This is a genomic window from Nocardia kruczakiae NBRC 101016 (assembly GCF_001612965.1).
In the GTDB taxonomy this organism is placed as follows: domain Bacteria; phylum Actinomycetota; class Actinomycetes; order Mycobacteriales; family Mycobacteriaceae; genus Nocardia; species Nocardia kruczakiae.
The window spans coordinates 1-57,671 of sequence record NZ_BDBL01000016.1 but is presented as its reverse complement, the minus strand read 5'-3'; the positions used below and the strand labels follow the sequence as shown (position 1 = coordinate 57,671).

Below are 57,671 nucleotides of genomic sequence, written 5' to 3'. Positions count from 1 at the left end.
CCCGAGCGAAGCCGGCCGAGTCGAAGCCGCGTTGTTCGCGGAGTTCGCGCAGGCGACGGACCAATTCCCACCGGGCGACCACTGGCGAGGTAGGGGCCATGCGGGCAGATAGTACGCCGGCCACCGCGACACGCTTCTGACTATTGTCATTTCAACTGTACGGCGATACGGTCTGCGTATCGGTGGCACTGCACTCGACGACGAGACGAGGTTCGCCATGAGCACGCGCGACCCGATGGCCGGCGCGATCGAACCGAATATCACCACCATCACCACCGCGCCGCGCGCAGTCACCCAAGAAGCGCTGGTCCGCTGTCGTCGCTATCGGAAAGAGAACGGGCTCTACGGCATCGTCGAACCGGTCCGAGGTCGCATCCTGTTGGAAATAGGCCCGGTCGGCGCGATCACCGTGCCGGCCGCCCTCGGAGCTCCGATTCGCGAATACCTCACCGTGCGCGGACATCGCGGGCCGATCATCGGACATCCGCGGTCGGCACGCTGGACCTTCTTGACCGGACATGTCGACGAATCGGCCACCGACGCCGCGATCGCGTCCGATATGTTCCATCGCTGCGCCGCACTGGTCGCCCCGGGCACCACCATCGTGCTGCCCTCACCGGCCGACGAACGCACCGGATACCGGGTGTGGATCGATTCGCCGCACAGCGACTACCGGCCGGAACTGGCCGAGGTGCTCACCGCAACCCGCCAGTGCCGGCCGGACCCGTACTGACCCGGCCGATCAGGAGGTCGGCCGCGGACTCAGGGTCACGCTGTACTTGTTCTCCAGCGTCTGATTCCAATCACGTTGGCACTGGTCGATCTTCGACTGATCGCCGTTGGCCTTGTTCACGCAGTCGAGGAAGTCCTTACCGCCGTTGTTGACGAAGAAGTTGACCCCGATCGCGGCGATCACGATTCCGGCGATGAGCCCGAGCAGGCCCAGCACCAGGCCGGCCATCGCCATACCGCCGCCAGCCGCGGTGCCACGCCGAGCCTTGACCGTCGCGATGATGCCGAAGATCAGGGCGACCAGGCCGAACAGGATTCCGCCCACCACTGTCCAGCAGGTCAGCAGGGCGATGATGCCGAGGACCAGCGCCGTGATGGCCAGCCCCTTGCCCTTGGGCTGCTCCCACGTGCCCTGTCCCGGCGGGCCGGGGTAGCCGCCGGCGGGCGGCGGGGGATATCCGCCCGGATACTGCCCCGGCTGCTGGCCGTACTGGCCGGGTTGTTGTGGATACTGACCCGGCTGCTGGGGATATTCGCCCGAGTGGCCGGGATACTCGCCCGAACGGCCGGGGTACTCGCCCGAGCGTCCGGGTTCGCCGCCCGACTGTGGATACGGTTCCGGCGGGGGGTAGTTCCCGGGCGGTGGATTCTCGGTCATCGCTGTCCTCTCCTCTGACGCACGGGCCCTCGACGGCCGCGTCTGCCGACTCTATTGACCGCCGAGACGTGCGTGCATTTCCCACACCAGGACCTCCGCCGGAACCTCGGCGACGATGCGCTGCCCGCCACTGCGGGTCATCCGCACCGCGTCGCCCTCGTAGAGGGTTCCGACCCCCTCCATCTCGACCTCGCCGCGAGCGACGAAGACATGCAGGTATGGCGCCTCGGGCAGGGTGATCGCCTGCCCCGCACCGGCTCCCGCCGCACCGGGCATACGCCCGACGTGCAGGGCGGAATGGCTGCTGCTGATCGCGATCGCGGTGCGATCGCGATAGCGCGGCATACCCGTGGCGACCGTGATCAGGCCGCCGCGGTCCAGTTCGTCGTCGATTTCCAGTTGCTGATATCCGGGAGTAATTCCCGGCTCGTCCGGTACTACCCACATCTGCACGAAATGAACCGCTTCGGAATGCGGCGACGTGCCGCCCTGTTCGGGCGGAAGCCGCCACGAATCATTCTTTTCCGAATGCAGAATTCCGGTTCCCGCGCTCATTCGCTGCGCCAATCCGGGATAGATGACACCGGCATGTCCGAGCGAATCCTGATGCACCAGAGAACCGTTCAGAACCCAGGTGACAATTTCCATATCGCGATGCGGATGAGTGTCGAATCCCTCGCCCGGCAACACGATGTCCTCGTTGTTCACCAGCAGCAGCCCGTGATGGGTGTTCTCCGGATCGTAATGCTCACCGAACGAGAAAGAATGCTTCGAATCCAGCCATGCCACACGGGTTTTCATGCGATCGCCGGCGCGATGAACATCGATGTGTGGTGTCGTGAGTGTGGACAACGGGGGTCCTCCTCTCGAGCTGCTGTCGAGGCCGCCGGGTAGATTCTACCGTGGCTGTGCACCGGCCCCGCACATTGATCCGGAGGTGAACCGAAATGCGACCCGACGCTGCGCGGCGGGCCGCGGTGGCCGCCGCCGTCCGCCGGCCCGGAATGCCGCGGCTGGCGCTGATCCGGTTCTCCGGACAGTTCGGCGACGGAATGTTTCAAGCAGCGTTGTCGGGTGCGATTCTGTTCAATCCCGAACGTGCCACCGATCCGCTGGCCATCGCGGGCGGGTTCGCGGTACTGCTGCTGCCGTATTCGGTGATCGGACCGTATGCCGGAGCGATGCTGGACCGCTGGGACCGCCGGATGGTGCTGCTGATCGCCAACCTGCTGCGGGCGGTATTGATCGTGGTGACCGCGGTCGGGCTGTGGGCCGGAATCCGCGATACGCCGCTGTTGCTGCTGGCGCTCGCGGTGGTCGGGATCAGCCGATTCGTCCTGGCCGGGATCTCGGCGTCGCTGCCGCGGGTGCTGGAACAGCGCTGGCTGGTGCCGATGAATTCGGTCCTGGCCACGGTGGCATCGGGATGCGCCGGGGCGGGAGCCGCGGTCGCGGTGGCGATCATCGGCGCGGTGGGCGCGGGGGATGTCGCGGGTGCGGTGGCGGTGGCGGCCGGCGCCTGCGGATCGGTGATCTCGGCGGTGGCCGCGATCGGCTTCGCGCGCCATCAGCTCGGACCCGAACATCGAATCGGCGCGCCCGGGCGCGGTGCGACCGCCGAGTCCGTGCGCGCCGTGCTGACCGGTCTGCGCACCGGCGCCCGTGCCGTCGCCGAATCGCGGGATTGCACCACCGCGATGATCGGCGTCGGCACCCACCGCGTCGTTTTCGGCGCCAACACTCTGCTCATGGTGCTGGTCCTGCGCCGCCCCGACGAATCCGGTATGTCGGTGAGTTCGGGACTGGTCGGCTTCGGCGTGGCGATCACCGCGGTCGCCGCGGGCATGCTCGCCGCCGCGGTACTGACGCCGCTGCTGATTCCGCGGCTCGGGCGCCCGCGCACGGTGCTCGCCGGACTGTCGGCGGCGCTGCTGGTGCAGGCGACACTGGTCCCGCCGATCACCGTCGCGACCGGCGCGGCCGAACATCGGGCCCATCAACTGCTGCTGGTCGGCGCGTTCCTGCTCGGCATGGCCGGGCAGATGGTGAAACTGACCGGGGACGCGACCCTGCAGATCGATGTCGACGACGCTCGGCGCGGGCAGGTATTCGCCCTGCAGGACACGATTTTCAACATCACGTTCGTCGGCGCCGTCGCCGTGACCGCCCTGGTCATTCCGGCCGACGGCCGTTCCCTCGGCGTGGTGGCGGCCGGCGCCGGACTGTACGCGCTGGGGATCGCGGCGATCGCGGTCAACAGCCGCCGGCGCACGCCACGCGATTCCTCCGGACGTTCGCAGACGCATCCCGGCTGATCGGTTAGATTGTTAGCCGCTGTGCTCGGTCCCAGCTGATGCGGTGACTGACAGTGCATGTCACCAGCGGTGCGAGTGGTAGTCGAGGAGTGCGGTGTTCGGGAACAACGCGACGGGGAGCGCTGCTGCCGGCGGAGCGGCGGCGGCGCGTGGCTCCACCCGCATCGGAAAGCGCTGCGCCTCGGCGATTTTCACGCCCGCGGTCACCGGCTTGCTGGTGTTCGGCACGCTGGCACCCGTCCCCGCGGCCGCCGAACTCGCCCCGTGGGCGCCACCACCGAAGAATGCCTGCGGCGAAACGGGATTCGACCCGCTCGCGCGCCAGCCCGATCCGAATGCGCCTGCGCCGCCTAATCTTCCGCCGAGAATCGACATCCCGGTGCCGGTACCGGAGATCGTGCCTGTACCCGTGCCCGGCCCGCGTCCGGACAACACCCGGATCGTCCCGCAACCCCTGCCCGCGGACCCGTGCCACAACCCGTGCCCGGACATTCGCGATACGCCGAAACCCCCGCCGGCCGAAGATCCTTCCGAGCCGGGCGAATCCGGCCCCGCCCCCGGCTCCGGTTCGGCATCCGGCTCCGGTTCGGCACCCGGCTCGAACAGCGGCTCGGGCACAGGGTCCGGGTCCGGCACCGGCTCGGGATCGAATTCCGGCCCGTTCAATCTGCCGAACATCAATATCAATCCCGAACCCGAACCGATTCCGATCCCCATCCCCGGGGGCGAACAGCCGGCGCCGGAGACCCCGCCGACGCCGGTGCGGCCGCCGACCGACCCGGGCGCGGTCGCGGCGGCACCCGCGCCGCGCACGGTCGAGAACGTGAAGTTGGTCAATCAGGTGACCGGCCACGGCTCGGTCAACCGCACCGATATGCGCTGGCAGGTCGACGGGACCGATCTCGGCATCATGTGGGAGACCGAACCGGGCAAGGTCGCGGTGGTATTCGGCGACACGTTCGGCAAGGGCTGGGAGTACGGCCAGGCCGGCGGACCGGACTGGCGGTCGAATGTGCTCGGCTACAGCTCCGAACGGGACCTGTCCAAGGGCCTGATCATCGACGACATGGTGCAGGACAGCCGCTGCCACGCCGCCGAACTGCTGAGCAGCCGCAAGATCAAGAATTTCGAGACCACGGTGATCCCCACCTCCGGATTCGCCCTCGGCGACCGGCAGTACATGAGCTACATGTCGGTCAATCACTGGAGCAGGGTGCCGGGGATGTGGTGGACCAACAACGGTGGTCTGGCCTACTCCGACGACGGCGGCAGTACCTGGGTCAAGGATCAGTACGCCAAGTGGGACAACATGTTCGGCATCGATCGGTTCCAGGTCGCGACGATGGTGCCGCACGGCGACTACGTCTACATGTTCGGCACGCCCAACGGCCGCATCGGCATGATCGGCCTGGCGCGGGTACCGAAGAAGGACGTGCTGAACAAGTCCGCGTATCAGTACTGGGTCGACGGCACCTGGGCCCCCGCGCAGGAGAATCGCGCCACGCCGCTGCTTCCCGGCATCGCGGGCGAGCTGTCGGTGCGCTACGACGAGTCGAGCAAGCAGTGGCAGATGGTGTACCTGGACCCCGCTCGGCACGCGATCGTGTTGCGCACCGCGACCGAACCGCAGGGAGCCTGGACCGACGGCACCGTGCTGGCCGATACGAACGACTACCCGAAGGCCTACGGCGGTTTCATCCATCCCTGGTCGACGGGTAAGGACCTCTACTTCACGATGTCGGCCTGGGACAGTTACAACGTCTACCTGATGCACGCGACGCTGAACGACCCGACCGCACCGGAACCCGCCGATCCCTAGGCCCGCGCGGGAAATGTCATCGACACCACCTCGCGTATTCACCGGCGGCCAGTACTCTCGAAGCAATCATGGCCACCTATTTCGATCCCAAATCCTGGTCGCCGTTGCGGGCAGTGGACCTGGGCCGTCGGCTGTTCGACCCGGAGTTGCTGGATCAGTGGACGGCATTCACCACCGCATGGCTCGACCCGGTGGCGGATCTCGGGGCGGGTACGGTCACCGCGCTCATGCCGGATGTGCTGATGACGCTGCTCAGCGAGGGAATCCTGAGCCGCTTCGGCGGTCGGGAGATCACCGCCACCCTGCTCGGCCACGATCTGACCGCGATTCTGCAGACCCTCAAGGTGCGCCGCCGCGGCGCGCACTTCCAGACCAAGACGGTGCTGACCGAGCTGCGCTGGAACGGGCATCCGATCGAGGAGATGACGGTGATCGCGCACGGGGTGCGGATGATTCCCGGCGTTCCGACGAAGGTGCGCACCGCCGGACTCGACGTCACCGGCACCGTGACCACCGCGGCGCTGGTCGAATGGCTCAACGAGAAGCGGCTGGACTGGCGGTTCGAGGTGCATCCGAGCGGATTGATCAGCGCGCGCCATCGCACCCGTAAATTCCAGGCGCTGGTCGACGCCGCCATCAGCGACAACCTCGTCACGATCGCGATCCACCAGGCTGCCTGGTCGGGCGTCCGGGTACCGCGGCGCTGGGTGTCGGTGGCGCCGGTCACGCTGGCGGACCTGCCCAACGACGTGCGCATCGTGCGTGCCGACCGGCAGGGCGACCGGGTGCATTTCCGGCTCGAACTCCCGCAGATCACCGGCTCGTTCGACCTCGGGCAGATGCGTGCGGCGATCGTCGCCGGAACCACGCTGATCGTGTTCTGAGACCGATTCCGGACCGCCGAATCCGGTTCCGCGACGCTACTGTCCGCCCGCGTTCCACCATTCCAGCAGCGCGGCCTCGGCCTCGTCGCGAGTCAGCGGACCGCGGTCCAGCCGCAATTCCTTCAGATAACGCCAGGCGCGGCCGACCTGCGGTCCCGGCTCCAGGCCGAGCAGTTCCATGATCGCGTTGCCGTCCAGGTCCGGACGTACCCGCTGCAGATCCTCCTCCTGCTGCAGGCGTTCGATCCGGGCTTCCAGATCGTCGTAGGTCGAGCGCAGCAGTGCGGCGCGGCGCTTGTTGCGGGTGGTGCAGTCCGCACGCACCAGTTTGTGCAGCCGCGGCAGCAGGTCGTCGGCATCGGTGACGTAGCGGCGCACGGCCGAATCGGTCCACTGGCCTTTACCGTAGCCGTGGAAACGCAGGTGCAGATACACCAGCCGCGCCACGTCCTCGGTGAACTGCTTCGGATATTTCAAGGCGCGCATGCGCTTTCGCACCATTTTCGCGCCGACGACCTCGTGGTGGTGGAAGCTGACACCGCCGCCGGGCTCGTTGCGCTTGGTCGGCGGTTTGCCGATGTCGTGCAGCAGCGCGGCCCAGCGCAGCACCAGGTCCGGATCGCCCTGCTCCTGATCGATGGCCTGGCGCAACACCGTCAGCGAATGCTGATAGACGTCCTTGTGCTGATGGTGTTCGTCGATCTCCAGCTTCATCGCCGGAACCTCGGGCAGCACCCGTTCGGCCAGCCCGGTCTCGCACATGATGTCGATACCTTCGGTGGGATGTTCACCGCCGATCAGTTTGTCCAGTTCGGTGCGCACCCGTTCGGCGGTGATGCGGCGGATCTCGTCGGCCATCAGCGCGATCGCTACCCGTACCCGCGGCGCCACCTCGAAGCCGAGCTGGGAGACGAAGCGGGCCGCGCGCAGCATGCGCAGCGGGTCGTCGTTGAACGAATCCTCCGGCGCCGCAGGAGTATCCAGCACGCCGGCGAGCAGGGCCTGCATGCCGTCGAGCGGATCGACGAATTCCAGATCACCGGCCGGGCCGATACGTACGGCCATCGCGTTGACCGTGAAGTCGCGGCGGACCAGATCGCCCTCGAGGCTGGCACCGAAGGTGACCTCGGGGTTACGGGAGACGCGGTCGTAGCTGTCGCTGCGGAAGGTGGTGATCTCCAGCTGGTGGCCCGATTTCGACGCGCTCACCGTGCCGAACGCCAAACCGCCGGTGTCCCAGAGATTGTCGGCCCAACCGCGCACGATCTCCAGTACGACCTCGGGCCGGGCGTCGGTGGTGAAGTCCAGATCGGTGCCGAGCCGGCCCAGCACGGCATCGCGCACGCTGCCGCCGACGAGGTACAGCTCGTGGCCGCGCGCGGCGAACAGGCCGCCCAGCGGAGTCAGCACATCCGAGAGCCGGCCCAGGGTGATCGCCGCCGCGGCAAGCAATCGCGTCCGGCGATCATCGTCGGGGTCGGACACGGCCCTTCCTTTCACTTGTGTGCCGTCCTCCACTTCTGCGTCAACGGACTTCGGCGAAACCACGGAAACGCAGCTTAGTTGGTGCGCACCCGCCCGGACCGCACGGATGCCCCGCCGTGCTGCGGCATGACACTCGGCATCGAACACGTTCAGTGCATCGATCCGGCGCGGCTAGACTGACCCGGTGTCTCCGGCCGATCGCGCGAACAGTCGACGCCGCCAGCCCCGGCGCCGCGGTTCGGCCGGTAATGCGGCGAAACCTCGCATGCGCACCGTCCGGGAAACCTCCGCGGGCGGGCTCGTCGTCGACGGCCTGGACGGGCCCGCCGAACAGCGCTGCGCCGCGCTCATCGGCCGCACCGACCGCCGCGGCCGGTTGCTCTGGTCGCTGCCGAAGGGGCATATCGAAGAGGGGGAGACGGCCGAACAGACCGCCGTCCGGGAGGTCGCCGAGGAGACCGGCATCAACGGCCGGGTGGTCGCGGAACTGGGAAGCATCGACTACTGGTTCGTCACCGAAGGCCGTCGGGTACACAAGACCGTGCACCATTACTTGATGCGGTCGTTGGGGGGTGAGCTCTCCGATGCCGACGTCGAGGTCACCAAGGTGGCCTGGGTGCCGTTGAGCGAACTCGATTCCCGGCTCGCCTACGCCGACGAACGGCGTCTGGCCGAGGTCGCGAATCGGCTGATAGATCGGATGGAGAGCGGCAGACAATGACGCGTGCGAGTCGCAGTGGGCACCGCTGGGTGCTACTGCTCGTCTCGCTGGCGCTCGCCGTATTGAGCGTGCCGTCGGCCGGGTCGAGCCATGCGCAGCCGTCCGGGTCGGGAGGTTCGACCGCCGCGCCGAAATTCCTCAAACTCACGCTCGATTCGGTGTCGCCGAGCACGATCACCACCACCAGCGATTCCGTCCTCGCGCTGACCGGCACGGTGACCAATATCGGCGATCGCGTGGTGGACGACGTCAGTGTGCGAGTGCAGCGCGGGGCGGCCATCGGCGAACCCGGCGAACTGCGGTCCACGCTGCGCCAGGATCAATCGAACTTCCCGGTCAGCGCGCAGTTCCAGGACGTCACCGACCAGTTGGGGCCCGGACAGCGCAAACAGTTCACCCTGCGGATCGGGGTGCGCGAGGGCATGTCCAACGCGGCCGCCAATCCTCCCGTCACGGACTCGCTCGGCATCACCGAACCGGGCGTGTACCCGCTGCTGCTGAATGTGAACGGCGAACCGGCCTACGGTAATCAGGCGCATCTCGACGATGCGCGGTTCCTGCTGCCCGTCCTCGGCCTGCCCGCCTTGCCGAACGGCGCCGATGCCGCGGCGGAGGGGTCACAACCCGTTCCGGCCGCACCGCAGCCGCCGGTGGCGACCACCATGTTGTGGCCGCTGGCGGACCGGCCCCGCATGGTCGCCGGCATCCCCGGTTCGGTGGACGGCAAGGCGCTGCTCACCGACGACGAACTGGCCGGGGAACTGGCTGCGGGCGGCCGCTTGGATCAGCTGGTCTCGGCCCTGGAGTCGGCGCTGCGATCCGACCCCTCGCACGATTCCGGCCGCGCGGGTCCCGGGCTGGCGGCATCGCTGTGCCTGGTCGTGGACCCGGACCTGCTGCTCACCGTGTCGAAGATGACCGAGGGGTATCGGGTGCTGGCCTCACCGTCGGATCCGGACGGGCCCACACGCGACGGCACCGGTCCGCAGGCCGCGCGCGCGTGGCTCGACCGGCTGCGTGCGCTGGCGCCGACGATGTGCACGGTGGCGCTGCCGTTCGCGCAGGTCGACCCGACCGCGCTGGCCGGCGTGCACGATGCCGACCTGGTCGCCCGTGCGCTCACCGCGCCCGCCGATATCGTCGATTCGCTGCTGTCGGTCAAATCCGTGCGCGGAGTGAGCCTGCCCGCGTCCGGAGCCATCGGAGCCGATGCCACGACCATGCTGACCGAACGCGGTTTCACCACCGCCGTCCTCTCCGGGAACGCGGTGGCCGAGGGCGGTTCCCTCAGCACCGCAACAGGTTCCGGGCGCGGCGAGGCGACGGTGCGCAGTACCGCCTCCGTCGCCGCGGACATCGCGCCGGTGGTACCGGAGATGGTGCGGCTGCCGGCCGCCGCACCGGCCAAACCCGACGCCGCGCCACCGGCGCCCGATTCCGGGTTGAAGGTCGCGACCTTCGACATGTGGTCGGCGACCGCGCTGGCCGCGGTCGGGTCGAATCCGCCGACTCCGGCGTTCACTCCCGACCGGGTCCGGTACGCGGTCACCAACGACTCCCGCACGGCTCGACTGCAGGACGCACTGGGCGCGCTGAGCTGGCCCGTGCTGAATACGACCGAGACCCGTCCCCGCGCCACCCTCCTCATGCCGCCGCAACAGTGGGGCGCCGACCGCGACGAGGCCGGGGCGCTGCTCTCGCACCTGGAGCTCATGTTCCGCAGCGGTCTGGCGACACCACGTTCCTTCACCGACCTGCTCGCGCAACCGGTCGATCCGCGCCCGTACGACCTGGACTACTCCGGTGACGCGGCGGCACAGGCCGTGCCGGATCAGTTCGTCGCACCGGTGGGGCAGCAGGAACACCGGATCGACGATCTGATGACCGCCCTGGTGGAGATCCCCCAGCAGGAGCCGACACCGCGGACGTTCCTCACACCGTTGCGCGACGATCTCATCCGGGTGCTGACGCTCTCGGACCGCACCGGCACCGATTCGCAGGCCGACACCGCCGCGCAACGGCGACTCGAACAGACCACCCGGACCATGGACGGGCTGTTCTCCTCGGCGAGCGTGCTGCCGCCGGGCGGGGTGTACACGCTGGCCTCGGAGCAGAGTCCGCTGCTGCTGGTCGCGCGCAACGATCTGCCGGTCGCGATCCGGATCCGGTTCAAGATCGGGGCGCCCGCCGAGACGAATATCACCGATATCGGTGAGCAGCAGCTTCCGGCGGAGGGTACTCGGTCGTTCCAGATTCCGACCAAGGTGAGCGACAGCCGTAACCTGGTGATTCCGATATCCCTTACCACACCGGCCGGAGTGCCTCTCGGCAATGCCACCTCGGTTTCGGTACGTTCGAACGCTTACGGTCAAGCGTTGGCGATAATTACCGCATGTGCCGGTGCACTGCTGTTCCTGCTCGCCGGTCGCCGCTTGTGGCGCCGCTTCCGGGGACAGCCCGATCCGGCCGACAAGGGTTTGGACCCGGGAAAACGACGCAGGCTCAACCGATACCTGCGCGCCCGCAAACGAGTACTGCAGGAAGAGGAGGCACAGTGAGCGACAATCGCGTAGCGGCTCACTGCGCCGACCGGGTGCGGGTGTCCCGCAGGTCACGGGGCACAGTGAGCGACAATCGCGTAGCGGCACACTGCGTCGACCGGGTGATTCACGGGCCGGCCCGAATGCCGAGCAGACCGGAGGTCCGGTGACCGAGTACGACGGCCCCGTCGTGCCCGATCAGGCCGACGACGAGCAGTTTCCGCGACGCGCGCCCGCCGCGCCGTGGGAGCGTGGACCGCGTCGGCTGAGTCCCGATCCCTCGATGCCGCCCTCGGGCGCCAACGGTGTCGTCCCCAACGCAACGCCGCCGCACCGCTTACCGCCGAACGACGCCCGCCCCGATCCGGCCGATCCGCGGCGGCCGCTGAGTGGCCCGATTCCGCAGGTACCCCCCGCCGGCCGGACGCCCGGCCCGAACGGAACACGACCCGCCCCGCCGCCGCGCCGGCAGGCGCCGCCCAGCGCACCCATCCGTCAGACCCCGGGTGCCGGCCCGCGCCAGGGTCCGCCGGCAGCATCGCCCCGTCCGGGACCGCCGCTTTCACCCGACGGGTCCCGGTATCCGGGACCACAGAATCCGCCGCGCCGGCAGAGCCCGCCCAGTGCGCCGCTGCGCCAGACGCCGCCGAACGCGCCGCGTCAGCCACTGCCGCCGAATGCGCCACCGAGCGAGCCGTTCCGTCAAGTCCCCCCGACGGATCATCGGGGTGCTCGCCCGCCGCAGGAAGGCGCGCCGCCGGGACGGCCCCGTCCGCCGCAGCGCGGCCCGCGCCCGCCGGTCGAGCCCCCGAATCAGGATTCGCGGTACCGAGACCCGCAGTTCGGCGAGAACCAGTACCGCGAGACCCAGAACCGGGAGATCCCGCGCCGGGATGCGCCGCGGCCGGATCCGCGACGGTCCTATCCGCCGGGCCCGCCGAGCGGTCCGGTCGACCAGGTTCCTCGCGCACCCCGCGCGGAACGGGCGATGCCGCGCCACATCCCGCCGTCCGAGGCGGAGCCGCGCCGCCGGCCGGCAGGGGAGCGTCCGGCGGCGGCGCGCCCGGATTCGGCACGGCCGACACGCGCGCGCAGCGATTCGGCAGGCCCGCGCACCGCCCAGCAGGCCGTCATCGAGCAGGAACCGGAAGACTCGTCGACTTCGCGTTTGGTCCGCGACTCCGGATCCATCGCGGTCGCCACGTTGGTCAGCCGTATCACCGGCTTCGTCAAGCAGCTGTTGCTCGTCACCGTGCTCGGCCCGGCCATCGCCAGTGCGTTCACGGTCTCCAGCACGATCCCGACCATGATCTCCGAGCTGCTGCTCGGCGCGGTCCTCACCGCCATCGTGGTGCCGACCCTGGTCCGCGCGGAAAAGGAGGACCCCGACCGCGGCGCGGCCTTCGTCCGCCGCCTGGTCACCGCGGCGTTCACGGTATTGGCCATCGGCACCGTCCTGGCGGTCGCCGCGGCGCCGGTGATGACCACCCATATCTTCCTGTCCAACGACGGCAAGGTGAATACCGCGCTGACCACGGCGCTCGCCTTCCTGCTGCTGCCGGCCATCCTCTTCTATGGGATGTCGGGCCTGCTCATGGCGATCCTCAACACCCATCAGGTGTTCAAACCGGGTGCCTGGGCGCCGGTGCTGAACAACGTGGTGGTGCTGGCGATCCTGACCCTGTATGCGGTCACGCCGGGCGAGATCAGCCTCGATCCGGTCCGGATGAGCGATCCGAAGCTGCTGGTCCTCGGCGTCGGTGTGACCGTCGGTGTCATCGTTCAGATGGTGAGCCTGCTGCCGGCCATCCGGCGGCTCGGGATCGATCTGCGCCCGCTGTGGGGGGTGGACGCCCGGCTCAAGCAGTTCGCCGGGATGGGCGCGGCCATCATCCTGTACGTGTTCATCAGCCAGATCGGCTGGACCATCGCCACCCGGGTGTCCTCGCACGCCGATGTCGCGGGCCCGACCATCTATCAGAACGCCTGGCTGCTGCTGCAGCTACCGTACGGCGTGCTCGGCGTGACGCTGCTGACCGCGATCATGCCGCGCCTGAGCCGCAATGCCGCCGCCGACGACAATCCGGCGGTGGTCGACGACCTAGGCGTCGCCACCCGTCTGACCATGATTTCGCTGGTCCCGGTTGTCACCTTCCTGACCATCGCGGGTCCGCAGATCGGCCAGGCGCTGTACGGCTACGGCCATTTCGGCAGTTCGGATGCGGGCCGCCTGGGCGAGGCGGTCTCCTGGTCGGCGTTCACGCTGATTCCCTACGCGCTGGTGCTGATTCACCTGCGGGTGTTCTACGCGCGGGAACAGGCCTGGACACCCACCTGGATCATCCTCGGCATCACCGGCGTCAAGATCGTATTGTCGCTGCTCACGCCGGTCTTCTTCAGTGACGATCATGTCGTCATCGCCTTGGGTGTGGCCAACGGTCTGGGCTTCGTGACCGGCGCGGTGATCGGCGGCTGGCTGCTGCATCGCAGTCTCGGCGATCTGCGGATGGCCAATGTCGGCCGGACCGTCACCCGCGTGGTGCTGGCCTCGGTGGCCGGCGCGGCGGTGACACTGATCATCGATCAGGTGCTGGGCCTGTCCCGGCTCGACGGCGGCCTCGCCTCGGTACTGCGGGTCGGCCTGGACGCGATCGTCATGTTCGGCGTCGCCTTCGGCCTGATGCGCCTAGCGGGTGTCCCGGAGATCGTCGCGCTCACGGTCGCGGTATCGCGGCGCCTCGGCTTCACCCCCCCGGCGCCCGACCTCGGCCTGGACGACACCGCGGTCGATATGCACGACACGATGGTGCTGCCGCGTCCGGAACTGGCCGCTCCGTATTACTACAGCTACGACCCGTACACCGACGCCCAGACCATGGTGTTGCCGGTAATCCGTCCTGGTGCGGTTGACCGCACCGGCCAAGGCGAGTTCCCGTACCCTGTTCGGCAGAGAAACGCAAATGCCGGTGCTGCACCGGCGCAACGGACTTCGACAGATCAGGGCGAAGGAGGAGCGAGGGTGAGCGACGACGCGGCGGAGGGTCAGCCTTCCGCCGAGGCTGCCGACGCGGCAGGCGCAGTGCGCACCGACGACGTCCCACCCGGGAGTGTTCCGCCGGCCGACCGCACTCGGGACTCCGCATCCGACCATACGGACGCGTCGACCGCCGGTGCGGCGCCCGACGCCGAAGCCGGTGTGGCCGGGGATATCCCCGACGCGCCGAACACCGCGGACGCGGTCAGCGGCAACGGTGCCGAAGCGGTGCCGCCCGGAGCGGTGCCGCCGCGGGATCCGGCCTACGACACCGGCATGCTGCCGGTCGGTTCGCCGGAAATGCCTCCGATGCGGGTGGAACCGCCGTCCCGGCGGGTACCACGCGGTCCCAAACTGATTCCGGGCGCCTCCGTGGCGGGTGGCCGCTATCGGCTGCTCGCCGACCACGGCGGCGCACGCGGCCTGCGGTTCTGGCAGGCCTTGGATGTGAAACTGGACCGCGAGGTCGCGCTCACCTTCGTCGATGCCGATCAGAAAGCCGCCGACAATCCCGGCCACGACGGCCCTCAGGCCATCCTCTCGCGCACGCTGCGCCTGGGCCGGATCAACTCGTCCGGCCTCGCCCGCGTGCTCGATGTGGTGCGCGGTAGTTCCGGCGGCATCGTGGTCGCGGAGTGGACTCCCGGCCGCTCGCTGCGCGAGATGGCCGAGACCAAGCCCTCGCCGATCGGCGCGGCGCGCGCCATCCGGGCCCTCGCCGCGGCTGCCGAACTGGCCCATCGCGGCGGCGGTTCGCTGTCGATCGATCATCCGGACCGGGTGCGCATCAGTGCCTCCGGCGATGCGGTGCTGGCGTTCCCGGGCACCTTGGCCGATTCCGATGCGCAATCGGATGTGCGTGGCCTCGGCGCGATGCTGTACGCGCTGATCACCGCCCGCTGGCCGATCCGCACCGGCGGTGTCACCGGTTCCGCGGCGACCGTCGGCGGGCTGAGGCTGGCCGATTTCGGCAGCGACGGTTCGCCGGTGGAACCGCGTCAGATTCGTCCCGAGGTGCCGTTCGAGATCTCCGCGGTGGCGGTCCGCTCGCTCGAGGCCGACAAGGGCGTGCGGACGGCGGCGACCGTGCAGCACGTGCTCGAGCAGGCCTCGGTCGTCGACCAGAAGACCGACTTCATCCCGGTCCTGCGCCTGGGCCAGCGTGCGGTGGCGAATCCGGACGAGACCCTCGCCGATCCGGAACTGCTCGCTGCCGAGCGGGAGCGATCGCAGCGAATGCTGTGGATCCTGGTCGGCCTGGGTGTGCTCGCGGCCCTGGTGGTCGGCGTGATCATCTGGTGGTTGCTGAGCATCTTCGCGCCGGGTTCGGCCGACGAACCGCTCAACGAACAGCAGCGCAAACTGGGTCTGACCACGGCCAGCGTCGCACCGACAGCGCCGGCGGCGCAGTCCGCGGGACCCGCGCCGACCACGGCCGCCGGACTTCCGCTGCAGGCCACGGGCGTCTCGGTGTACTCCCCGGAGGGCACCCCGGACAGTCCCGGCAACGTGTCGGCGCTGCTCGACGGAAACCCGACCACCACCTGGCACACCGATCAGTACTTCCAGCAGTTTCCGGCTCTGAAGAAGGGGATCGGCGTGCTCGCGACGCTGCCCGGTCCCAGCAAGGTGAGCAAGGTCGTCGTCGATTCCGCGTCACCGGGCACGGTGGTCGAGGTGCGGACCTCGCCCACCGCGGTTCCCACCCTCGATCAGACCCAGCTCGTCGGCCAGGCCACCCTGGCCGACGGCACCACCACGATTCCGGTGCAGTCCGATCAACCGGCTCGCTACGTCCTGATCTGGATCACTCAGCTGGCCAACAACGGCGGCCAGTTCCAGACCTCGCTCGGCGACATTCGCTTCGAGGCAGCTTCCTGATTCGTGCCGTCGCGGGCGGCGACCGTCCCGGCCCCGTGATATCGCCTCGCTCTGGTTGCTACCGATTCGTAATGAACGTTATGATTCACAGCGCGCTCTCAGCAGGGGAGCTTCCTGGGATCTGGTGTCTCGGTCCTGGATGATGCGGAATTAGCGGCCTGTCCGGTGTAGGACTTCGTGCCGCCGTGAGCGCTGTCCGAGGGGTTTGTGTGTCGTTCGAAGCGATCGCCAGTGGGGGGACACCGGAGTCGTCTGCTGTCCGTCGTCGCTCGATCGATCCGGACGAAACCACCGATTTCGAATTACTTTCCGCCCATGTCGCCGGCGACCGCGATGCCTTCGGCATTCTGTTCCGCCGCCATTACCACCGGCTCTGGCAATTGGCGCTGCGCACCTGCCGCACTCCGGAGGATGCCGCCGATTCGCTGCAGGACGCGCTGCTGTCCGCCCATCGCAATGCCGCCACGTTCCGCGGGGATGCGGAGGTACGCAGCTGGCTGCATCGCATCGTGGTCAACGCGTGCCTGGATCGTATGCGACGCAACAAGTCCCGGCCCGCGACGTCGCTGTCGGACGAGTCGGTGGCCGAACCGGCGGTGGAACGTGACGACATCGCGCAGCGCGAGGTGAAAATGGTGGTCGCTGCGGCGCTGTTCACGCTGCCGCCCGATCAGCGAGCAGCGCTGGTTGCGATCGACATGGAAGGGTATACCGTAGCGGAAGCGGCGCAGTTGCTGGGCGTCGCCGAGGGGACGATCAAAAGTCGCTGCGCCCGTGGCCGTAAACGGCTGGAACAGGAATTGGAATTCCTGCGAAATCCGGGGAACCGGACGTAGCCGAGAAGCGTCATTACTAATAGACGGACAATTATTCGTTGTGCCTGTCGCCGCATCGCTGCGCTGACAGGCGCTACTTCATGAGGCCGGACCCGGAGAGGCGATGGACGACAAGGGCGAATTCGCCGCGCGGCGACGCCGTTCCGGGGTGTGGGGCGACGAAGCGGACACAGGAGGTGTGATGGCAGCCCGTCCGGTGCCGCGCCCTCCGTTCTCCACCGATCTGCTGGCCGATCTGCATGCCGACAACGTCCCTCCCGAACAGGCCGAGCTGCTGTGGCCGCAAGTTCGCCGGGACCCCGACGCCGTTCGTTTCCTGCACTCGCTCGACGGCGTGAGCGCCGAGTTACGCGCCCTGAGCCTGGACGACCACATTCTGCATCCGATCCCCACCCGGGTAGCGGCCCGGCTGGACGCGCTGCTGGACGAGTTGTCACGCGGCGAGCAGCCGCAGACGGTCGCCACCGTCCACTGTCTCTACGGCGAGGGATCGGACGGCGAGCCGCCCTCGACCCGTCCGATGCCGGCTCTGGACGCGGTACCGCAGGAGGCCCTGCCCGGGGAACCGCTCGAGCAGGACGCCGATGTTCCCGGCGCGCCGGGCCCGGGCGAGCCGATTTCGCTGGACGGTCAGCGCGCGAAGCGATGGCGCTGGTTCACCGCGGCCGCGGCGGCAGTGGCCGTCATCGCCGGAACCCTGGTCGCCGTGGACGCGGTGACCGATCGCACGGTGAGCCCGAAGGCCCTGCCGGCCCAGCACAGCGCCACCGTCGCCCTCGACGACGAGCTGTCCTCCGCCGCCGTGCTGAGCGCCATGGGCCGCAACGACGTCACCGGCGCGCTCTCGGGCCCCGGGGCTATGGCCGGCTGCGTGAAAGCCGCGGTTCCGGACCGCACGGTGCTCGGCTCGACGAATGTCACATATCGCGGTGAATCGGCCGTGCTTATCCTGCTCACCGGCCCACGGCCGCCCAAGATCACCGCACTGGTCGTCGGGACCGGTTGCAGCCCTGCGGATCCGCAGATCCGCGAGATGCGCGATATCGGCTGACGGCGCTCGGGGTGCGCGAACGCCTCGTCGACGGCGACGTTCCCGGGCGCGGCCTCGAGTACGGCCGGTCGGCGGCGGGAACATCTACGTTTACCCTGTTGTTGACCGACACGCCTGTTGAACACACTTCGGAAGGGCATCATGAGCACGCCTGTACGCGATCTGATCATTGTCGGCTCCGGCCCCGCCGGCTACACCGCCGCGGTCTACGCTGCCCGGGCCGAGCTCGAACCGCTGCTGTTCGAGGGCACCCAGTTCGGTGGCGCGCTGATGACGACGACCGAGGTGGAGAACTTCCCCGGCTTCCGCGACGGCATCATGGGCCCCGATCTCATGGAAGAGATGCGTGAGCAGGCCAAGCGCTTCGGCGCGGATATCCGTACCGAGGATGTCGAGGCGATCGATCTGTCCGGCCCGATCAAGTCGGTCACGGTCGGCGGCGAGGTGTATCAGGCATACGCGATCATCCTGGCCATGGGCTCGGCGGCCCGCTACCTGGGCGTACCGGGGGAGCAGGAGCTGCTCGGCCGCGGCGTCAGCGCCTGCGCGACCTGTGACGGGTTCTTCTTCAAGGGCCAGGACATCGTCGTGGTCGGCGGTGGCGACTCCGCGATGGAGGAGGCGACTTTCCTCACCAAATTCGCCTCCAGCGTGACCATCGTGCATCGCCGTGAGGAATTCCGTGCCTCCCGCATCATGCTCGAGCGGGCGAAGGCCAACGAGAAGATCCGCTTCCGCCTGAACTCCGAGGTGGTCCAGGTGCACGGCGACACCGCCGTGACGAGTCTCACCCTGCGCGACACCAAGACCGGCGAAACTTCCGAACTCGCGGCCACCGGCCTGTTCGTGGCGATCGGCCACGACCCGCGCAGCGAATTGGTCCGTGGTCAGGTCGATCTCGATGCCGAGGGCTACGTGAAGGTGCGCGAGCCCGGTACCGCGACCTCGGTGGACGGCGTCTTCGCGGCCGGAGATCTGGTCGATCACACCTACCGCCAGGCCATTACCGCCGCCGGTACCGGTTGCCGTTCGGCGATCGACGCCGAGCGCTGGCTCGCCGAGAAGGGCGACATCACCAGCAACACCCTCGATCACGCCGGCAACCCGGTGGAAGTGACCGCCGGCTGATCCGCCCCCGAAGCCTCTCGAATATCGCGTCACCGCACACCGCTAGGAGTTCCGCCATGTCCGAAACAGCCACCAAGACCGTCACCGACGCCACCTTCGAACAGGATGTGCTCGGCAGCGACAAGCCGGTGCTCGTCGACTTCTGGGCCTCCTGGTGCGGTCCGTGCAAAATGGTCGCCCCGGTGCTGGAGGAGATCGCCGCGGCGCACGGCGACAAGCTCACCGTGGCGAAGGTCGACGCCGACGCCAACCCCACCAGCTCCCGCGACTACGGTGTGATGGCATTGCCGACGATGATCCTGTTCTCCGGCGGTAAGGAAGCCAAGCGCATCGTGGGTGCCAAGGGTAAGGCCGCGCTGTTGCGCGAACTCGAGGGCATCATCTGAGTTCTCCCGGTCGAGGCCCCGGATCCGGGTACGTCGCGAGCGTGCCCGGCCCGGGGCCCCGATGCGGTTTCACCAGGAGGCGCTCCGGGCCCCGATGGCTGTGTACTATTTCGGCACCCGGAGAATTGCCGAAATACGGCTCGGGTCTGAGACAATCGACCGACGCTCCGGTCGTGCGAGGGTGTGTGCCATCGCATAAGTGGGTACCCGGGTTGGCGGAAGGAAAGGGCTCTCACGCATGCACCGACTTCGTCACGGCGATACTGGTCCAGCCGTCGCTGAGGTCCGGAGCACCCTGGCAAGTCTCGGATTCCATCCACATCCGCACGGGATCGACCGGTCCGGTGGGCAGGGGGAATACTGGAAGGACTCCGACGCCGTCTTCGATCGTGAACTCGATTCGGCCGTACGCGCTTTCCAGCAGCAGCGCGGCCTGTTGGTCGACGGCATCGTCGGGCCCGCCACCTATCGGGCGCTGAAGGAGGCCTCCTATCGCCTCGGCGCCCGCACCCTGATCTATCAGCTGTCGGCACCGCTGTACGGCGACGACGTCGCCACTCTGCAACGCCGCCTGCAGGATCTGGGCTTCTACGTCCATCGCATCGACGGCTATTTCGGCCCGCACACCCACGATGCGCTCACCGCCTTCCAGCGTGAGATCGGCCTGTCCGCCGACGGCATCTGTGGTCCGGACACCCTGCGTTCGCTGGAACTGCTCGGCGCGCGGGTCACCGGTGGCAATCCGCATCGCATCGCCGAGGAGGAGGTCGTCCACCGGGCCGGCCCGCAACTGACCGGGAAGCGCATCGTCATCGACCCCGGGATGGGCGGCGAGGACAAGGGTTTGGCCGTGCCGACGGAATTCGGCGACGTGTACGAATCGGAGATCCTCTGGGATCTGGCGTGCCGCCTGGAGGGCCGGATGGCCGCCACCGGCATGGAGACGTTCCTGTCCCGCCCGTGGGGAGCCAACCCGACCGACGCCGAGCGCGCTGAGACCTCGAACACCTTCGATGCGGATCTGATGATCTCGCTGCGCTGTGCGGCAAATCTCAGTTCCTCCGCGGGCGGTGTGGCCAGTTTCCACTTCGGGAATTCGCACGGTTCGGTGTCGATGATCGGCCAGGTGCTGGCGGGATTCATCCAGCGCGAAATCGTGGCGCGAACCTCGTTGCAGGACTGCCGCACCCATGCCCGCACCTGGGACCTGCTGCGACTGACGAAGATGCCGACCGTCCAGGTCGATATCGGCTACCTGACAAATGATTACGACGCCTCGGTATTGACCAATCCCCGGATGCGCGATGTGATCGCGGAGGCCATTCTGATCTCGGTCAAGCGGCTGTATCTGCTCGGCCAGGACGATCAGCCCACCGGCACTTATACCTTCGCCGAGTTGCTGGCCGAGGAATTGGCCGCGGCCGATCGCATGTAGGTTCCGAATACCACACAAAGGAAGGCGCCCCCGGAATTCGATCCCGGGGGCGCCTTCCTTTTTCGTGTCAGTGGCAGGGAACGCCCGGCTGGTCCTGCATGGCGGCGGCGGCCAGCAGCTGGTCCAGAGCGCGCTCGACATCTTCCTTCCACAGATGATCGCTGTCGAGTTCCAGCCGCAGGCGCGGGAATCGGTGGTGTTGTGCCACCACCGAGAATCCGACATCCTCGAGGAAGTCCGCGTCGATCATGCAGCTTTCGGGCGAACAGGCACTGTTGGCCTTCTGCCGCGGGGCAGAGGCGATACCGTGCCCCGGCGAGTCGATGCGCTCCATGAAGAACATGGACCGCACTCCGCGCGCCGGCAGCGCGGTCGCGGCCGGATCGGTGCGAATTCCGAAGGCCTCGATCGCTCGCACACCTCGGCGCATCAGATCGCCGACCACGGCCTGAATCAGCCGATGGGCAATATCTCCGTCGTTGTGCGGGGATTCGGCCCGCAGCGTGGTCAGCAGGACCGCATCCGGGCTCACGGGGGAGGTGGGGAACAATGCCGCGCGCGGCACCACACTCGGCGGCGAATACAGCGCACATCCGGCCGGCTGACCGTCGACCACAGCGATCTGCCCGCAGGATCCCCATTCGAGCATCACCGTCGACAACCACGCCTCTTTTTCGAAGACGGGGTCGCTGAATTCACGGGAATCTGCCGCCACGGCCGGGTCGATCTCCCAGAACACGCATCGACGCGCATGTGCCGGAAGTTTGTCCAGTCCGCCGAGGGTTAGTGCGGTCACGCTGGTCGACACCGCTCTGCTCAGCCTCCAGCTTTCCGATTCATCTATGCTCACGCCGCATCAACATCTTCTCGCCAGCAAGAATATGCGATCAAAGCGAACGCCTCATTTCCCATCCCTTATCGATCGCGGCACATTCGGATCGGCGCGAAAAACAGCGGTGTCACAGTGACGTTTCTCGCCGAACCCCAGGGGTCTGTCTCGTCAGAGCTGTTGTTGCTCCATCAGCCCGACAATCCGCTCCAGATCGTCGACCGAACCGAACTCGACAACGATCTTGCCCTTCTTCTTGCCCATACTCACCGTCACCCTGGTGTCGAACGAATTGGCCAATCGCTCGGCGACCTTGTCCAACCCCGGTGCGTAGATCTGCCTCCGCTTGGGCGTCGGCTTCACCTCGTCTTCGGGGTAGCGGTTCGCGAGAGTGACGGCCTCCTCGGTCGCACGAACCGACAACCCCTCGGCGACGATGCGTTCGGCCAACCGCTCCTGCGCCTCGGCGCCCGCTTCCAAACCGAGCAGAGCACGAGCATGTCCGGCGGAGAGCACGCCGGCCGCGACCCGTCGCTGCACCGGAATCGGCAACTTCAACAGGCGAATCATATTCGTGACGACCGGTCGGGATCGGCCGATTCGGTTCGCCAGTTCCTCGTGGGTGACGCCGAATTCCTCCAGCAGCTGCTGATAGGCCGCCGCCTCTTCGAGCGGATTCAGCTGCACGCGGTGGATGTTCTCCAGCAGCGCATCGCGCAGCATGGCGTCGTCGGTGGTCTCCCGCACGATCGCCGGGATGGTCTCCAGGCCGGCTTCCTGGCAGGCTCGCCATCGCCGTTCACCCATCACCAGCTGATAGCGCGGAGTGGGGGAGGACTCCAGCACCCGCACCACGATCGGCTGCATCAGTCCGAATTCCCGCACCGAATGGACGAGTTCGGCGAGCGCATCCTCTTCGAAGACCTGCCGCGGCTGCTTCGGATTGCGCTCGATCTGATCCGGCGGAATCTCCCGATATACCGCACCGGCGCTCGACTCCTCGGCCGCATCGGGAACCCGATGCAGATAGGCCGACGCGGGATGCGGACCGATCGGATCGAGTCCGATCACCGCATTGGCTGCGGCACTTCCGAGTCCCTGCACATCGGCAGGACCGGTCGGAATCAACGCGGCCAGTCCGCGCCCCAAGCCACCCTTCTTCGCCTGACTCATCGGCCTACCGACCCCTTTCCTGTGCTGCACCAGCCGTACCGACCGCAGCGCCTTCTTGGCCCGGCGTCGCTCGGCTCTGGACAACGGCCGAACGGGCCGCGATCTCCCGCCCCGCGTCGAGATAGCTCATCGCGCCGCGGGAACCAGGATCGTAATCGAGCACGGTCATGCCGTAGCCCGGAGCCTCGGAAACCTTGACGCTGCGCGGAATCACCGAGCGCAGCACCGCGTCACCGAAGTGGCCGCGAACCTCTTCGGCAACCTGGTCGGCGAGTTTGGTCCGGCCGTCGTACATGGTGAGGACAACGGTCGAGACGTGCAGCTCCGGATTCAGATGTGCCTGCACCAGACCGATATTGCGCAGCAGCTGGCCGACGCCCTCCAGCGCGTAGTACTCACACTGGATCGGGATCATCACTTCCTTGGCCGCCACCATCGCGTTGACGGTCAGCAGGCCGAGAGAAGGCGGGCAGTCGATCATGACGTAGTCGATGTCGTAGCCCGCCAGGTTGGCCTCTTGGATCGCGGCTTTCAATCGGCCCTCACGGGCGACCATGGAGACCAATTCGATTTCGGCGCCCGCGAGATCGATCGTCGCCGGAATGCACAGCAGGCGTTCGTTGTGCGGGCTGCGCTGGATCGCGTCCTGCACTGAGATCTCACCGATCAGCAGTTCGTAGCTCGACGGCACACCGGAGTGGTGCTCGACGCCGAGCGCGGTGCTGGCATTGCCCTGGGGGTCGAGATCGATGACGAGCACCGTCATTCCCTGCAGTGCCAGTGCGGCAGCGAGATTCACGGCCGTCGTCGTCTTGCCGACGCCGCCCTTCTGATTGGCGATGGTGATGATGCGTTGTTCGCGAGGCTTGGGGATGCTGAGCGAGCCGGGGTGCAGGACCTGGCTGGCGCGATGCGCCTCGGCCGCGATAGGGGTTTCGGCGGCGGAGATATTTCCGAATGCGGTCTTGGCGAATTCATCTCCCTCGAGGCCGCCGCTGTCCAGCATTCCGGGCACCCGGGATGTTGTTTCCCGTGAAACATTCGCCGGACGGTTCGACATACAGGCTCCTAACCCCGAGAACTTCAGACACGTGCCCAGGCAGCACCGGCGCCGCATGGCTCGAACAAGCAGAACGCGGAGCTGCCGGGAACCGCGAAACCGCGCGCTCACGCTCGACGACAACTAGCTTGCCAGCACCGGCCAGAATACGGAAGTTGAACCGCGGCAATCACTATGCGACACGCGCGGAATGACTCGTCGCGAGCGCCGCATGCGGCTTCGCAGGGCGTTGTTTCACATGAAACAACGAAAGTTACTGTGCGCGTCGGGCGCGTCGATTCGCTTCCTTGTTCGCCCGCTTCTCCGCGCGCGGGACACGCTCCACGCTGAGCACCACAGTCGGCGGCGTCACGATGCCGACGCCGCATTCGAGGATCTTCGCGTGGCCGGCGCCGGCCCGCGCCAACTCCCCCCGATCGCGCTCGAGCTCCTCGGCGACGCTGGATCCCTTGAGCGCCAACATATGGCCGTGCTCATGAATCAGCGGCAGGGACCACTTCGCCAATTTCCCGAGGGGAGCGACCGCGCGAGAAGTCACGTAATCCGCGCCGCCCGCTTCCTTCCGGACGTCCGGCTGTTCGGCACGACCGCGGACCACGGTGATCTCGAGTCCCGCCGATTCGACGAACTCCGCCAGGAACTTGGTGCGGCGCAGCAACGGCTCGACGAGTGTGATGCGCAGATCCGGACGCGCGATGCCGAGGGGAATTCCGGGAAGTCCGGCGCCGCTGCCGATATCGACAACCGAAGCTCCGAGAGGAATCAACTCGCCCAGCACCGCACAGTTGAGGATGTGTCGATCCCAGAGTCGCGGCACCTCTCGCGGTCCGATCAGACCGCGTTCGACGCCGGCGGTCGCCAGCGCGGCGCAGTACTGCTCGGCCAGCGGAAGGCGATCGCCGAAAACCTCGACCGCCACCGCGGGCGGCGTCAGATCGACAGAGTCGCCGCCGGGGGAGTGCTGAGGTGTGGCACCCGCGCCTCGTTCCACGTGAAACATCCTTCCGGACCGTCAAAATCCATCAATACAAAGAGTAGGGCCCCCGGTCCGATGAACCGGGGGCCCTACCTTACCCATTCGACATTCTCAGGCCGGGATCACGACCACGTGCCGGTTGGGCTCGACACCTTCACTCTCACTGGCGACACCGTCCACGGCGGCCACGGCATCGTGAACGATCTTGCGCTCGAACGGAGTCATCGCAGTCAGCGATTCGGGCTTACCCGACTCCGCCACCCGCCGCGCCGCATCGGTGCCGAGCGCGCTCAGCTCCTCGCGACGCTTGGCCCGCCACCCGGCCACATCGAGCATCAGGCGGCTGCGCACACCGGTCGCCTGCTGCACGGCCAGTCGGGTCAACTCCTGCAGCGCGTCCAGAACCTCACCGCGCCGACCGACGAGCTTCGACAGATCCCGCCCGCCGTCGATGCTCACGACCGCCCGGTCGCCCTCGACATCCAGATCGATATCGCCGTCGAAGTCGAGAACGTCCAGCAGCTGCTCCAGATAGTCGCCCGCGATCTCACCCTCTTCGATCAACGCCTCTTCGGCATCGGTCGGATCCGGTTCGGTCGCCTCGTCGCGGTCGTCCACCGCCGCCGCATCATCCTGCACACCGAGGGCCACAGTGGCGTCCCCTCCATCGGTCTCAACAGTCATATGTCGTTTCCTTCAATCTGAATCATCCGTCGTATCGGATCCGCTAGCGACGTCGCTTCTGATTCGCTCGACCTCTGTTGCCGGATCGCTTGCGATTACCCGGCCCGGGTGACTTACCCGACGAGCCCGACTTACCGGAGGCCGAACCGGCCTTGGCCGAAGAACTCGAACTCGTGGAGTCCGAAGTCGTGGTGGCGGCGGTGCCGTTGGTCGCGGCCGCGGGCTTGTCCGCGTCGGCGGCCGACGTCTCGGCGGCGCCGGATTTCTTCTTGGCGGTCGGCTTGGCGCCGGGCTTCGGCGCGTTCTGCGCCTTCCGCTCGATCGCCTCTTCCTTCTTCTGCTGCTCTTCCTTGTCGATGCGCCCGAAGACCAGATGCTGCTGCCCGTAGGTCCAGATGTTGTTGGCCACCCAGTAGAGCAGGATCGCGATGGGCAGGAAGGGACCACCGACGACGACACCGAGCGGGAAGACCCACAGCGCCAACTTGTTCATCAGCGCGGCTTGCGGATTCGCAGCCGCCTCCGCGCTCTGGCGTGCCACCGAGGCGCGGGCGTTGAAGTGGGTCGCGAGGCCGGCGACGATCATCAGCGGAACCGCGACGACGACCATATTCCACACGTGCGGGATGCCGCCGAAATCCGCGTAGGCGTCCAGGGTCGCCTTGGGGGAGGTGATCGCAGCGGAGATCGGCGCCCCGAAGATACGGGCGCTCAGGAACGACTGCACATCGTGCGCGCTGAACACGTAGTTCGGCGTCATCGCGTTCTGCTCGGGCGTCATGTGCAGCTGGCCGATACCACTACCGGTGCGGTTGAACGACCGCAGCACGTGGTACAGACCGATGAACACCGGCACCTGAGCCAGCACCGGCAGACAGCCCATCAGCGGGTTGAAGCCGTGTTCCTTCTGCAGCTTCTGCATCTCGACGGCCATCTTCTGGCGGTCGTTCTTGTACTTGCGCTGCAGTTCCTTGATCTGCGGCTGCAACTCCTGCATCTGCCGCGTGGTGCGCACCTGTTTGACGAAGGGCTTGTACAGCACCAAGCGCAGGGTGAACACCAGGAACACCACTGCCAGCGCCCAGGCGAACCCGTTACTGGCGCCCTTGTCGAAATCTCCGAGTCCGAAGACGAACCCGAAAATCCGGTGCCAGAACCAAAGGATCCAGGACACCGGGTAATAGATGAAGTCGAGCACGGCTCTATGTACTCCCGTCGGTCGTGTCGCCGGTCACCGCGCGCGGCGACCCTTTACAAGACTTGTGTTCGGCCGCCTCGTCATGGGCCCGGCTCGTCTCGTGAGCCGCTTCGGCAGCAGCCCGTTTCCGTTCCGGAACCGGGTCCCACCCACCAGGGTGCCAGGGCGCACATTTGGCCAGACGCACGGCCGTCAATCCGAGACCGACGAACAGCCCGCGAGTACGCAGAGCCGTCACCGCGTACTCACTACAGGTCGGGGTGAATCGGCACACCGGCATGCGGGTGGGGGAGACGTAGGTCCGGTACAGCTCGATCAGAAAGATCACGAGATTCGCCGGAAGCCGCGTCACCACGCGCAGGCGGTTCATGACGCATCACTCGAAGCCACCCGCGCGGCGGAGAGATCGAAGGACATCTTCCGCAGCGCGGAACGCAATTGCTGATCCAGCTCCGCCGAGGTCGCGGTCGCGGCACCGGGGAGGGCGCGGATTACGACATCGGCCTCCGCCGGAAGATCGGCGACGACCCCGGCGCAGATATGACGCAGGCGGCGGGCCACGCGGTGTCGTACCACCGCGGTGCCCACCGCCTTGCTGACGATCAATCCGAAACGAGGACCACCGAAGCGTGCGAGCGATCGTGCCGCCGCACTATCGGACAACGCCGCATCGTCGGACCTCCCGGCGTCGTCGGATCTCATGTCCGCCGATGCCGGCGACACCACCACATGCACGACGATGTCCCGTCTCCCGACTCGTCGGCCACGTCGCACCGTCCGGGAGAAGTCGGCACGATGATGCAGCCGGTACGGCTCAGGCAACACCCGAGTGTCCGAGCACGTAACGGGTGAACGGAAGCAGCGAGACGATCGACGAGTCAGGCATGGCGGCGATGCCGATGCCGTGCGATCAGGCCGTCAGAGAAGCGCGGCCCTTGCGACGGCGCGCCGACACGATCGCGCGCCCGGCACGGGTGCGCATCCGGAGGCGGAAGCCGTGGACCCGCGCACGACGACGGTTGTTCGGCTGGAACGTCCGCTTGCCCTTGGCCACGGTCAACACTCCTCGAGTTGGTGGACGCCAGGCGGCGCCCGAAGCTGTTCGGTGAAACGTATGTGGTCGCGATGAAAACTGGTCTTCATCGGCACAACGCCCATTGCGTGGTGGTCCCGCTGGATCGATGATTCGACCAGGCAGCAGGCAGCCAACACCGCGTCAACGGGTGACTGTACGAGGGTACTGATCAGCCAGGAGAGGGTCAAACTCGGGGTCCCTCATGAGACGCCCGCCACTGAATCCGGGACCGGCGACAGCCTTCCGCCCGGGCCGACTCACCGTGCTGCCGCGACGCGCCGTGTGGACGGCGCACTCGTGAACCACCCTTGTCACAGCCACCGGCGAACCACTACGATTCATAGCTAGAAGATAGCTGCAGAAGCGCAGGTCCAGGCGCTGACCGGGGGGTTGTTGCAGCGAACCACGTATCATCCCAGTTCTCCACATCTGTGGATAATTGTGTGGAAAGACCCCTGGAGTGGCATATTCGTATGGCTGACGGCCAGGCATGTCAGTGGTCGCCGACCGTTGGAGCTCCTGTCGAGTTGCTCCGGGGAGGAAATAATACGTGGACGACGAGCAGAACGTGTTGACCGCGGTCTGGCCCGAAGTGGTCGCCGAGCTCACCGCCGGCTCCACCGACGGAGCCATCCCGCCGGTGACCAACGCCCAGAAGGCGTGGCTCGGCCTGGTCAAACCGCTCACGGTCGCACAAGGCTTTGCCCTGCTCTCGGTGCCTTCTTCCCTGGCCCAGGAGGCCATCGAGCGCGATCTGCGCGAACCGATCCTGCGGTCGCTGGCCCGTCGGCTGGGCCCGCAGGTGGAGGGTCTCGGCGTCCGCATCGCCGCACCGGCCAACCCGCCGCCGGACCGTCCCGGCGCCGGCGCCCGCCATGCTCGCCTCACCTCACGCCCGGAGCGGATGCGCGACAAGCCCCGCGAACCGGTCGGGTTCCCGGCGCCGCCGCAGTATCCCGACGCCGACGATTTCCCCACCCCGCGCTATCTTTCCCCAGCCGACTACCAGGCCCGGACCGCCTATCCCCAGGGGGAGTATCCGTCCGCACCGATGGCCGGGGAATTGCCGGACAGCCTCGGACCGTCCTCGCCGCTGCGCCGGGACCCGGAAGCGCATCTGCACGACGAAGCGCTGGTCCGGCATCCGGACAGTCTGCGGCGCGATCCCGACGATCTGCGCCGGGACCCCGACGCCTTCCGCCACGATCCGGACGCACTCCGGCGCGAAACCGACGCCCTGCGCCGGGACGCCGACACGCTGTCCGGCCGGGACGGGCTGCACGGTCCGGATTCGCTGCGGCGTGAGACGGACTCACTGCGCCGCGACCACGAATTGCACCATCCACAGGAGGCGCTGCGCCGGGAGCCCGAGCCACTGCGGCACGACCAGGAGCTGCCCCGGGCGGGCGGACATCCCGGACAAGAATCGCTGTTCGCGCCGGAACCGGAGGTCGGACAGCGCCCGGGCGTGGCCGAGGACACCGACGAACCCGTGGTGAGCGCACGCAATTCCTGGCCGACGTATTTCGCGAAGTCGCCGGAACCGCCGGCGCCGGCCCCCGCCTCGTCTTCGGCCAGTTTGAACGCCAAGTACACCTTCGAGACCTTCGTCATCGGCGCCTCGAACCGGTTCGCGCACGCGGCGGCGGTGGCGATCGCCGAGGCGCCGGCGCGCGCGTACAACCCGCTGTTCGTGTGGGGGGCATCCGGTCTGGGGAAGACACATCTGCTGCACGCGGCCGGGCACTATGCCCAGCGGCTGTTTCCCGGGATGCGCGTCAAATACGTCTCGACCGAGGAATTCACCAACGACTTCATCAACAGCCTGCGCGACGACCGGAAGGTGGCGTTCAAACGCCGCTACCGCGAGACCGACATCCTGCTGGTGGACGACATCCAGTTCATCGAGGGTAAGGAAGGTATCCAGGAGGAGTTCTTCCACACCTTCAACACCCTGCACAACGCGAACAAGCAGATCGTGGTCTCCTCCGATCGCCCGCCGAAGCAGCTGGCGACGCTGGAGGAGCGCCTGCGCACCCGGTTCGAATGGGGTCTGATCACCGATGTGCAGCCGCCGGAGCTGGAGACCCGGATCGCGATTCTGCGCAAGAAGGCGCGGATGGATCGCCTCGATGTGCCGCACGACGTGCTGGAACTGATCGCCAGCCGGGTCGAGCGCAATATCCGTGAACTCGAGGGCGCATTGATCCGGGTGACGGCCTTCGCCTCCCTCAACGGCCAGCCGCTGGATCTGTCGCTGGCCGAGGTCGTGTTGCGCGATCTGATGCCCGACACCACGACCATCGAGATCACGGCGTCGACGATCATGGCCGTGACCGCGGAGTATTTCAACACCACGCTGGAGGAACTGACCGGTCCCGGTAAGGCCCGGCCGCTGGCTCAGGCTCGTCAGATCGCGATGTACCTGTGCCGGGAACTGACCGACCTTTCCCTGCCGAAGATCGGCCAGGCCTTCGGTCGCGACCACACGACGGTCATGTACGCGGAGAAGAAAGTGCGCAAGGAGATGACCGAGCGCCGCCGGGTCTACGACCAGGTTCAAGAACTCACAGCCCGAATCAAACAACGCTCGCGCTGAATCCCTACACAAGCCGATCCACCCGGTTGACCTGGGTGGATCGGCTTTCTCGTGTTGTGGATTCCTCGAGGAATCCTTGTGGAGTCCTCGAGGAATCCCAGGGTTGTCCTCGAGGTTGCGCACAGTCGATGCGTGACCCTGTGCACGCATTCGCTCACAGCCCTCGGTCCACAGTTCCCACAGCCGAATTCGTCCACGGGGTCCGAACTGCGAAGACAGCCGAATCGGCATGTGGATTCCTCGAGGACTCCCTGTCAGGTCCTCGAGGAATCCCCCGGTAGTGCACCGATCGGCACACACGTGTGTACAACAGGCCTCGAGTCATGGAAGAACTCGAGGATGGCTCGAGGATGGAGGTTGAACAGTTTTCCGGCCTCCACAGCGGCCCCCTGTTCATCCTCGAGTCACCCGCCGGACATCCCCACGCCGCCACGCCTCCTGAACTGGCCGGACGGCCCCCGTCCACAGAATCCACAGTGCCTACTACTACTTCAGTTCTTCTTCTTTAGATTTCTTCTTGAAAACAGGGTGTGTGGAAACTCGGCTCGGGGACCGACGGATCGATTCGCGGCAGTCCACATCCGAACGGAGCAGGGAGCAGAACGGATCCGGCCTTCCGCCGACGACGCACCGGGTGAGGGGGTGACGTAGTCATCGCCCGCTTGCGCGGGTACGGTTTGATGTCGGTCGCCTGTGCCACACTGCGGTGCGTACGAGCGAGCCGTTCCGACCGCATTGCCGCGCGAACCACGCTGTTGTATGAACCACGCTGAGCACCACGGCGTCGAACAGATCACGACCGATCGAGACTGGGAGAGGACATACCGAGCGATGGAGCTTGCAAGTATGAAGTTTCGGGTCGCTCGCGAGGATTTCGCGGAATCCGTCGCCTGGGTGGCCCGTAGCCTGCCGTCTCGCCCGCCCGTGCCCGTCCTGGGCGGTGTGCTGCTGGTGGCCGACGAGGACGGCCTCACGGTCTCCGGATTCGACTACGAGGTCTCCGCGCAGATGCGCGTCGCCGCCGAGGTGGCCGGCCCGGGACAGGTGCTGGTCTCCGGTCGCCTGCTGGCCGACATCACCAAGGCACTGTCCAACAAGCCGGTCGACGTCTCGGTCGACGGCACCCGTGTGCTGATCGCCTGCGGCAGCGCCAAGTTCTCGCTGCCGACCATGCCGGTCGAGGACTATCCCCAGCTGCCCGAACTGCCTCCGCAGACCGGCGAACTGGGTGTGGATCTGTTCTCCGAGGCCGTAGGCCAGGTGGCGGTCGCCGCCGGCCGCGACGACACGCTGCCCATGCTGACCGGTATCCGCGTCGAAATCGACGGCTCCCAGGTGGTTCTGGCGGCCACCGACCGCTTCCGCCTCGCGGTGCGGCATCTGGAGTGGCAGCCCGGTCGCCCGGATGTGGAGACCGCGGTCCTGGTCCCGGCGCGCACCCTGTCGGAATCGGCGAAGACGCTCGGCGCCTCCGATGCGCCCGTCCAGCTGGCCTTCGGCACCGGAACCGACGGACTGCTCGGGATCGTCAACGGTGGCCGCCGGACCACCACCCGGTTGCTCGACGCGGAATTCCCCAAGTTCCGCCAATTGCTCCCCAAGGAGCACACCTCGATCGCGACCCTCCAGGTGAGCGCGCTGATCGAGGCCATCAAGCGCGTAGCCCTGGTGGCCGAGCGCGGCGCCCAGGTGCGGCTCGAGTTCTCCGATCAGGGTCTGCAACTCTCCGCCGGCGGTGACGACGCCGGTCGCGCCGAGGAATGGCTGGAGGCGGAGTTCCGCGGTGAACCGCTGACCATCGCTTTCAACCCCGGCTACCTCAACGACGGTCTGTCGGCGCTGCATTCGGACCGGGTGACCTTCGGTTTCACTACTCCTAGCCGCCCGGCGGTGATGTGCCCGACCACCGACGACGAACCGGAACTGTCGGACTCCGGCGCGTTCGCGGCGCTGTCGAGCGACTACATCTACCTGTTGATGCCGGTTCGTTTGCCCGGCTGATCGATCCGATCCCCATGTTTCCCGCCTCGCCGGCCGCGATACGACCGGCGAGGCGGCATTCGTTCACCCCGACCTGTGGAGATGTTGATAAACCTGTGAAAAACCCCGGGCGCGTGTGCATTTCGACCCGTCCGTCACAAAGTGCCTGGTGACGGCGGGTTCAGCTATGCACATCCGGACGCTCACACTGCGTGATTTCCGCTCCTGGGAGCACGCCGACCTCGAATTACCCACAGGCAGAACCGTTTTCCTGGGGGCGAACGGCAACGGTAAGACCAATCTCGTCGAGGCAGTCGGATATCTGTCCACACTCGGTTCCCACCGGGTTGCCGGTGATGCCCCGCTGATCAGGTTGGGGCAGCAGCGATCTCGGATCGGCGCGACCGTCGTCAACGGTGGCCGCGAACTGCGCATCGATGTGGAGTTGAACCAGGGCGCCGCCAATCGCGCGCAGATCAACCGGTCGCCGGTGCGCCGTACGCGCGAGATCCTCGGCATCCTGCAGACCGTGTTGTTCGCGCCGGAGGATCTGGCGCTGGTCCGCGGCGATCCCTCCGAGCGCCGCCGTTTCCTGGACGAACTGGCCACCGCCCGGCTGCCGCGCCTGGCCGCGGTCCGCTCGGACTACGACCGCGTGCTGCGGCAGCGCTCGGCGCTGTTGAAAACGGCTGGGCGGCAGGCTCGTTCGCGCGCCGGTGCGCCGGCCGAACTGAGCACCCTCGACGTCTGGGACGGACATCTGGCCGTACACGGTGCGGAACTACTGGCCCAGCGCCTGCGGCTGGTCCACGAACTGCACCCCTATCTCGAGCAGGCATATCGGTCCATCGCACCGGAATCGCGGACCGCCGCCATCCGCTACCGCAGTTCCGCGCTGCCCGAGGAATTCCTGGATCCACAGCGTTCTCCACAGCCCGGAGATGTCGAGGCGCTGGAGGCGAATATGTTGAGCGAGTTGGCTTCCGCGCGCGGCAAGGAACTCGAGCGCGGTGTCTGTCTGGTCGGCCCGCATCGCGACGATCTGGATCTGATGCTCGGTTCGGCGCCCGCGAAAGGTTTTGCCAGCCACGGGGAATCGTGGTCGTTCGCCTTGGCCCTGCGACTGGGCGCCTTCGAACTGCTGCGCAGCGCGGGGACGGATCCGGTCCTGCTGCTCGACGACGTCTTCGCGGAATTGGATCGCCGCCGTCGCACCGCGCTGGCGGCGGTGGCCGCCGGCGCCGAACAGGTGCTGATCACCGCCGCGGTGCCCGAGGACGTGCCCCCGGAACTCGAGGCGAATCCGGTCCGGGTGGAGACCGACGGCGTCGCGGACGGGCGGACCTCGCGCATCGTCGAGCCACCGTCGCGCGCGGATGAGCCCCTCTCGGACGAGCCCACCGAAGGCCGGCACATCGGGTGACGGTGATCGGCGCATCTGTGCCGAATCGCCCCGGGTGCAAGGGGCGCGAGTTGTCGGACCCAGCGGCTAGCCTTGCCGCAATGCAGTGATCGGACGGGAAAGGAGTCGAAGGTGGCCGCAGAACCCGGGCGCGAAGACGGCTCCCCGCCGTCCGCCGGCCCCGAACCGGAACTGCGCGGTGTGGACCTGGCACGCCGTGCCCTGGAGGAGGCGCGCGCCGCGGCCCGTGCCAGCGGTAAGGCGGTCGGCCAGGGGCGAGCCTCACCGCGTAAGGGCGGGGTACGAGCCTTGCGCCGCCGCTCCGGCTGGTCCGGTGCGCGGCCCGACGAGCGCGATCCGCAACTGCTCTCCGCACTGGCCGGATCGCTGGCCAAGAGTCGCGGATGGTCGGGAAAGGTCGCCGAGGGAATGGTTTTCGGCCGGTGGTCGGCCGTGGTCGGCGACGATATCGCGGCACATGCCGAACCGGTATCGCTCACCGACGGCGTGCTGAGTATCCAGGCAGAATCCACCGCCTGGGCCACCCAGCTGCGAATGCTGCAGTCGCAGATTTTGGCGAAGATCAACGCCGCGGTCGGTCAGGGCGTGGTCACCTCGCTGAAGATCAGCGGTCCCGCCGCGCCGAGCTGGCGCAAGGGCGAGCGGCATATCAAGGGGCGCGGTCCGCGCGACACCTACGGCTGATCCGGGCCCGTGAGTTTCACGTGGAACCGGTGCGGAGCATCGTCTCGTGCGAAAACCACATCGGCGTAACTTTCCGGCGCGGGATCCGAGTGCCCGTCGCTGTCCGCTGAGGCTCACGGGAGCGGGTTCGCCTATAACCGGACCCGGTGGCGACCGATTTCACGCACTCACGACGCTCTCAGGGGTGTCATAGGTGCATCCTGTGCCGGGGGTACCAGTAGGATGGAAGAGTAACTAGCGGCGATACCTTCGGCGCGTTCCGTGCAGCACGCGCGAGGACCCGTAATTCTCGAGCAGTTCGAACATCTCGAGCAGAGGCCATACGGGGCTCGGTCTGTGTGTGTTGTCCGACGTCGCATCGAGGGATCAGCAAGTAAGGAGAGCTACCGAGCAGTGGCTGCCAACGACTCCAACGCAAGCGGCTCGTCCAAGGCGAAAGCGGGCAACAAGGACTACGGTGCCTCCAACATCACCGTTCTCGAAGGACTCGAGGCGGTCCGCAAACGCCCCGGTATGTACATCGGTTCCACCGGTGAGCGCGGTCTGCACCACCTGATCTGGGAGGTTGTGGACAACTCCGTCGACGAGGCGATGGCCGGCTACGCCAGCCGGGTCGACGTGACGCTGCTGGCCGACGGCGGCGTCGAGGTCGTCGACGACGGCCGCGGTATCCCGGTGGCGATGCACGCCACCGGTGTGCCCACGATCGAGGTCGTCATGACCCAGCTGCACGCCGGCGGCAAGTTCGACTCGGACGCCTACGCCGTGTCCGGTGGTCTGCACGGTGTCGGTATCTCCGTGGTGAACGCGCTGTCCAGCCGGATGGTCACCGAGATCGACCGCGACGGCTTCCATTGGAGCCAGGAGTACAAGGACGCCAAGCCCGGCAAGCTCGTCAAGGGCGAGCCCACCGACCGGACCGGCACCACGCAGCGCTTCTGGGCGGATCCGGACGTCTTCGAGACCACGACCTACAACTTCGAGACGATCTCGCGCCGGTTGCAGGAGATGGCGTTCCTGAACAAGGGCCTGACCATCACCCTCACCGACCAGCGGGTCAGCGAGGCCGAGGTCACCGACGAGGTGGTCAGCGAGACCGCCGAGGCGCCCAAGCACGACGAGGGCAGCGCCGCGCCGCCGGAGCCGAAGGTCAAGACTCGCACCTACCACTACCCGGGCGGGCTCGAGGATTTCGTCAAGCACATCAACCGCACCAAGCAGGCGATCCACAACACCGTCGTCTCGTTCACCAGCAAGGGCACCGGCCACGAGCTCGAGGTCGCGATGCAGTGGAATTCGGGGTACTCCGAATCCGTCCACACCTTCGCCAACACCATCAACACCCACGAGGGTGGTACCCACGAAGAGGGCTTCCGCGCGGCGCTGACCACCGTGGTCAACAAGTACGCCAAGGACAAGAAGCTGCTCAAGGAGAAGGACGGCAACCTCACCGGCGACGACATCCGCGAGGGTCTGGCCGCCATCGTGAGCGTCAAGGTCAGCGAGCCGCAGTTCGAGGGCCAGACCAAGACCAAGCTCGGCAACACCGAGGTGAAGTCGTTCGTCCAGCGCACCTGCAACGAACATCTGGCGCACTGGTTCGAGGCCAATCCGGCCGATGCCAAGACGATCGTGCAGAAGGCGGTGTCCTCCGCGCAGGCCCGCGTCGCCGCCCGAAAGGCTCGTGAGCTGGTCCGGCGCAAGAGCGCGACCGATCTGGGCGGGCTGCCGGGCAAGCTGGCCGACTGCCGATCCAAGGATCCGAGCAAGTCCGAGATCTACATCGTCGAGGGTGACTCCGCCGGTGGCTCGGCGAAATCCGGTCGCGACTCGATGTACCAGGCGATCCTGCCGCTGCGCGGAAAGATCATCAACGTCGAGAAGGCGCGTATCGACCGAGTCCTCAAGAACAACGAGGTCCAGTCGATCATCACCGCCTTCGGCACCGGTATCCACGACGAGTTCGACATCTCGAAGCTGCGGTATCACAAGATCGTGCTGATGGCCGACGCCGACGTCGACGGCCAGCACATCTCGACCCTGCTGCTCACCCTGCTGTTCCGCTTCATGCGCCCGCTGGTCGAACACGGGCACGTGTACCTCGCCCAGCCGCCGCTGTACAAGCTGAAGTGGCAGCGCTCGGATCCGGAATTCGCCTACTCGGACCGCGAGCGCGACGGTCTGCTGGAGGCCGGTCTGGCCGCTGGTAAGAAGATCAACAAGGACGACGGCGTCCAGCGCTACAAGGGTCTCGGCGAGATGAACGCCAAGGAGCTGTGGGAAACCACCATGGATCCTTCGGTGCGGGTGCTTCGTCAGGTGACGTTGGACGACGCGGCCGCGGCCGACGAGTTGTTCTCCGTGCTGATGGGTGAAGACGTCGAGGCGCGTCGCAGCTTCATCACCCGCAACGCCAAGGACGTCCGCTTCCTCGATGTGTAACCGGTGCTGCGCGGTCCGCCCGCGCGCCCGTCACACCGCCCAGGCCTGTTAAGGAGAATTCATGACTGAGACCACCCTGCCGCCCGAAGGTGGTGCGGGCGACCGGATCGAGCCGGTCGACATCCAGAACGAAATGCAGAGCAGCTACATCGATTACGCGATGAGCGTGATCGTGGGCCGTGCGCTGCCCGATGTGCGTGACGGCCTCAAGCCGGTGCACCGGCGCGTGCTCTACGCGATGTACGACAACGGCTACCGGCCCGACCGCGGTTACGTGAAATCCGCGCGTCCGGTCGCCGAGACCATGGGTAACTACCACCCGCACGGCGACGCCTCGATCTACGACACCCTGGTGCGCATGGCGCAGCCGTGGTCGCTGCGGTATCCGCTGGTCGACGGGCAGGGCAACTTCGGCTCCCGCGGTAACGACGGCGCGGCCGCCATGCGGTACACCGAGTGCCGGCTCACCCCGCTGGCGATGGAGCTGCTCCGCGAAATCGACCACGAGACGGTCGATTTCACGCCGAACTACGACGGCCGCTCCCAGGAGCCCGTGGTTCTCCCCAGCCGGGTGCCGAACCTGTTGATGAACGGGTCCAACGGCATCGCCGTCGGTATGGCGACCAATATCCCGCCGCACAACCTGAACGAGTTGGCCGACGCCATCTACTGGGCGCTGGACAACTACGACGCCGACGAGGAGTCCACCCTCGCCGCGTGTATGGAGCGCGTCAAGGGGCCGGACTTCCCGACCTACGGCCTGATCGTCGGCAGCCAGGGCATCCACGACGCCTACACCACCGGACGCGGTTCCATCCGGATGCGCGGTGTGGTGGAGATCGAGGAGGACAATCGCGGTCGCACCACGATCGTCATCACCGAGCTGCCGTACCAGGTCAACACCGACAACTTCATCAACTCGATCGCCGAGCAGGTCAAAGACGGCAAGATCGCGGGTATCTCCGATATCCACGACGAGTCCTCCGACCGCGCGGGTATGCGGATCGTGGTCACGGTCAAGCGCGACGCCGTGGCGAAGGTGGTGCTGAACAACCTCTACAAGCACACCCAGCTGCAGACCAGCTTCGGCGCCAACATGCTGTCGATCGTCGACGGTGTGCCGCGCACGCTGCGGCTGGACCAGATGATCCGGCTCTACGTCGATCACCAGTTGGACGTCATCGTCCGGCGCACCCGCTACCTGTTGCGCAAGGCCGAGGAGCGGGCGCACATCCTGCGCGGGCTGGTCAAGGCGCTGGACATGCTGGACGAGGTCATCGCCCTGATCCGGCGTTCGGCCAATACCGACACCGCGCGCACCGGCCTGATGGAATTGCTCGAGATCGACGAGATCCAGGCGACCGCCATCCTCGATATGCAGCTGCGGCGCCTGTCGGCCCTGGAGCGGCAGAAGATCATCGACGAATTGGCCCGCATCGAGGCCGAGATCGCCGATTTGAAGGACATCCTGGAGAAGCCGGAACGTCAGCGTGCCATCGTGCGCGACGAACTGGCCGAGATCGTCGAGAAGTACGGCGACGACCGCCGCACCAAGATCGTCGCCGCCGACGGTGACGTCGCCGACGAGGATCTGATCGCTCGCGAGGACGTCGTGGTCACCATCACCGCGACCGGCTACGCCAAGCGCACCAAGACCGATCTGTACCGCAGCCAGAAGCGCGGCGGTAAGGGCGTGCAGGGCGCGGGCCTCAAACAGGACGATCTGGTCAAGCACTTCTTCGTCACCTCGACCCACGACTGGCTGCTGTTCTTCACCAATCTCGGCCGGGTCTACCGGGCCAAGGCCTACGAGTTGCCCGAGGCCAACCGCACCGCGCGCGGCCAGCACGTGGCCAACCTGCTGGCGTTCCAGCCGGAGGAGAAGATCGCCCAGGTCATCCGGATCAAGACCTACGAGGACGCTCCGTATCTGGTGCTGGCCACCCGCAACGGCCTGGTGAAGAAGTCGAAACTGACCGACTTCGACTCCAACCGCACCGGCGGCATCGTCGCGGTGAATCTGCGCGATGGTGACGAATTGGTCGGCGCCGCACTGTGTTCGGCCGAGGAGGATCTGCTGCTGGTATCCGCGCACGGGCAGTCGATCCGGTTCACCGCCAACGACGAGGTGCTGCGTCCCATGGGCCGCGCGACCTCGGGCGTGCAGGGTATGCGGTTCAACGCCGACGATGAGCTGTTGTCGCTCAACGTCGTTCGCGACGGCACCTATCTGCTGGTCGCGACCGCGGGCGGATACTCCAAGCGCACCGCGATCGAGGAGTACACCGCACAGGGCCGCGGCGGTAAAGGTGTGTTGACGATTCAGTACGACCCGAAGCGTGGCAGTCTGGTAGGAGCGCTCATCGTCGACGACGATGACGAGCTCTATGCCATCACGTCCGGCGGCGGTGTCATCCGGACGGCGGCGAATCAGGTACGCAAGGCGGGCCGGCAGACCAAGGGCGTGCGTTTGATGAACCTCGGCGAGGGCGATACCTTGCTGGCGATCGCTCGTAACGCTGATGAGCCCGACCAGGTTTCCGGTGAAGAAGAGGCCTGAGGCTCGGATTAGCGTTAGGTTCTGGAAGCGGTAATTTCTCCACAAGCAGCGGCGCCACGACGGATCGAAGGATTCTGCATTGACCACTCCGAATCAGCCGAACGACGAGCGAAACCACGCCAACGGTGTGACCGAGCGGATCGCACCGTCACCGATTCCGCCGCGGCCGGCGCCGCGGTCGGGGTCGTCGGCCGACAACGGCTCGGGTAGTTCGCCCGCAAACCCCGAGTCGCAAGGCGATTCCGCGAAGTCCGGCGGTTCGGCGCCGGAGGCCGCCGAGGCCGGTGACGGTCGTGGTTCTCGCTTCGAGGAGGGGTGGTCGCAGCTGCCGCAGCGGGAGCCGCAGTCGAATCTGAATCGCCCCGGCCAGGCCCCGGTGCAGGGCCGGGCGAATTCGCAGACCGGACTCGGTGGCGGGGTGAAGAACGCCCGCACCACCACCGACCTCGCGGCCAAGGCGGCGCGCAAGGAAGCGGCGATGGTGAAGTCCGTCGGCATCGACGGACCCACCCGCAGCATCGCCCGCCCGGAACTGATCAAGGATCTGCCCGATCTGTCGGATCTGCGTCATCCGATGCCGCAGGCGGACCCCGGTGCGGCACAGTCGGTTCCGATGGCGGTGAAGACCGCGGCGCCGACCGTCTCCCCGGCCGCGCAGGCGGCGGTCGCCCAGGCGGTGACCAGCGGTGAGCCGTTGCGGGCGACCGTGCAGGTGCGCCATATCGACCCGTGGTCGACGTTGAAGGTGTCGCTGGTGATCAGCGTCGCCATGTTCTTCGTGTGGATGCTGGCGGTCGGATTCCTCTACATCGTGCTGTCCGGCATGGGTGTGTGGGACCGCCTCAACAGCACCTTCACCGACATGGTGAACGACAACAACTCCTCGGCGACGACGATCATCGACGCCGGCAGCGTCTTCGGATACGCGGCCGTCATCGGCCTGATCAACGTGGTGCTGTTCACCGCGCTCTCGACGGTGGGTGTGTTCATCTACAACCAGTGCACCGATCTGGTGGGCGGCGTGCAGGTGACGCTGGCCGATCCGGACTGACGACTCGCGACGCACGGCCGGCCGGTTCGCACCGGACCGGCCGTTCGTGCTTTACGGGCGCTCTGACCAGGCGTTTTGGAGAGCAATCGGAGGGTTGTGTAGTCTCTACCGAGTCAGTCACGACAACATGTCGAGACGAACACCACGGGCCTATAGCTCAGGCGGTTAGAGCGCTTCGCTGATAACGAAGAGGTCGGAGGTTCAAGTCCTCCTAGGCCCACATTCACATACCTGGTCGTCATCGACGGCCGAGGGGGCCTTAGCTCAATTGGCAGAGCACTGCCTTTGCAAGGCAGGGGTTAGGGGTTCGATTCCCCTAGGCTCCACTTCTTCTTCTCATCATCCGGGGGATCCGATCACTGTCTGCCGGGCCCGTCGCGGCACAGTAGGGTGGACGGCATGAAACTTCTTCTGACGATCGGTGTCATTGCCGCAGTTGTCTTCGCTGTCACCAAGGTTCGCAAGCGGAGCGAAGCGGATCTGTGGCACGAGGTGACCGCGCGCTGAGCCGTCACGCTCAACCGGGGCCTTAGCTCAATTGGCAGAGCACTGCCTTTGCAAGGCAGGGGTTAGGGGTTCGATTCCCCTAGGCTCCACAAAATCACCGCTCCACAAAATCACCGCTCCACAAAATCACGGCCGGGCCAGCAGGTCGATGACCGCCTGTACTTCCTCGGGCGTCGGGGTCGGCAGATTGTCGCGGCCGTGGATCAGCCCGATTCCCAGATACACCATCGCGCCGGCGCGCAGCCGCGCCTGAACCGGCTCGAAACCCAGATCGAGCATCGCCGTCTGCACGGTGCGGAAGATGCGCTGATCCAGTGCCCGGACCGCCGCCGCCACGGTGTCGTCGGTGCGTGACCACTCCCGCACCGAGGCCTCGACCATCCAGTGCTTCGGATCCACCAGCATGGCCGCCATCTGTTCGATGCGGGACTCGACCGGAATCGAATCCAACGCGGCGAGGGCGCGCACGGCTTCGCTCTGCATGTCGCCCCACCGGTCGGCCATCGCGGCCATCAGTTGTTCGAGATCGTCGAAATGCCAGTAGAAACTGCCCTTGGTGACGCCCAGTTCCTCGCACAGCCGGGGAATCCGGATCGCGGTCACGCCTTCGCGTCCGAGCAGGTCCAAGGCGCCGTTCACCCAGTCGTCGTACGACAGCCGCGCCGTCCGTGGGCGGTTGCGATGTTGTGCCTCCGCCTTCTTGGACACCGCCTTTCGGGACACCGCCTTCTTGGACGTGACCGGGGCTTTCTTCGGTGTCGTCATCCATTCACCGCCGAGTCGCCCAGGTCCATGTCCCGATCGTAGGGGAGCCGGTCGGGTGGGGATTCGACGCGCATCCGGCGCACCTCCTCGGACCATTCAAACTAGTACCGTTCACTGTACTCAATGGTATGGTCGCTGCCACGGGTGACGATCGGGGTCACCTCGGAAGGTGCGAGGGATGTATCGACCGATCGGCCGCCGCGCGATGCTGCGCGGTCTCGGCGCAGGTCTGACGGCCGCGATGGCCGGGCGCGCGGCGACGGCCATCGCCGATCCCGCACCGGGCGGGTTCGAGAGTCCGCTGATATTCCATTCGCCGCCGATGCGGCCCTTCGTCGACGAACTTCCGCGGCCACCCGTCCTCACCGGGAGTCACCTGGACCTCGTCGCGACCACCACCAGCCATCGCTTTCACCGCGATATGCCCGCCGTGCCCGCATTCGGATACAACGACCGGACGTACCTGGGCCCGACCATCGAACACGAGGCCGGCCGCCCGCTCACCGTCCGGTTCCACAACCGGCTCGGCGACCATCCGTTCGCGGCCGATATCGACACCACGCTGCACGGGGTGCCGGAGAGTTACCGGACCACGGTGCCGGCCTCGCTGCATCTGCACGGCGGAGTGACGCCGCCCGCCAGTGACGGACATCCCGAACGCCTGGTCATGCCGGGACAGCACCTCGACCACGACTTCCCGCTGCGCCAGTCGGCCGGTCACCTCTGGTACCACGACCACGCGATGGGGATCACCCGCGCGAACGTCTACGCCGGATTGACGGGCATGATGCTGCTGCGCGACGAATTCGACACGGGAGCTCCCGGCAATCCGCTCGGGCTGCCCGCGGGGGAGTTCGAAATACCCCTGGTGCTGCAAGAGAAATTGTTCATGCCCGACGGTCGTCAGAGTCTGCGTTCGACCGCGGTGGTGCCGCCGGGTTCGTGGGAGGGCGGTGCGGTCGGCGACGTCGGGGTGGTGAACGGGGTGGTGTGGCCACAGCTGCCGGTCGCGCGCGGGCTGTATCGGTTCCGTGCGATCAATGCCGCCTCGTTCAGTACGTGGAATCTGTTCTTCGGCAATCGGATGCGGTTCTGGGTGATCGGAAACGACCACGGACTGCTCGATGCGCCGGTTCCGGTGCGTAATCTGCGCCTCGCTCCGGCCGAACGGATCGATCTCCTGGTGGATTTCGCCGACCTCGCGCCGGGGGAGACGGTCGACCTGTGCAACGACGAACAACCGGTGTTCCAGGCGGCGATCCTCGGGGAGGTGGCGATGCCGGTGTTCTGCCGCTTCCGCGCCGAGGATCGCGCGGGATGGCGCGGACCGGTGCCGCAGACGCTGCGCGGCGGGCCGCGACAGCCCGCGGTGCTGCCGTCGGTGCCGGTGCCGGCGCTGTCGCGCACCCTCACGATCAGCCAGCCCTATGAACTGCGGATGCCGCCCGCGATCATGTCGCTGAACAACCTGCGCTATTCGGATCCGGATATCGACATGCCGCGCCAGGGGACGACCGAGGTGTGGAACATCGTCAACATCACGCCCGATCCCCATCCCATCCACATCCACCTGGTGGATTTCCGCATCCTGAGCCGGACGCCGCTGCGGACTGTGGATTATCAGCTCGCGCATCCCCAACCGGCGATCGGCACCCGCTGGACTCCCGACCCGGAGGGTTTCCTCGCGGGCCCGGCGCAGCCGCGGGCGCCGTGGGAGAGCGGCCGCAAGGATGTGGTGCGGGTCGACGGCGGCACCGTCACCCGCATCGTGGTGCGTTTTCCGACCGCCGACGAACTCGGATTCGATCCCGACGCGTCGTTCCCCAGGACCGGCCCGCCGATGCCGGGTGCGGCGCATCCGGCGGACCATGCCGCGCATCGGGATTCGGATCTGCGCGGTTTCGTCTGGCACTGCCATCTGCTCGATCACGAGGACCACGACATGATGCTGCGATTCCGAACGGTGCGGTGAATGCGAATGACGACACAACTACGAACCTTGAAATGCCCCAGCGCCTTCCGGTACTGGGAGGCCAAACAGCAGCCCGCCGTCCAGCGGCTGGAAGCGATCGTGCGGAAGGTGACCGGCGCCGAACTCTTTCCGACCGACGACCAGGCACGGGCACTCACCGAGGATCTGTTCGCCGGTGATCCGGTCGCCGAACGATTCGTCGCCGAGGTGATGCACGGTCCCGGCGGTTCGGCGGCTGGCCGGGCTCTGCTGGACCGGGCCTTGGCCGAGGGAATCGATGCCGTTCCCGAGGCACCGGATTCGATGCGCGAACTGTTCGCCGAATTCGACACCGTGCCCGAATGGGTGCGTCCGGAGCTGGTCGAACAGGGTGCGGCCATCTGGCGGCGCTGGGGCACCATATTGTTCAGCTTCGCGGGTGCGGAAACACTGGAGATGTACACCGAATCTGCGGTCGCCACTCCGTTGTCGCTGGCGGGCGGTTACGCCGGAAACAGTGCGCTGCGCAGGTATTTGGAGACCTGCCGATTCTGGATGGACGTCTCGCAGCCGAATGCGCTGCTGACCCCGGGGTCGACCGGGCGCGCCACCGCGCTGAAGGTCCGGGTCATGCACGTGTCGGTGCGGGCGCGGGTGGCCGGCCATCCCGAATGGGATATCGACAAGTGGGGACTGCCGATCAGCCAGACCTATCAGTTGCTGACCCTGATCGCGGGCAGTGTGACACCCGGACTCGGGCTGTGGGCGCTGGGCTATCAGACCACGCCGTCGGAAATCCGTGCGCTGCTGCACTTTCAGAGATACATGGGTTATCTGCTGGGCGTGCGTTTGCAGTGGCATCCCGAGACGGTGATCGACTCGCTGCGGGTGCTGGCGATGACGATCGCCTCGCGTTCCTACGACGCCGGTGCGCACGGCGCGGAATTGATCGAGTCCTATCCCGCCGCCTTCGCCCCGCGTCCCGAACACCGTGGCGCGAGCCGGTTGCGGGCGGCCTACAACTACCGCATCAACTCGGTGTATTCGGCGATGTACATGGCGCCGGGCACACGGCGCAAATACCGTATGCCCCCGGCATTTCCGTGGTTGCTGATTCCGGTGCTGCGGTTTCCGCTGATCACCGCCATGGAATTCGTACGCCGGATACCGCCGGTCGGGCGGCTGCACGAGAAGGTGATGGTCCGGCACCGGGAGAACTGGTACCGCGCCCAAATGCAGGGCCGGGAAGCGGAATTCGATGCGAGCGGAGCGTTGCGGCGATGAAGGACACAACCATTGTCGAGGCATGGAACGGTCCCGGCCGCCGGGACGGCGAACTCACCACGGTCGAACCGCGGCACAACGCACTCCATCCCGCGGCGAGTTCGCTCGCCTTCGAGCACTGGTATTTCGACGCCCATCTCGACAGCGGACACACCGTCGTCGGATTTCTCACCAAGCGCCGTCCCGAGGACTTCCCGCACGCGCGCCCCTGGGTCGAGTTGATGGTGTACGAACCGGACGGCACCCGTCGCCAGGTCTCGCGGAAATATCCCCGCAAGCAGGCGTCGTTCGATGCGCGATCCTGTGATGTGCGGATCGGGAACAACCGCGCCTACACCGAATTCCGGCCCGACGGGTTGCCGACGCACCACCTGCGGCTGGCCGAGGACGGTCTGGAATTCGAGCTGCGCTTCGACAACGAACTGCCCAGCTGGATGCCCGGACAGGGCGAAACGCATTTCGGCGGCGGTGATTGCTTCGGCTGGGTGGTCGGCGCGCCGCGAGCCCGGGTGAGCGGCACGGTGACCATCGACGGCGCCGAGCGGTCCGTCACCGGTCGCGGTTACGCCGACCACAACTGGGGCGTCGGCGATATGCGCAAGATCATCGAGCGCTGGCACTGGGGCCGGCTGTATGTCGAGGACTATTCGCTCCTGTTCGCCGACGTGCTGACCCAGCAGCGGCGCGGAGCGCACGAGATCGCGCCGCTGATGCTGGCTCATCGGGACCGCGTCGTCCTCTCGACCGGCGAGACGACCTTGCGGGAAGGGCCGGCGCGGTTCGACGCCACCGCCGGGCGCGGCTATCCGGAGTGGATCGAAGTGCGCGTACCCGACCAGGTCGAGTTGCGGCTGACCGTGGATCGGGTGATCCACGCCCACGATCTCCTCGACGATGTTCCGGTGGTCGGCACCCGGTTGCTGAAACCGCTGGCGCACAGGTTGATCGGTCATCCGGGCTATTTCCGATTCGAATCCACCTTCGAACTGACGGTGCTCGGCGGGGCCGAACCGGTCCGGCGCACCGGCACCACCTTGCACGAACTGGTGGCGCTCACCTGAGCCTTGCGCGGGCCGCGCATTCGCGGTGCAAGGGAGCTGCAAGCGACCGGCGGCAGGGTCGATGTCATGAGCGAGACATTCGATGTGGTGGTCGCCGGTGCGGGTCCGGTCGGGCTGATGCTGGCATGTGAACTGCGGCTGGCCGGCGTCGAGGTACTGGTCGTGGAGCGCCTGACGGAGATCGATCGGACCATCAAGGCCGGAGCGATCAATGTGCCGACCGCACAGGCCTTCGATCGGCGCGGACTGTTGCCCGAGTTGCTGTCGCATCAGCAGGCGGCGGTCGAGCGGATGAAGGCGTTCACCGGTGGGACGGCGGGCCCCGCGAACCGGCCGCCGATCGCGGGTCATTTCGCGGGAATCATGTTGTCGTTCGACCTGATCGACGCGGAAGATCCGGCCTTCGCCGGTGTGGGGCCGGCGGGGCGGGCCGTGCTGGTGAGCCAGCAGGGCATCGAGGAGATTCTCGGTGCGCGCGCGGCGGAACTCGGCGTGGTGGTACGCCGGGGCGTGCACCTGACCGATCTGACCGACCACGGCGACGCGGTCACGGTGCGGTGCCGTGCCGACGAGAGCGGCGGTAGCGAAGAGAGCAGCCGTTCCGGCGAGATCCGCGCTTCCTGGCTGGTGGGTTGCGACGGCGGACGCAGCACCGTCCGCAGACTCGCCGGCTTCGATTTCCCGGGTATCGGGCCGGAGATCACCGGGCGGCAGGCGGTGGTGGAGATGTCGGAAACCGAAGGGCTGCAGCCCGGTTGGCACGACACCGACCACGGCATCTACGTCTACGGGCCGACTCCCGGCCGTTTTCTGACCGTCGAACTCGACGGACCACCCGTCGATCGCGACGCGCCGATCACGGCCGCCGAGCTGGAGGCGAGTCTGCGCCGGGTCGCCGGGGTACCCGTGCGGGTCTCCGCGGTGCATTCGGCGACCCGGTTCACCGACAACACCCGTCAGGTCCCGGACTATCGCAAGGGCCGCGTGCTGCTCGCCGGCGATGCGGCACACGTACATTCGCCGTTCGGCGGACAGGGCCTGAATCTGGGAATCGGCGATGCGGTCTGTCTCGGCTGGAAGCTGGCCGCGGTCGTCGACGGCCGGATGGACGAGCGGCTCCTGGACACCTACACCGCCGAGCGGTATCCGATCGGCGCCTGGGTGCTGGAATGGACTCGGGCGCAGGTCGCCCTGATGCGGCTGGATCGGCGCAGTAAGGCGCTGCGGGCGGTGATGTCCGAACTGCTGTCCACCGGCGACGGCGCGACCACCGTGTTCAAACGGATCTCCGGCGTGCTGCACCGCTACCACCTGGGCGGCGACCACGAACTGGTCGGCACCATCGTTCCCGATCGCGATCTCTCCGACGGGACTCGCGTGGCCGAACACTTCGCCTCCGGCCAGGGCGTGCTGTTCGACTTCGCCGACTCCGCGGAGCTGCGCGCGGCGGCGGCGCCGTGGCAGGACCGGGTTCGGATCGTCACGGCGAAGCCGCTGGACGCCTCCGACGAGACCGGTGCCGACGCGGCGGCCGGCGTGCTCGTCCGTCCGGACGGATATGTCGCCTGGGCAGCCACCGAGGGGGTCGAGGGTGTGAGGACGGCGCTGACTCGCTGGTTCGGTCGGTGAGCGCGATTCCCGCCGGTCCTGCCGAACGTGTTATATGTAACTTCGAGTAGCGGGCAGATGTGCTGCCTGCCTACCATCGAATAGCTATCGTTCGTCGAGGTGCCGGTGTGGACCGGCGCGTGCTGCGGGATTCGCGGCCGGGAGTGGAAGGAACAGCCCGTGGTCGCGATCGTTGCGGATCTGCCGCGCGCGGCGCGCAATATCTGGGCGGTGTCGTTCGGCGACGGAATCGAGCCCTACCGGCCGGCGCCGTCCACACCGATCAGCGAGCAGCCGCACAATCGACTGCTGCGCTACGACCGCGACGAACCCGGAACCGGGAATCCGGTCCTGCTGGTACCACCGCTCGCGGTCACGCCGGCCTGCTTCGACCTGCGGGACGGCCAGAGCCTCGTGCGCTATCTGCTCGCCATCGGCAAGCAGCCGTATGTGGTCGACTACGGCGATTTCGATTACGGCGACCGGGATCTCGGGCTCGAGCATTGGACCCACGGCATCGTTCCGGACGCGGTGCGCCGCGTCGCCGCCGAACACGGGCGACCCGTGGACGTGATCGGCTGGTCGCTGGGTGGCGCGCTCGCGATGATCGCCGCGGCGGCCCATGCGGATCTGCCGATCGCCTCGGTCACCGGCCTGGCTACGCCGTTCGACCAGCGCCGCACCCCGTTCCTGGTGCCGGTCCGGATGGCGGGGAAGCTGACCGGTGGACGCGGCGTCGCCCTGGCGACCAAATTGCTCGGCGGAGCCCCGCGCGAGCTGGTCCGGCTCGGCTTCCGGCTACAGGCCTTCGACCGCGAGCTGACCCGTCCGCTGTTCATCGCCCGGCATGCCGCCGACACCGAGGCTCTGGCCCGCATGGAGGCGGTCGACCGCTTCATGGCGACCATGCCCGGTTATCCCGGACGTTCGCTGTGGCAGATCTATCGCAGTCTGGTGTTGCGAAACGAATTGGCGGACGGTGTGATTCGACTGCGCTCGGATCTCGTCGTGGACCTGTCGAAACTGACCTGCCGGGTGCTGCTGATCGGCAGCCGCACCGACATGCTGGTGCCCGCGGGATCCACTCGCCGCGGTGTGGACCTGCTCACCGGCGCCGCCGAGGTGCGGTTCGTGGAGGTGTCCGGCGGACATCTGGGCCTGATGGTGGGTCCGGACGCGGCCGGCTCCACCTGGCCCGCGATCGGCGATTTTCTCGGCGACCCTTCGGGCGCCTCGGCCGATCCGGATCAGATCAAACCGAGTTCGCGCGCTCGTGCGATGGCCTCGGCCCGGGATCCGCTACCCAGTTTGTGATAGATCCCGCGCAGGTGTGTTTTGACGGTGTTGATCGAAACACCCATGCCCTCGGCGATATTCAGCGTCGTCATCCCGGACGGCAGCTGGCGCAACACCGACATCTCGGTTTCGGTGAGCCCAGGATTGTGCGCCGCGCCGCGAGCCGACGGATGGGACCGGATCAGATCGACCAGCCGGTCGTGGTGACCGAAACGGCCGACCGAACCGTCCAGTAACGCAACGATTCCCGGCACCTCCAGGAACGGTCGCACGATCCGGTCGTCGGCCGCGTGATTCAGCGCCCGCGCCAGCGCCTCGTAGGCCTTGACCGGACGGTCCAGATGGTCGGATGCGGCGGCGTACAACAGCCAGCCCGTGACGGCGGTGAGCGCGGGCAGTCCCTCGGTCCGGCGCAGAAGTGGCTGCAGCAGTTCGAGCGTCGTCGACGAGGTCTGCGCGTACTCCGACAGGCAGGCATGCGCCAGCACGACCTCGGGTGTGTGGCCCAGCACCGCGATCGCTCGCTCGACCAGAGTCTGTGCGCCGACGCGAGACTGGATCCGCAGCAGGGCCGACACCGTGTGCAGGACCAGGTTGCCGCAGGAGCGCGGCGGCGTCGGCTCGGCGAGCATGTCGAGCAGTTGCATCCGCAGCGTATCGGCGGCCAGGAAACGGTCTGTGGCGGAATCGAATTCGATCAGCCGGAGCAACGCCACCGCCTGCCGGTCGGCGGTCGGCGCGGGGGAGAGGCCACTCGTCGTGGCGGGCGGGAGCTGCCCGCGGACATCGATCGGATCGCCCTGCAGATAGCGCGCGTAGGCGATCATCGCCCGGGCGTGCGTCATCGCGGAATGTGTTCGCAGTCCGTACTTCTCGGCGAGTGCCACGGCATGTTCGGCTCGCTTGCACATCACCGTGAGATGGCCGCCGATACCGCCGCACAGCGCCAATCGCGTCGCAGCCGGCACGACGAAGCGACCCAGTCCGGCATGTTCGGCCAGCGTGAGCGCCTGCCACAGTCCCGATTCGGCGCGCACCACATCGCCGCGGTGCAGATGCGCATTGGCCACCTGCGCGACGATGTAGCAGTCCAGTTCGGCGTGACCGGTCGGCGTGGGCGTCGCCGGCTCGGGGGCAGCGGGTTCGGCGCCGGTCAACACCGCGACATCGGCGACCACCGCGGTGCGCAGTGCGATCAACCAGGACGCGGGCACCAGGGCGGAGGCCGAACAGGGTTCTGCCTCGAGCCGATCCAGGTACGCCGTGCACGCCGCCACGTCCCCGCGGCTCACGGCCTCGGCGATGCGCAGCAGCTGGACGAATTGATCGTCGGCGAGTTCGCCGACGTCGTCGAGCCGCGCGAAGAAGGACGGCCCGTCCCCGCCGAACACCAACCTCGGGCCGTGCTCGCGGATGAACCGCGACAGCTGCGGATGCCCCGGTACGGCGAGCACATGATGCAGTGCGGCCGACGGCATCCGGGCGTCGATGAACCATGCCGAACAGCTGCGGTGAATGCGCGGCAGCCGGTTCGGTAGCGAACGCGCGGCCTCGGCGAGCAGGTAGGCCCGCAGCATCGGGTGATAGCTGTGCCACAGTTCGCCGTGGCGGGCAACGCACGTGATCGGCAGGTTGTTGCGCAGCAGATATTCCAGTGTGGCCGGGGCGGATTCGCCGACCAGCTCGGTGGCCAGCGCGACACTGAATTCCTCGGGCACCGCGGTGGCGAGCAGGAAGTGCAGCGCGTCGTCGGGAAGCGCGCCCAGCAACTCGCCGACGAGGAAGTCGCTGATGGCGTGGGGCGCGCGGGCCAATGCCGCCAACGCGGTCGGCCGGTCCTGCGGATTCGCGGCCAGGTAGATCGCGGCGATCCGTACCAGCGCGGCCCAGCCGCAGGTCAGACGCTGGATCCCGGCGATATCGGCCGTGCTCAGGTGGAGGTCGTGCTGGCCGAGCAGGGCCGCGGTGCGTTCGTCGTCGAGCGCGAGTTCCCGCGCGGTCAGACGGGTGAGCCGGCCACTCAGCTCGAGCCCGTGCCATCGCAGCGGCGGATCGAACCGGCCGGTGACGATCGTCGTCAGGGTGGGCGGTGCGTTGTCGACGACATACTCCAGCCCCGCGAGGGCCAAGGGGTCGGTCAGCAGGTGGGCGTCGTCGAGGACGAGCACCGTCGGTTCGGCTCGCTCGGTCAGCCGGTCCACCAGGGTCGCCGGTTCGGCGAGCGGACCGGTGGGGTCGCGGTCCGGTGATCCGACGGGGAGGTCGAGCACTCCGGCGATCGCACGCCACAGATCGGCCGATTCGCCGCGGCGGCCGGTGAAGGTCAGCCAGCCCACCCGGCAGTCGGAATGCCGGGTCGCCAGCCGCGTCACCCAGTCGGCGGCCAGGACGGTCTTGCCGGTTCCCGCGGGGGCGCAGATCAATACGGCCTGTCCGGCCCCGGTCGTCGCCGCCTCGTCGAGGCGGGCGTGGGCGGCGGGAAGCGACAGCGGTACGAAGGAGAGTTCCGGCACACCGAGTTGGAGGCCACTGCGGATGGTGGCAATGTTTGAGCTATCGGCTAGCGATCGTGTTGTTCTGGGCGAAGCGTTCAAAGCGCCTCCCGGAGCTGTGCCTTCGCCGAAGGCAATGTCGGTGAAGCCTGCTTTCTCCAAACTGAAACGTACACTACTCATTTGCTGTAATCGGTCAAAATGTGCGTTCCATCATGATTTCGAATCGGTCTCGGGCCGTCGAATTCGGCCGTGGCGCAAGACCTGGCGGGCCGGTCGGAGCCGTAGTGTCGGTCGGAGAATCGACAGTCCGGTCTGCGGCGGCGAGGTAATTCCGATGCAATGGCGACGAGATCGGCCCGCGCGGGCCGAACGAGCGGCTCCGCCACCCGCTTCCGGGGGAACATGGCCGCTTCCGCGGGGACTGATCGTGATGCTGTCCGTTGCCGGCGCCGTGGTGGCAGTCCTGGGAATGAGGGCGTTCGCCGGTGTGCTCGGCCCCACCTTCCTGGCGCTGATGCTGACCATGGCCGTTCAGCCGGTGCAGACCTGGGTGCAGCGGCGCGGCTGGCGGCCGTGGATCGGGATGGTGGCGGCGCTGATCCTGGTCGTACTGATCCTGCTCGTCCTGCTCGGCGCGCTGGTGCTCTCGATCGCGCAATTGGCATCCGAACTGCCGAAATACTCCGACAAGCTCGACGACATGCTCAACGGCGTGCGGGATACCCTCGCCGATCTGGGGGTGGATACCGAGCAGATCCACAACGCGCTCAACGGTCTGGATGTGGGCAAGGTCGTCGATGTCCTGTCCGTTGCGCTGAGCAATGCGCTCGGAATCTTCTCCAATCTGTTCTTCGTGCTGGCACTGCTGCTGTTCATGGCGATCGACGGCATGATGATCGATCGGAAACTGGCGGTGGTCGCCAAGGCGCGACCCGAAATCGCGTATGCGCTGGGCGTATTCGCCAGCGGCACCCGGAAGTATCTGGTCGTTTCCACGGTGTTCGGTTTGATCGTCGCCATCTTCGACGGCGGTGCGTTGTGGCTGATGGGCGTGCCGCTTCCGCTCCTGTGGGCGCTGCTGTCGTTCATCACCAACTACATTCCGAATATCGGTTTCGTCATCGGCTTGATTCCGCCGGCGTTGCTGGCGCTGCTCGACAGCGGGCCGATACTGATGGTGTGGGTGATCGTCGTCTACTCGGTGATCAATTTCGTCATCCAGTCGATCATCCAGCCCAAATTCGTCGGGGATGCGGTCGGCCTCAGCGTGACCGTGACATTCCTGTCGCTGGTCTTCTGGTCGTGGGTCCTGGGGGCGCTCGGCGCGCTGCTGGCGATTCCGCTGACCCTGCTGATGAAGGCGCTGCTGCTCGATATCGATCCGTCCACGCGGTGGGTCGGCGTGCTGATCCAGGACCGGGCGCCCGATCCGGACCAGGAACCGTAGCCGGCCGCTCCCTCAGCCGGCGGAGTCGGGCAGTTGTGCCATTCCCAGCAGTGTCAGGCCGAGCGAATCGATCCGCGCGAGCACACCCCGCATGGCCGTGGCATCGGGGAGTGCGCCGAACAGCGTGGTCGTGCCCGCCGAAGAATGCTCGCTGCGGCTCAACTCCGGAAATGCCGCCAGGGCCCGCTCGGACAATTCACCATCGATGACGAACTGATACCGGATCGACAATGACCAACTCACCTCCTCGGGCGGGTTGCCTGCTCGCCTCCAGCCTCGTGCACAACCGCTGGTGGTCGCCTCATCCGCGCGGGATGAGCTCGAGATCCGGCCGCGAACGGGTCCGGCGGAACGACCACGCCCGATACTCACCCGCCACGGGTGAAGTCACCGCGCGTCGCGATGGGCACATTCATGGGAAAGCCCCTCGGCTGGGAAGGAGTTCTGCCATGACCACAACCCCGCAGGAGCATCCGGTACGTCAGGGCATCGCCGCCGGAACCTCGATCGGCGCGGCGATCCTGCTGGTCACCGTCGGTGTGCTCTCGATTCTGGAAGGAATCTCGGCGGTCGCCAACGACAACCTGTTCGTCGTGGGGATCGACTACGTCTACCAGTTCGACACCACGACCTGGGGATGGATCCATATCGTCCTGGGGATCCTGCTGGTCATCGCCGCCCTCGGTCTGATGGCCGGCACCACGTGGGGCCGGATCGTGGCAATCACGTTGGCGGCGTTGTCGATTCTCGCGAACTTTTTGTGGCTGCCGTACTACCCGGCGTGGTCGATCCTGGTGATCGCGTTGAATGTCGTGGTGATCTGGGCGGTCGCCACCTGGCAGCCCGGCCCCGACCGCGTGTGACCGACCGGGTCGCCCGGCTGTGACACGTCATCGGCGGGCGACCCGGCGCCGGCGGGATCCGTATCGTCGGAATTATGGCCTCCCCGGAGCTGTCGAAGCTGGTCCAGTCGGTCATCGAGCCGTATCTACTGGAGGGACCTCGCCGCTACAACCGGGTCGAGGTCGCGGAGCTGTCGGGCGTACCGTCCGATCTGTCCCGGCGGCTGTGGGTTTCGCTCGGCTTTCCGGCTCACGACGACGACGCCGCGGTCGAATTCACCGACGGCGATGTGAACGCGGTCCGGAACTTCCGCAGTCTCGACGCGCTGGCCGGCGCCGATGTGCGCCGGCAGCAGGCGGCCGCGCGCACCCTCGGGCAGTCGATGGCGCGATTGGCGGAATGGCAGGTCGATCTGGTCGCGGAGGAGATCGCCGACCGGATCCGGTCGATCACGGCGGGCGATCCCGGGGTGGACCAGGACAAGGTCGCCCGGGAGGCGACCACCGAGGTGGTGTCGGCGCTGCAGCAACTGCAGGCATATGCGTGGCGGCGGCATCTCGCGGCGGCGCTGACACGGTCCCTGGCCGGCGACGGCACCGGAGAAACGTTGCGGGAGTTGGCCGTCGGATTCGCGGATATGGTCGGTTACACCCGGCTGACCCGGCATCTGGAAGCCGATGAACTGGACGATCTGCTCGAGTCGTTCGAATCCGTCACCACGAATGCGATCACCGCGAACGGTGGCTGGACCATCAAGAACGTCGGCGACGAGGTCATGTTCGCGGCCGAATCCGCGGTGGCCGCCGGGCGGATCGCATTGGCGATCCAGGAGGCCACGACGAGTGCCGGCACCACCCCGGAACTACGGGTCGGGCTGGCCTATGGGCAAGTGTTGCAACGGTTCGGTGATCTCTACGGTTCGGTGGTGAATACCGCGGCACGGCTGACCGGTGTCGCGCGGCCGGGCACCGTCCTGGTGGACGACGGCGCGGCAACACAATTGGCGGACGAACCCGAGTTCTCGCTGCGGAATCTGCGCAGTGTGCGAGTGCGTGGAATCAACCGTCTGGGTTCGCACGTGCTGCGGCGGAACGAGGGCTGAAAGCGCTGTCGCACAACGGGGGAAGTGGTCCGTGTCCCGCTCGGAGAAGTCCGGGAATTGGAAGCGGGCCTCGGCGAAGGGGGGGAGTTAGCCGAGGCCCGCGTAGGGTCGGCCCGGGGGGGAGGGGCCGACGTGACTGATCCTACGCGACGATTCTCGTTTGTGTCTGCATGAGGGGCGCTAGTTTCGAAAATTTTTTCCCTGGCGTGTTGCGGGGCGCCTCATCCGGTTTGCCGAGAGCCCGATAGGCGTCACGGTGGCAATCTCGAATTATGTTGCGACGCAGCGGAATAAACTTGTTCCACGTGAAACGATCGGCGGTGGCGAGGCCTCGTTGCCGGCGTCGAATTCGGTAGCTGCGCGGGTGTGGCGACGTCCGGTCGTGGGCGTTTTCACACCTTTGGGGCTTTACCCGAGCGCCGGTAGGTAGCCGCGCGGGACGTACTCGAGTAGCGCGCTACTCGCGATCTTCGAGTGCGGGCGCGGGAGTATCGAATCGGTCGCATCCCGCCGGCACCCCCGAGCACCGCCGGATCCCGGGATGCGACCACCTCCGTTTCCCGCCCGTCGAGTCGGTGCCCGAGGGGGGTTATTCGGATGAACTTGTCGGTGGTGTGGGCAATACTGCACGGCAGTAGCAAACCTCACATCCACATCGAACGGCAGGGGAAAGTATGCCCGACGCCATCATCGCCGAGGGTTTGGTCAAGAAATACGGTCGCCTCGTCGCCCTCGACGGTCTCGACCTCGCGGTTCCCGAGGGGACGGTGACCGCACTGCTCGGCCCCAACGGCGCCGGGAAGACCACGACCGTCCGGGTGCTGACCACGCTGCTCACACCCGATGCCGGCCGCGCCACCGTCGCCGGTATCGATGTCCTGCGCGAACCGCAGCGGTTACGCGCGCACATCGGCGCCTCCGGCCAGTACGCGGCCGTGGACGAATACCTCACCGGCTTCGAGAATCTGGAGATGGTGGGGCGGCTGTACCACCTGGGCATCCAGCGCAGTAAAAAACGCGCCCGGGAACTGCTCGAACGCTTCCGGCTCAGCGATGCGGCCGATCGGCCGGTGAAGGGATACTCCGGCGGGATGCGGCGCCGCCTGGACCTGGCCGGCGCCCTGGTGGCGAATCCGCCGGTGCTGTTCCTCGACGAGCCCACCACCGGCCTCGACCCGCGGGCCCGGCTGGATCTGTGGGATGTGATCGAGGAACTCGTCGCCGCCGGTACCACCCTGCTGCTGACCACGCAGTACATGGAGGAAGCGGACCGGCTGGCCGATGCCATCGCGGTGATCGACCACGGCACCGTTATCGCGCGCGGCACCGCCGACGAGCTCAAGACCCTGGTCGGCGGCGACCGGATCGAGCTCACCGTCGAACACGCCGACGTCCTCCCCGTCGCGCAGCAGGCCCTGGCCGGGCTCGCGGTCGGCGATATCCACGTCGAACCGGGATTGCGGCGGCTCACCATCCCCGTCGACGACGGCTCACAGGCGCTGGTCGACACCATCGAGCGGCTGTCCGCGCACCGGGTGCGCATCCAGGACGTGGGCCTGCGGCGGCCCTCGCTCGATGACGTCTTCCTCACCCTGACCGGGCACGAGGCCGCCGACTCCATCGATCCGGCCGATGCCGCGCAGACCCTCGAACAAGCCACGGAAGGACACAGCAGATGATCACCGCGGCGACCGATACCCGCAGACCGACGCCGGCCGAACGCGCGGCCATCGTGGTCGGTGACAGCCTCACCATCGCCAAGCGCAATGTCATCAAGATCAAACGAGTGCCCGATGTGCTGATCTTCTCGACGCTGTCGCCGATCATGTTCGTCCTGCTGTTCGCCTACATCTTCGGATCGGCGATCAGTGTGCAGGGCACCTCGTATCGCGAATTCCTGATCGCCGGCATCTTCGCCCAGACCTCGGTCTTCGGCGCCACGTTCACCGGCACCAGCCTGGCCGAGGATATGCAGCGCGGAATCATCGACCGGTTCCGCTCGCTGCCGATGGCGCCCTCGGCGGTCCTGGTCGGGCGCACCGTGGCCGACGTCGCCATCAATGTGGTGAGCCTGGTGGTGATGTCGGTGACCGGACTGCTCGTCGGCTGGCGCATCCACGGTTCCTTCCTCGAGGCCGTGCTGGCCTATGTCCTGCTGTTGCTGTTCGCCTACGCGATTTCCTGGATCATGGCCGTGGTCGGTTTGCTGGTGCGGGCGCCGGAAGTGTTCAACAACGCCAGTTTCATGGTGATCTTCCCGCTGACCTTCATCGCCAACACCTTCGTGCCCAGCAACGTGCTGCCCACGCCTCTGCGCGTGGTCGCGGAATGGAATCCGGTCTCGGCGGTGACGCAGGCGACGCGCGATCTGTTCGGCAACACGAGTCCGGCGAATCCCACGCCCGATGTGTGGTCGCTCCAGCATCCGGTGGCGACGACATTGATCTGGGTGGTGGCGATCCTGGTGATCTTCGTGCCGCTGGCACTGCGTCAGTTCAAGCGGTCCGTCAGCCGGTGAGGCTCTCACCTGGCGCTACTGCGGTCGGCCCGGGGCTGTGACAGCATGGGGGCATGCAGTTGGGCAGTTCCCGGAAATCCGGTCGGTTGCGTAATCGGCTCATCGCGGCGGGCGTTGCCGCGGCCGCGGGCGGTGCCGCATGGGCGGCCGCCTCG

At 67.0% G+C, this 57,671-nt stretch carries 47 protein-coding genes and 3 tRNA genes (1 of these 50 running past the window's edge); 33 read left to right on the top strand and 17 right to left on the bottom strand.

Features of this window, described 5'->3' with window-relative positions:
- Positions 1 to 100, bottom strand: partial view of a DUF5753 domain-containing protein gene (locus NK1_RS13450; RefSeq protein ID WP_063008860.1) — the start only. The gene continues 749 nt to the left of window position 1, outside the view; 100 of the gene's 849 nt are visible here — the first part of the coding sequence; it begins with the start codon at positions 98 to 100; its stop codon lies beyond the left edge, outside the window.
- A 117-nt stretch (positions 101 to 217) separates the two neighbouring features.
- Here NK1_RS13450 and NK1_RS13445 point away from each other — a divergent pair, with 117 nt between their 5' ends.
- The gene (locus tag NK1_RS13445) at positions 218 to 733 is read left to right on the top strand and encodes a hypothetical protein (RefSeq protein WP_036507404.1); all 516 of its coding nucleotides are present in this window, start codon (positions 218 to 220) and stop codon (positions 731 to 733) included.
- A 9-nt stretch (positions 734 to 742) separates the two neighbouring features.
- On the opposite strand, the gene NK1_RS35710 is transcribed toward NK1_RS13445, so the two are convergent.
- Together NK1_RS35710 and NK1_RS13435 are read right to left on the bottom strand one after the other, a co-directional pair.
- A complete protein-coding gene (locus tag NK1_RS35710; RefSeq protein ID WP_084460862.1) occupies positions 743 to 1,390 on the bottom strand; it encodes a DUF4190 domain-containing protein in 648 nt (215 codons plus the stop codon).
- A gap of 51 nt (positions 1,391 to 1,441) precedes the next feature.
- Positions 1,442 to 2,242, bottom strand: a complete 801-nt coding sequence (locus NK1_RS13435) for a pirin family protein (protein ID WP_157104257.1) — start codon at positions 2,240 to 2,242, stop codon at positions 1,442 to 1,444.
- 95 nt (positions 2,243 to 2,337) lie between these two features.
- Here NK1_RS13435 and NK1_RS13430 point away from each other — a divergent pair, with 95 nt between their 5' ends.
- Positions 2,338 to 3,705: an MFS transporter gene (locus tag NK1_RS13430; protein WP_063008858.1), complete on the top strand. Its 1,368-nt coding sequence runs from the start codon at positions 2,338 to 2,340 to the stop codon at positions 3,703 to 3,705.
- Positions 3,706 to 3,765: 60 nt separating this feature from the next.
- Here the strand turns inward: NK1_RS13430 and NK1_RS34995 are convergent, their stop codons facing one another.
- Positions 3,766 to 3,933, bottom strand: a complete 168-nt coding sequence (locus tag NK1_RS34995; RefSeq protein WP_167354258.1) for a hypothetical protein — start codon at positions 3,931 to 3,933, stop codon at positions 3,766 to 3,768.
- On the opposite strand from NK1_RS34995, the gene NK1_RS13425 reads away from it, so the two are divergent.
- Positions 3,893 to 5,524: a glycoside hydrolase family 183 protein gene (locus NK1_RS13425; RefSeq protein WP_084460882.1), complete on the top strand. Its 1,632-nt coding sequence runs from the start codon at positions 3,893 to 3,895 to the stop codon at positions 5,522 to 5,524. The two genes, NK1_RS34995 and NK1_RS13425, sit on opposite strands and share 41 nt — an antisense overlap.
- 68 nt (positions 5,525 to 5,592) lie before the next feature.
- A complete protein-coding gene (locus NK1_RS13420) occupies positions 5,593 to 6,408 on the top strand; it encodes a hypothetical protein (RefSeq protein ID WP_063008857.1) in 816 nt (271 codons plus the stop codon).
- 36 nt (positions 6,409 to 6,444) lie between these two features.
- Here the strand turns inward: NK1_RS13420 and NK1_RS13415 are convergent, their stop codons facing one another.
- Positions 6,445 to 7,893, bottom strand: a complete 1,449-nt coding sequence (locus NK1_RS13415; protein ID WP_063008856.1) for a CCA tRNA nucleotidyltransferase — start codon at positions 7,891 to 7,893, stop codon at positions 6,445 to 6,447.
- A gap of 184 nt (positions 7,894 to 8,077) precedes the next feature.
- Here NK1_RS13415 and NK1_RS13410 point away from each other — a divergent pair, with 184 nt between their 5' ends.
- The 8 genes from NK1_RS13410 to NK1_RS13375 all read left to right on the top strand — a co-directional run bounded on the left by NK1_RS13410 (position 8,078) and on the right by NK1_RS13375 (position 20,905).
- Positions 8,078 to 8,614 (top strand): NUDIX hydrolase, encoded by a 537-nt coding sequence (locus NK1_RS13410; protein WP_064923396.1) that lies wholly within the window; start codon positions 8,078 to 8,080, stop codon positions 8,612 to 8,614.
- Positions 8,611 to 11,172: a DUF6049 family protein gene (locus NK1_RS13405; protein WP_063008855.1), complete on the top strand. Its 2,562-nt coding sequence runs from the start codon at positions 8,611 to 8,613 to the stop codon at positions 11,170 to 11,172. Before NK1_RS13410 ends, NK1_RS13405 begins: the two co-directional genes overlap by 4 nt.
- Positions 11,173 to 12,142: 970 nt before the next feature.
- Positions 12,143 to 16,069 carry a murein biosynthesis integral membrane protein MurJ gene (gene murJ, locus NK1_RS13400; RefSeq protein ID WP_084460860.1) on the top strand — a complete coding sequence of 1,309 codons (3,927 nt, stop codon included), beginning with the start codon at positions 12,143 to 12,145 and terminating at the stop codon, positions 16,067 to 16,069.
- Between the two features lie 272 nt (positions 16,070 to 16,341).
- Positions 16,342 to 16,905 carry an RNA polymerase sigma factor SigM gene (sigM, locus tag NK1_RS13395; RefSeq protein ID WP_063008932.1) on the top strand — a complete coding sequence of 188 codons (564 nt, stop codon included), beginning with the start codon at positions 16,342 to 16,344 and terminating at the stop codon, positions 16,903 to 16,905.
- A 181-nt stretch (positions 16,906 to 17,086) separates the two neighbouring features.
- Positions 17,087 to 17,956, top strand: coding sequence for an RsmA family anti-sigma factor (locus NK1_RS13390; protein ID WP_157104256.1), 870 nt, complete (start codon positions 17,087 to 17,089; stop codon positions 17,954 to 17,956).
- A 141-nt stretch (positions 17,957 to 18,097) separates the two neighbouring features.
- Entirely contained in the window at positions 18,098 to 19,084 is a 987-nt protein-coding gene (gene trxB / locus NK1_RS13385; protein WP_036507424.1) for a thioredoxin-disulfide reductase, read from the top strand.
- A gap of 56 nt (positions 19,085 to 19,140) precedes the next feature.
- A complete protein-coding gene (trxA, locus tag NK1_RS13380; protein WP_030514055.1) occupies positions 19,141 to 19,470 on the top strand; it encodes a thioredoxin in 330 nt (109 codons plus the stop codon).
- Positions 19,471 to 19,708: 238 nt separating this feature from the next.
- Positions 19,709 to 20,905, top strand: coding sequence for an N-acetylmuramoyl-L-alanine amidase (locus NK1_RS13375; RefSeq protein WP_063008852.1), 1,197 nt, complete (start codon positions 19,709 to 19,711; stop codon positions 20,903 to 20,905).
- Positions 20,906 to 20,972: 67 nt separating this feature from the next.
- Here NK1_RS13375 and NK1_RS13370 read toward each other — a convergent pair whose 3' ends face one another.
- The 9 genes from NK1_RS13370 to rpmH all read right to left on the bottom strand — a co-directional run bounded on the left by NK1_RS13370 (position 20,973) and on the right by rpmH (position 27,879).
- Positions 20,973 to 21,713: a hypothetical protein gene (locus NK1_RS13370; RefSeq protein ID WP_063008851.1), complete on the bottom strand. Its 741-nt coding sequence runs from the start codon at positions 21,711 to 21,713 to the stop codon at positions 20,973 to 20,975.
- Positions 21,714 to 21,905: 192 nt separating this feature from the next.
- The gene (locus NK1_RS13365) at positions 21,906 to 22,907 is read right to left on the bottom strand and encodes a ParB/RepB/Spo0J family partition protein (protein WP_063008850.1); all 1,002 of its coding nucleotides are present in this window, start codon (positions 22,905 to 22,907) and stop codon (positions 21,906 to 21,908) included.
- 4 nt (positions 22,908 to 22,911) lie between these two features.
- Positions 22,912 to 23,913, bottom strand: coding sequence for a ParA family protein (locus NK1_RS13360; RefSeq protein ID WP_233225054.1), 1,002 nt, complete (start codon positions 23,911 to 23,913; stop codon positions 22,912 to 22,914).
- 307 nt (positions 23,914 to 24,220) lie between these two features.
- Positions 24,221 to 24,967: a 16S rRNA (guanine(527)-N(7))-methyltransferase RsmG gene (rsmG, locus tag NK1_RS13355; RefSeq protein WP_084460858.1), complete on the bottom strand. Its 747-nt coding sequence runs from the start codon at positions 24,965 to 24,967 to the stop codon at positions 24,221 to 24,223.
- An 87-nt stretch (positions 24,968 to 25,054) separates the two neighbouring features.
- Positions 25,055 to 25,627: a Jag family protein gene (locus NK1_RS13350; protein ID WP_245660474.1), complete on the bottom strand. Its 573-nt coding sequence runs from the start codon at positions 25,625 to 25,627 to the stop codon at positions 25,055 to 25,057.
- 43 nt (positions 25,628 to 25,670) lie between these two features.
- Positions 25,671 to 26,825, bottom strand: a complete 1,155-nt coding sequence (yidC, locus tag NK1_RS13345; protein WP_063008849.1) for a membrane protein insertase YidC — start codon at positions 26,823 to 26,825, stop codon at positions 25,671 to 25,673.
- Between the two features lie 4 nt (positions 26,826 to 26,829).
- A complete protein-coding gene (gene yidD / locus NK1_RS13340) occupies positions 26,830 to 27,195 on the bottom strand; it encodes a membrane protein insertion efficiency factor YidD (protein WP_063008848.1) in 366 nt (121 codons plus the stop codon).
- A complete protein-coding gene (gene rnpA, locus NK1_RS33720; RefSeq protein WP_084460856.1) occupies positions 27,192 to 27,650 on the bottom strand; it encodes a ribonuclease P protein component in 459 nt (152 codons plus the stop codon). Before rnpA ends, yidD begins: the two co-directional genes overlap by 4 nt.
- A gap of 85 nt (positions 27,651 to 27,735) precedes the next feature.
- Positions 27,736 to 27,879, bottom strand: a complete 144-nt coding sequence (gene rpmH, locus NK1_RS33715; RefSeq protein ID WP_006550910.1) for a 50S ribosomal protein L34 — start codon at positions 27,877 to 27,879, stop codon at positions 27,736 to 27,738.
- A gap of 571 nt (positions 27,880 to 28,450) precedes the next feature.
- Here rpmH and dnaA point away from each other — a divergent pair.
- The 11 genes from dnaA (at position 28,451) to NK1_RS13285 (ending at position 41,235) form a co-directional block, all read left to right on the top strand.
- Positions 28,451 to 30,499 carry a chromosomal replication initiator protein DnaA gene (gene dnaA / locus NK1_RS13330; RefSeq protein ID WP_063008847.1) on the top strand — a complete coding sequence of 683 codons (2,049 nt, stop codon included), beginning with the start codon at positions 28,451 to 28,453 and terminating at the stop codon, positions 30,497 to 30,499.
- A gap of 831 nt (positions 30,500 to 31,330) precedes the next feature.
- On the top strand, positions 31,331 to 32,500 hold the full coding sequence (gene dnaN, locus NK1_RS13325; RefSeq protein ID WP_036507438.1) for a DNA polymerase III subunit beta: 1,170 nt from the start codon (positions 31,331 to 31,333) through the stop codon (positions 32,498 to 32,500).
- A gap of 166 nt (positions 32,501 to 32,666) precedes the next feature.
- A complete protein-coding gene (gene recF, locus NK1_RS13320) occupies positions 32,667 to 33,902 on the top strand; it encodes a DNA replication/repair protein RecF (RefSeq protein ID WP_063008846.1) in 1,236 nt (411 codons plus the stop codon).
- Positions 33,903 to 34,013: 111 nt separating this feature from the next.
- Positions 34,014 to 34,586, top strand: a complete 573-nt coding sequence (locus tag NK1_RS13315; RefSeq protein WP_063008845.1) for a DUF721 family protein — start codon at positions 34,014 to 34,016, stop codon at positions 34,584 to 34,586.
- 393 nt (positions 34,587 to 34,979) lie between these two features.
- A complete protein-coding gene (gyrB, locus tag NK1_RS13310; RefSeq protein ID WP_036496910.1) occupies positions 34,980 to 37,028 on the top strand; it encodes a DNA topoisomerase (ATP-hydrolyzing) subunit B in 2,049 nt (682 codons plus the stop codon).
- 61 nt (positions 37,029 to 37,089) lie between these two features.
- Positions 37,090 to 39,588 (top strand): DNA gyrase subunit A, encoded by a 2,499-nt coding sequence (gene gyrA, locus NK1_RS13305; RefSeq protein ID WP_063008844.1) that lies wholly within the window; start codon positions 37,090 to 37,092, stop codon positions 39,586 to 39,588.
- A 79-nt stretch (positions 39,589 to 39,667) separates the two neighbouring features.
- The gene (locus NK1_RS35290; protein ID WP_063008843.1) at positions 39,668 to 40,639 is read left to right on the top strand and encodes a DUF3566 domain-containing protein; all 972 of its coding nucleotides are present in this window, start codon (positions 39,668 to 39,670) and stop codon (positions 40,637 to 40,639) included.
- Positions 40,640 to 40,785: 146 nt separating this feature from the next.
- Positions 40,786 to 40,859: transfer RNA gene (locus tag NK1_RS13295), tRNA-Ile, on the top strand.
- Between the two features lie 33 nt (positions 40,860 to 40,892).
- A tRNA-Ala gene (locus NK1_RS13290) sits at positions 40,893 to 40,965 on the top strand.
- Between the two features lie 73 nt (positions 40,966 to 41,038).
- Positions 41,039 to 41,146 carry a DLW-39 family protein gene (locus NK1_RS35375; protein WP_210743954.1) on the top strand — a complete coding sequence of 36 codons (108 nt, stop codon included), beginning with the start codon at positions 41,039 to 41,041 and terminating at the stop codon, positions 41,144 to 41,146.
- A 16-nt stretch (positions 41,147 to 41,162) separates the two neighbouring features.
- A tRNA-Ala gene (locus tag NK1_RS13285) sits at positions 41,163 to 41,235 on the top strand.
- 37 nt (positions 41,236 to 41,272) lie between these two features.
- Here NK1_RS13285 and NK1_RS13280 read toward each other — a convergent pair.
- Positions 41,273 to 41,911: a TetR/AcrR family transcriptional regulator gene (locus NK1_RS13280; protein WP_063905993.1), complete on the bottom strand. Its 639-nt coding sequence runs from the start codon at positions 41,909 to 41,911 to the stop codon at positions 41,273 to 41,275.
- A gap of 178 nt (positions 41,912 to 42,089) precedes the next feature.
- Here NK1_RS13280 and NK1_RS13275 point away from each other — a divergent pair, with 178 nt between their 5' ends.
- The 5 genes from NK1_RS13275 (at position 42,090) to NK1_RS13255 (ending at position 49,129) form a co-directional block, all read left to right on the top strand.
- Complete coding sequence (locus NK1_RS13275) at positions 42,090 to 43,883, top strand: multicopper oxidase family protein (protein ID WP_063008842.1); 1,794 nt, start codon at positions 42,090 to 42,092, stop codon at positions 43,881 to 43,883.
- 6 nt (positions 43,884 to 43,889) lie between these two features.
- Complete coding sequence (locus NK1_RS13270) at positions 43,890 to 45,146, top strand: oxygenase MpaB family protein (RefSeq protein ID WP_063008927.1); 1,257 nt, start codon at positions 43,890 to 43,892, stop codon at positions 45,144 to 45,146.
- A complete protein-coding gene (locus NK1_RS13265; protein ID WP_063008841.1) occupies positions 45,143 to 46,207 on the top strand; it encodes a lipocalin-like domain-containing protein in 1,065 nt (354 codons plus the stop codon). Before NK1_RS13270 ends, NK1_RS13265 begins: the two co-directional genes overlap by 4 nt.
- Before the next feature lie 66 nt (positions 46,208 to 46,273).
- Positions 46,274 to 47,836, top strand: coding sequence for an FAD-dependent monooxygenase (locus NK1_RS13260; protein WP_157104255.1), 1,563 nt, complete (start codon positions 46,274 to 46,276; stop codon positions 47,834 to 47,836).
- Between the two features lie 159 nt (positions 47,837 to 47,995).
- The gene (locus tag NK1_RS13255; RefSeq protein WP_063905998.1) at positions 47,996 to 49,129 is read left to right on the top strand and encodes an alpha/beta fold hydrolase; all 1,134 of its coding nucleotides are present in this window, start codon (positions 47,996 to 47,998) and stop codon (positions 49,127 to 49,129) included.
- Here NK1_RS13255 and NK1_RS13250 read toward each other — a convergent pair.
- Positions 49,063 to 51,624, bottom strand: coding sequence for a winged helix-turn-helix domain-containing protein (locus NK1_RS13250; protein ID WP_063008840.1), 2,562 nt, complete (start codon positions 51,622 to 51,624; stop codon positions 49,063 to 49,065). The genes NK1_RS13255 and NK1_RS13250 overlap by 67 nt on opposite strands.
- A gap of 316 nt (positions 51,625 to 51,940) precedes the next feature.
- Between NK1_RS13250 and NK1_RS13245 the strand changes: the two genes are divergently transcribed.
- Positions 51,941 to 53,053: an AI-2E family transporter gene (locus NK1_RS13245; protein WP_063008839.1), complete on the top strand. Its 1,113-nt coding sequence runs from the start codon at positions 51,941 to 51,943 to the stop codon at positions 53,051 to 53,053.
- 12 nt (positions 53,054 to 53,065) lie between these two features.
- Here the strand turns inward: NK1_RS13245 and NK1_RS13240 are convergent, their stop codons facing one another.
- The gene (locus tag NK1_RS13240) at positions 53,066 to 53,296 is read right to left on the bottom strand and encodes a DUF8691 family protein (RefSeq protein ID WP_063008838.1); all 231 of its coding nucleotides are present in this window, start codon (positions 53,294 to 53,296) and stop codon (positions 53,066 to 53,068) included.
- A gap of 206 nt (positions 53,297 to 53,502) precedes the next feature.
- On the opposite strand from NK1_RS13240, the gene NK1_RS13235 reads away from it, so the two are divergent.
- The 4 genes from NK1_RS13235 to NK1_RS13220 all read left to right on the top strand — a co-directional run bounded on the left by NK1_RS13235 (position 53,503) and on the right by NK1_RS13220 (position 57,516).
- Positions 53,503 to 53,916 carry a DUF7144 family membrane protein gene (locus NK1_RS13235; protein ID WP_036496921.1) on the top strand — a complete coding sequence of 138 codons (414 nt, stop codon included), beginning with the start codon at positions 53,503 to 53,505 and terminating at the stop codon, positions 53,914 to 53,916.
- Between the two features lie 74 nt (positions 53,917 to 53,990).
- Positions 53,991 to 54,998, top strand: a complete 1,008-nt coding sequence (locus tag NK1_RS13230) for an adenylate/guanylate cyclase domain-containing protein (RefSeq protein WP_063008837.1) — start codon at positions 53,991 to 53,993, stop codon at positions 54,996 to 54,998.
- A 674-nt stretch (positions 54,999 to 55,672) separates the two neighbouring features.
- Positions 55,673 to 56,677: an ATP-binding cassette domain-containing protein gene (locus NK1_RS13225; protein ID WP_063008836.1), complete on the top strand. Its 1,005-nt coding sequence runs from the start codon at positions 55,673 to 55,675 to the stop codon at positions 56,675 to 56,677.
- Complete coding sequence (locus NK1_RS13220) at positions 56,674 to 57,516, top strand: ABC transporter permease (RefSeq protein WP_063008835.1); 843 nt, start codon at positions 56,674 to 56,676, stop codon at positions 57,514 to 57,516. The genes NK1_RS13225 and NK1_RS13220 overlap by 4 nt, the downstream gene beginning before the upstream one ends.
- Positions 57,517 to 57,671: the final 155 nt, after the last annotated feature.

Bases quoted from the DNA above. Each gene is read 5' to 3' on its own strand.
- NK1_RS13405 (WP_063008855.1), top strand. From the start codon at position 8,611: ATGACGCGTGCGAGTCGCAGTGGGCACCGCTGGGTGCTACTGCTCGTC.
- NK1_RS35710 (WP_084460862.1), bottom strand. From the start codon at position 1,390: ATGACCGAGAATCCACCGCCCGGGAACTACCCCCCGCCGGAACCGTAT.
- NK1_RS13420 (WP_063008857.1), top strand. From the start codon at position 5,593: ATGGCCACCTATTTCGATCCCAAATCCTGGTCGCCGTTGCGGGCAGTG.
- dnaN (WP_036507438.1), top strand. From the start codon at position 31,331: ATGGAGCTTGCAAGTATGAAGTTTCGGGTCGCTCGCGAGGATTTCGCG.
- rsmG (WP_084460858.1), bottom strand. From the start codon at position 24,967: ATGTTTCACGTGGAACGAGGCGCGGGTGCCACACCTCAGCACTCCCCC.
- gyrA (WP_063008844.1), top strand. From the start codon at position 37,090: ATGACTGAGACCACCCTGCCGCCCGAAGGTGGTGCGGGCGACCGGATC.
- recF (WP_063008846.1), top strand. From the start codon at position 32,667: ATGCACATCCGGACGCTCACACTGCGTGATTTCCGCTCCTGGGAGCAC.
- NK1_RS13245 (WP_063008839.1), top strand. From the start codon at position 51,941: ATGCAATGGCGACGAGATCGGCCCGCGCGGGCCGAACGAGCGGCTCCG.
- NK1_RS13350 (WP_245660474.1), bottom strand. From the start codon at position 25,627: ATGACTGTTGAGACCGATGGAGGGGACGCCACTGTGGCCCTCGGTGTG.
- NK1_RS13360 (WP_233225054.1), bottom strand. From the start codon at position 23,913: ATGCTGGACAGCGGCGGCCTCGAGGGAGATGAATTCGCCAAGACCGCA.
- NK1_RS13445 (WP_036507404.1), top strand. From the start codon at position 218: ATGAGCACGCGCGACCCGATGGCCGGCGCGATCGAACCGAATATCACC.
- NK1_RS13260 (WP_157104255.1), top strand. From the start codon at position 46,274: ATGAGCGAGACATTCGATGTGGTGGTCGCCGGTGCGGGTCCGGTCGGG.
- NK1_RS13275 (WP_063008842.1), top strand. From the start codon at position 42,090: ATGTATCGACCGATCGGCCGCCGCGCGATGCTGCGCGGTCTCGGCGCA.
- NK1_RS13390 (WP_157104256.1), top strand. From the start codon at position 17,087: ATGGCAGCCCGTCCGGTGCCGCGCCCTCCGTTCTCCACCGATCTGCTG.
- NK1_RS13225 (WP_063008836.1), top strand. From the start codon at position 55,673: ATGCCCGACGCCATCATCGCCGAGGGTTTGGTCAAGAAATACGGTCGC.
- murJ (WP_084460860.1), top strand. From the start codon at position 12,143: ATGCCGCGCCACATCCCGCCGTCCGAGGCGGAGCCGCGCCGCCGGCCG.
- NK1_RS35375 (WP_210743954.1), top strand. From the start codon at position 41,039: ATGAAACTTCTTCTGACGATCGGTGTCATTGCCGCAGTTGTCTTCGCT.
- NK1_RS13430 (WP_063008858.1), top strand. From the start codon at position 2,338: ATGCGACCCGACGCTGCGCGGCGGGCCGCGGTGGCCGCCGCCGTCCGC.
- NK1_RS13265 (WP_063008841.1), top strand. From the start codon at position 45,143: ATGAAGGACACAACCATTGTCGAGGCATGGAACGGTCCCGGCCGCCGG.
- NK1_RS13230 (WP_063008837.1), top strand. From the start codon at position 53,991: ATGGCCTCCCCGGAGCTGTCGAAGCTGGTCCAGTCGGTCATCGAGCCG.
- NK1_RS13375 (WP_063008852.1), top strand. From the start codon at position 19,709: ATGCACCGACTTCGTCACGGCGATACTGGTCCAGCCGTCGCTGAGGTC.
- NK1_RS13365 (WP_063008850.1), bottom strand. From the start codon at position 22,907: ATGAGTCAGGCGAAGAAGGGTGGCTTGGGGCGCGGACTGGCCGCGTTG.
- trxA (WP_030514055.1), top strand. From the start codon at position 19,141: ATGTCCGAAACAGCCACCAAGACCGTCACCGACGCCACCTTCGAACAG.
- NK1_RS13235 (WP_036496921.1), top strand. From the start codon at position 53,503: ATGACCACAACCCCGCAGGAGCATCCGGTACGTCAGGGCATCGCCGCC.
- yidD (WP_063008848.1), bottom strand. From the start codon at position 27,195: ATGAACCGCCTGCGCGTGGTGACGCGGCTTCCGGCGAATCTCGTGATC.
- trxB (WP_036507424.1), top strand. From the start codon at position 18,098: ATGAGCACGCCTGTACGCGATCTGATCATTGTCGGCTCCGGCCCCGCC.
- NK1_RS13220 (WP_063008835.1), top strand. From the start codon at position 56,674: ATGATCACCGCGGCGACCGATACCCGCAGACCGACGCCGGCCGAACGC.
- NK1_RS13280 (WP_063905993.1), bottom strand. From the start codon at position 41,911: ATGACGACACCGAAGAAAGCCCCGGTCACGTCCAAGAAGGCGGTGTCC.
- NK1_RS13270 (WP_063008927.1), top strand. From the start codon at position 43,890: ATGACGACACAACTACGAACCTTGAAATGCCCCAGCGCCTTCCGGTAC.